A 57,671-nucleotide genomic window follows, 5' to 3' on the forward strand; every position below is an offset into this window, starting at 1 on the left:
CGGTCGGCGGGCGCGCTCGGCGCGAAGCTCACGGGCGGCGGCGGAGGCGGGTGCGTGATCGCGCTCGTGCCGCCGTCGTTCCGGAGCGACGGCACGAGGGACGAAGAACGCGAGGCCGAGAGCGCCGCGCGGATCCTCGACGCCTGGCGGAGCGCCGAGGGCCACTACGAAGGGTTTTGCGCGCGGATCGGCGCGGGAAGGCGCGCGGAGACGCTAGGTGCCGAAGGAGGTTTGTCGTGATGATACGCGCTGCGAAAGCGACGGCGCATCCGAACATCGCGCTGGCGAAATACTGGGGCAAACGAGCGGACGGCGTGAATCAGCCCGCGGTCCCGAGCCTCTCGGTGACGCTCGCGGGCATGGCCACGACGACGACCGTGACGTTCGATCCGGCGCTCGCGGAGGACACGTTCCTGCTCGGCGGCGCGCCGGCAGGCGAGGTCGCGTACGGCCGGGTCGTAAAACTCCTCGATCGGGTGCGTCGCGCGTCGGGGATCACGGCGCGGGCGCGCGTCGAGAGCGGGAACGATTTCCCCACGGCCTCGGGGCTCGCGTCGAGTGCGTCAGGCTTTTCGGCGCTCGCGCTCGCGGCGCTCGGCGCGGCGGGGCTCGATACGGATCCGGCGCGGGTGAGTGATCTCGCGCGGCGGAGCTCGGTGTCCGCGGCGCGCTCGGCGTTCGGCGGGTTCGTGGAGCTGCCGGTGGGCAGCCCCGGCGAGGGTGATCTCGCGGCGATCCCGATCGCGCCGCCGGAGCATTTGCCGCTGCGTGTCGTCGTGGCCGTGACGCGGGAAGGGCCGAAGGCCGTGGGCTCGACGGACGGCATGGAGCACACGGTTCGTACGAGCCCGTATTTTCCGGCGTGGGTCGAGTCCGCGCCCGCGCTCTGCGCGCGCGTGCGCGAGGCGATCTTGCGGCGGGATCTCGAAGCGCTTGGCGTCGCGGCCGAGGAAAGCGCGCTCGCCATGCACGCGACGAGCATCGCGGCACGGCCGGGGCTGCTCTACTGGACCGGCGGCACGGTGGAGGCGCTCGAAGAGGTACGCAGGCTCAGGGCGCGTGGGCTCGTCGCGTACGCGACGATCGACGCGGGGCCCCACGTGAAAGTTCTGACGACGCCGGAGGACGAGCCGCGCGTGACGGCCGCGCTCGCGGAGGTGCCGGGCGTCAAACGCACGATCGTGGCGTCGCCGGGCGAAGGCGCGCGGCTCCTGGATCGAACGTGATCGCGCGGGCGCCCGGCAAGATCGTGGTCTCGGGGGCGTACGCCGTCCTCGAAGGAGCGCCCGCGCTCGTCGCGGCCGTCGATCGGTACGTGGTGGCGGACGCGAGCCGCACGAGCGAGCTCGTGACGGAGGAGGTGCACGCGGCGATCGATGCAGGCGTCCTCGGGCATGCGCCCGCGTTCGATGCGTCGGCCCTGCGCGCACCGATGCTCGATGGAACGACACGCAAGCTCGGGCTCGGTTCGAGCGCGGCGATCCTCGTCGCCTCGATCGGATCGGTCCTCGCAAGGGCGATCGGGGACGAGGCCGCGCTGCGGAAGGCGGTCTTTCCGCTCGCGCTCGCCGCGCACCGAAAAGCACAGCCGCGCGGCAGTGGCATCGACGTGGCTTCGAGCGTGTTCGGTGGGATCGTCGCGTGCCGGATCGCGGTGGATCACGCGCTCGATGTGATGCCGTTCCACCTACCCGAAGGCGTCGTCCTCGAAGTCTTCGCGTGCCCCACGGCAGCCTCGACGGGCGCGCTCGTCGAGAAGGTTCAGGCCCTACGCACGACGGATCCGGCGACGTATCGGCGCCTGCTCGACGAGATCGCGGACGGCGCGCAAGCCGCGCTCGAAGCGCAGGATGCTGCTGGGTTCGTGCAAGCGATCGCGGCGCAGATCGATGCCCTCGCCGAGCTCGGTCGTGCTGCCGGCGCTCCCATCGTGGTGGAAGACGTGGCCGAACTGCGTCCGTTCGCGCAGGCTGAAGGCGCGAGCTTCGGGCCGAGCGGCGCCGGCGGCGGCGACATCGCGCTCTGGGTCGGCCGCGCGCCTTCGTCCGCAGCCTTCCGCGCCCGCGCGGCCGCACGGAATCTCGAGCCGCTGGACACGCGGATCGGCCCGCCCGGGCTCTCCGTCGGTTGAACGACCCGAGCGAGCCGCCGCGACCTCTCCCACCGATCCTCCCGCGCCTCATCACCTTCGCTGCGCCGAGTCTCCACAGAACGTGCGCCCGGAGGCGCGTTATCCCTCCCGAGCAACCATGCACGCTGACCCTTCCCTCCCCCTTCCCTCGCTCCGCCATTTCTCCATCCCCGAGCGACGCGCCGAGGTCGCGCGCCTCGTCGGCCTCTCGCCCGCGGAGCTCGAACACGCGCTTCGATCGGGCGGCCTCGACGAGTCGACCGCCGACGCGATGATCGAGAACGCGCTCGGCACGCTGGCCCTGCCCTTCGGCGTCGCGCCGGGCGTGCGCGTCAACGGCAAGGACTACCTCGTGCCCATGGCGATCGAAGAGCCGAGCGTGATCGCGGCGGCCTCGCACGCCGCCAAGCGAGCGCGCAAGGCCGGCGGGTTCGTCGCGGAGATCGATCCGTCGATCGTCGTCGCACAGATCGAGGTGCACGACGTCGCGGATCCGAAAGGAGCGCTCGCGCGGATCGAGGCCGCTTCCGCGGAGCTTCTCGCGCGGGCGAACGAGGCGATCGCGAACCTCGTCGCGCGCGGCGGTGGTGCGCGCCGCCTCTCGATGCGTGATCTCGGCGGCGGCATGATCGTCGTCCACGCACACGTCGATTGCCTCGACGCGATGGGCGCGAACCTCGTGAACACCGTCGCCGAGTCTGTGGGCCCGCGTGTCGCCGAGCTCGCGGCTGGCACGCTCGGCCTGCGGATCCTCTCGAACTACTGCGACGAGCGGGTCGCCCGCGTGCGTGTTCGTCTGCCCGTCGAGGAGCTCGCGAGCGCGCGCGTGTCCGGGCACGACGCGGCGCGCGGCATCGCGCAGGCCTCGGCGTTCGCCGAGCGCGACGTCTATCGCGCGGTCACGCACAACAAGGGCATCATGAACGGCGTCGACGCCGTCGTGCTCGCGACGGGCAACGACTGGCGCGCGGTCGAGGCCGGCGCCCACGCATACGCGGCGCGCGAAGGCAGCTACCGTCCGCTCGCCACCTGGCGCCTCACGGACGACGAGCGCGTCCTCGAAGGACAGCTCGCGCTCCCGCTCGCGCTCGGCATCGTCGGCGGCGCTCTCCGCGCGCATCCGGGCGCCCGCCTCGCGCTCGCCTTGCTCCGTGTGACGTCCGCGGCGGAGCTCGCCGCCGTCGCGGCTGCCACGGGCCTCGCGACGAACCTCTCGGCCCTCCGCGCGCTCTCGACCGAAGGGATCCAGCGCGGCCACATGGCACTGCATCACCGGGCGACAGGCGGGCTCTCGGAGCACAGGCCCCGAACGACGAACGGCTCCGGACCATGCGAGCCACCTGGCGCGGGAGAGGCTAAGCTGCCGCGCTGATTCGCGCCGACGCGTGGATCCCGAGGTGCCTCGCATGAACGCGCCCCGCTTCGCCCACCTCCTCCGTCCCGAGCTCGCGGACCTCGCCGCCTACGTGCCGCACGCGGGCGACTACGAGATCCGGCTCGACGGCAACGAGGCCCCGCCCCTGCTCTCGCCGGACGCGCGCGCCGCCGTGGCGCAGGCGCTCGCGGCGGGCGGGCTCGAGCGGTATCCGGATCCGCGGGCGACCGAGCTGCGCGAGGCGATCGCCACGCACGTGGGCGCGACGCCCGACGAGATCCTCGTCGGCACGGGCTCCGACGAGGTGATCGCCCTCCTTTTGACCACGCTCTCGCAGCCGCGCGCGAGCGAAGGCGCGGCGACGATCCTCACGCCGTCGCCCACGTTCGTCATGTACCGGCTCAGCGCGGCGGCCCGCGGGATGCGCGTCGTCGAGGTGTCGCTCGACGAGCGCTGGGATCTCGACGTCCCCGCGATGCGCGCGGCGATCGAGGCCGGAAAGCCGAACATTGTCTTCCTCGCGACGCCGAACAACCCGACCGGAAACCGCATGTCGGAGGATCGGATCCGCGCCGTGATCGAGGCTGCCGAAGGCGCGCTCGTCGTGCTCGACGAGGCCTACGTCGCGTTCGCGCCCGGGAGCATCGCGCACCTCCGACACGCTTACGCGAACGTCGCGATGCTCGGCACGATCTCCAAGATCGGCTTCGCGGCGCTGCGGGTCGGATGGCTCGTGGGGCCGGCCGAGCTCGTCCGCGAGGTCGACAAGGTGCGCCAGCCCTACAACCTCCCCGCGCCCTCGCAGCGCGCCGCCACGCTCGTCCTGCGCGAGCTCCGCGCCGAGATCGATCACGTCGTCGCGCACGTCGTCGCGGAGCGCGAGAGGCTCGGGCGTGAGCTTGCGCGGCTCGGCTTCGGGGTCTCGCCGAGCGACGCGAATTTCCTTTGGGTTGAAACGAATCGGCCCGCAAAGGACGTCTTCGAGGGGCTCGCGTCGAGCAATATCCTCGTGCGGAGCTTTCATGCGCGCGGCGGGCGCCTCGCGAACCGGCTGCGCATCACGATTGGCACGCGTGAAGAGGACGATCGGCTGCTCGAAGCGATCACGAGGTGGGCATGAGCCGACGCCGAGGCTCTGCCGCGATCGTCACCGCCACGATCACGCTTCTCGGCCTCGTGGCGGGTTGCGGCGATCCGACGGTGATCCGCGTGATCGACGGCGTGCCCACGAAAGGGCGGTTCATCTCGTACGAGGCGTACGCGTATTACGCGCGCGGCGCGGAGGCCGAGGCGCACGGCGATCTGCCGCTCGCGATCATGCTCTACAAGGGCGCGACGGAGCACGACGAGAAGAGCGTCGAGGTCTGGACGCGTCTCGGCGCGGCTTCCTGCGCGCTCCCCGACGCGCGTGCCTCCGCCGGCGAAGCCTTCACCCGCGCCGAGGAGCTCGATCCGACGTACGAGCCCCTCGCCCGCGCCCGCGCTCGCTGCGCAGCCGACAGCGGGCGCGTCGCCGACGCGCTGCAGCATGCCGCCCGCGCCGTCGCCCTCGATCCCGGGCAGGACGAGGCCGTCCTGCTCTACGCCTCGCTGCTCGAACGCGCGGGTCGCGTCGCGGACGCCGAGCGCACGCTCGACGCGCTCGTCATCGAGCGACCGACCTCGGTGCAGGGCTGGCTCGCTCGGTACGAGCTTGCCTTGCGCCGCCACGACGCGGTGACCGCCGAGCGAGCGGCCCGCGCCTTGCGAAAACGCGCGCCTCGCCTCGCGGATCGGATCGCTGCCGAGGTGCCCGCGCTCGCCCCGCTCGCCGAGGTCGACGCGGCGCTCCGATCCGGCGACCTCGACGCCGCGCGTAAGGCCGCTCGTCGCGCGCGCCTGCCCGCGCCCGAGCTCGCTGTTCGTGCCGCGGCGCTCGGCCTTCCACGCCTCGCGCGTGACCAGGCCGAGCTCGTCCTCGGCGCCGATCCCTCGTCGAGCTCCGCGCGCATCGCGCTCGCCGTCGCCGCGGATCTCGCGGGCGATACGGCCCTTCTCGCGTCCGCGCTCGACGCCCCGAAGGACACGCCCACCGTGGCGCCCTCCCCGCTCGCGCGTCTGCTCTTCACCGACCTGCTTGGCCGGCGCGCGGGCCGCGACGCCGCGCGCGCCTTCGCCGGCTCGGACTTCGTTTCTCCCGACGCACCCTCGCCCGATCCGCTGCTCGAAGCCGCACGCAAGCGCGTACGTGCTCTCCTCGCGCCGTCGGGCAAGGGCGCGTAGCGCTACTTCTTCTCGACCTTGTCCGGAGAAACCTTCCCGTCCGCGGCCTTCTTCTCCGCGGCGGCCTTCTTCCTCACCTCGGGATCGTCCTTCTTCGCGTCGAACTCGAGGTTCAGGTCGATCGTGTTGTCGCCTTCCTTCAGCGTGACGCGCTGCTCGACGACCTTGTCGATCGACGGGAGGAACGCACTCACGCGCACCTCGCCCACCGGAACACCGGGGATCTCGTACTGCCCATCGAGGCCCGTGACCGCGTGCGTCGCGTACGCGAGCACGTAGACGTCCGCCGTGAGGAACGGGTTCGGCAGCTCGTCGCGCAGCATGTAGTGACCGGGCTCGAACGCGTAGAGCTTCACCGGCGCGCCGCCGGGCACGGCCACGAGCACCGCCTTCTTCGGCGCGCCGTCGAGGTACGGCATGTAGCTCTCGATCTTGTCGATGTTCGCGACGTCGATGCGTTGCCCGTACGTGAGCGCCATCGTGCGGCGCGAGAAGGCGCAGCCGTGGATGGTGATCTTCGCGGCCTCTTCGCGTGCCGGGACCAACCCACTGTAGCCCGTCACCGCGACGAGCACGTCGGCCGCCGCGCCCTCGAGCCCCACGCGGAAGAGTTTTCCGTACGTCGCGGCCGCCTCGCCGCACTTGCCCGCCGGGAACGTGAAGCTCGTCGCGGGCGGCGCGTCGCCCTTGATGCGCACCGTGCCGCGCACCGTGGCCTTCGGGCCCTCGTACGGCGCTTCGTTCTTCGGGTTGACGACCTTCGCGATGTCCGCGTCGGGGCGCCCAAGGCCATTCAGAATCGGTCCCTTCGGCGCGGGCGCCGCCGAGGTTTGCGGCGCGGCGGATCCCGCCGCTTGCGCGCTCGTCGTCGGCTTCGCGTCGTTGGTCGCGGGCGCGGCGCCGTTCTGGCACCCCAGCGCGGCGACGCAGGGGACCACGAGGAGCCAGGACATCGAAGTTCGGTTCATCGCCCCGGACGGGGGCAAGCCCTGCGCCGCGCGGGATCGCAGCCTTTTCGAGGGAGCTCGCCGCAAACCTTGCCAACCGAGTTGTCGGATCATGTCAACCTCGTTGCCATACCCCCGGCGATGCTGCGGCACAGCCGTCGCCGGGGCAAGGATACCGTTTTGGGGGGAAGCGAGGAACGCGGAGCGAGCCCAAAGGCCCGCTCCGTCAGCGCGTGGCGAGGGCCGCCTCGACCGCGATCTGCAGCGACGTCGTCGGCCACAGGCCGAGCACGAGCACGAGCACGCCAGCGACGACGAGCGCCGTCGCGACGTAGCCCGAGCGCATCGGCTTCGCGATAGGCGCGCCGGGCGCGGGTTCGCGCATGTACATGTAGACCATCACGCGCAGGTAGTAATACGCGGAGATCACGCTGTTCAGCAGCAGGATGACCGCGAGCGGGTAGAGCCCGGCGCCGATCGACGCCTTGACAATGTAGAGCTTGCCGAAGAAGCCCGCCGTCGGAGGCACGCCCGCGAGCGAGAGCAGGAAGAGCGAGAACGCGAAGCCCGCGGCCGGGTGCCGCTTGCCCACGCCCGCGAGGTCCTCGTAGCTCACCGCCTCCGCGCCGCGGCTGCCCATCAGGATGAGCGCGCCGAACGCGCCGACGGTCGAGACGGTGTACGTGAGCAGGTAGAACATCACGCTGCCCTGCGCGTCGCCGCCCGCGCGCATCGTCGCGACGACACCCACGAGCACGTACCCCGCGTGCGCGATGCTCGAATACGCGAGCATGCGCTTTACCGACTCCTGCTGGCCCGCGACGAGGTTCGCCACCGTCATCGTGAGCACCGCGAGCAGCGCCACGACCGGAGGCCAGCCCGCCGCCCACGACTCGAGCCCGCCTTCGCCGAAGGCGCCGATGAGCACGCGGAGCATCGTGGCGAACGCCGCGCACTTCACGGCCACGGCCATGTACGTCGTGGTCGGCGTCGGCGCGCCCTCGTAGGCGTCCGGCGTCCACATGTGGAACGGCACCGCGCTCACCTTGAACGCGAGGCCCACGATGATGAGCACCGCCGCCGTGATCACGAGCGCGAAGTTCGGGCCCTTGCCCGGCTGCGCGTTCGCGATCGTCTCGCGAATGCCCGCGAGATCCGTGTGCCCCGTCGCGCCGTAGAGCAGCGCCCCGCCGTAGAGCAGGAGCGCGGCCGCGAACGACCCGAGCAGGAAGTACTTCACCGCGGCCTCAGTGCTGCGCAGCGAGGCGCGGCGGAAGCCGACCATCGCGTACACGCCGAGCGACATCGTCTCGAGCCCGAGGAAGAGCGAGAGCAGATCACCCGCCGCAGCGAGGATCATCGCGCCCACGGTCGAGAAGATGATGAGGGGGTAGAACTCGCCGCGATCGAGCCGATGCTCCGGCAGGTAGCCGCCCGCGAGCAGCGCGGCGAGCGCGCCGCCGAGGCAAAGCACGAACGAGAAGAACAGGGTGAAGCGGTCGACGATCACCCAGGGCGCGACCAACGACGCGCCCTCGAGCTTCTCCGGACCCACGAACCAGATCGCCGCGGCGAACACCGCGCCCGCGAGGAGCGTGACGGCCGTGCCGAGCGAGAGCTCCGACGACGGACCGGCGTCGCGATCGTCCGACGTCTCGTCGACGCGGCGCTTCGAGAACGCCTCCGCCACCATGAGGAGCAGGCCGCCAAAGCTGACGACGAGCAGCGGTGACAGACCGAGGAAGAGCCCCGCGTTCACTGCGCCACCTTCCCTTCACCGCCGAGCGCCGCCTGCGAGCCCTCGGCACCCGCCGCCGGCTCCTCGGGCTTCTCCTTCTTCGGCATGCCCTTCAGGAACGCCGGCGAGAACGTGTCCTCGGGCAGGAGCTTCGCGTCCCGCTCGTCCGCGAACAGGATCGCCTGGCCCGATACGACCTTGTACTGGTTGTGGTGGAGCAGGATCGACTCCTTCATCCGATCGAGGAAGATCGCGGGGAAGAACCCGATGACGAAGATCATCAGCACGAGCGGCGCGAGCGCGAGCGACTCGCGCACCGTGAGATCGGGCAGGTGCTTGTTCTTCGGGTTCGTGAGCGGGCCGAAGAACATCTTCTGGACCACGTAGAGCATGTAGACCGCCGCGAGGATCACGCCGGCCGCCGCGCCCACCGTGTGGATCCCGGCGAACTTGCCGAGCCGCTCGGAGAGGAACGTGCCCATGATGACGAGGAACTCACCGACGAACCCGTTCGTCCCAGGCACGCCAACCGACGCGAACGTCACGATCAGGAAGACGACCGTGTAGAGCGGCATCACCTTCGCGAGCCCGCCGAACTCGTCCACCTCGCGCGTGTGGCGCCGATCGTAGATGACGCCGACGAGGAGGAAGAGCGCGCCCGTCGACACGCCGTGGTTGACCATCTGGAGCACCGCGCCCTGCATGCCCGTCGGCGTCGCGCTGAAGAGCCCCAGCATGACGAAGCCGAGGTGCGCGACCGACGAGTACGCGACGAGGCGCTTCACGTCGCGCTGCTTCCACGCGACCAGCGCGCCGTAGAGGATGCCGCCCAGGATCGCCACGCCCGCCAGGTTCGCCGACAGGTTCGAGGCGGGCCCCGGGAAGAGCCCCATCGAGAAGCGCATGTACGCGTAGGTGCCGAGCTTCAGCATCACGGCCGCCAGGATCACCGAGCCGCCCGTCGGCGCCTGCACGTGCGCGTCCGGCAGCCACGTGTGCACCGGCCACATCGGCACCTTGATGAAGAACGCCAGCGAGAAGGCCCAGAAGCAGATGAGCTGCGCGCTCTTCGGCAAGACCACGCGCGAGAGCGCGAGGTAGTCGAACGTGAAGTCACCCGTGAGCTTCTGGTGCGTCCAGACGAGGTAGATGATCGCGGCCAGCATCAGCACCGAGCCGGCCATCGTGTAGAGGAAGAACTTGATCGCCGCCTTCACGCGATCCGCGCCGCCCCAGACGCCGATCATCATGAACATCGGGACGAGCATCAGCTCCCAGAACACGTAGAACAGGAAGAGATCGAGCGCGACGAACGCGCCGATCATCCCGCCCTGCAGGAGCAGGAGCGCGAAGCAGAACTCCTTGATGCGCGTCTTGATCGAGCCGAACGACGCGTACGCCGCGATCGGCGTGACGAACGTCGTGAGGAGCACGAGCCACAGGCTGATGCCGTCGATCGCGACGTGGTAGCGGATGCCGAGGAAGGGCATCCAGTCCTTGATGTACTGGAAGTGCCAGCCCGCGGTCATCGGGACGGTGAGCAGCCAGAGCGACGCGACGAACCCGATGCCGAGCACCACGTACGTGAAGCCGCGGAGCACCGAGAGCATCTGGCGCGGGATGAACAGCACCGCCGCCGCGCCCACGATGGGCAGCGCGATGAGCAGGTTGAGCAGGTGCGGCCACTCGCCCGGAGCCTGCGCCGCCTGCGCCGCGCCTTCGGTCGGCCAGAGCCAGATCACGAAGAGCGTGGTGAGGGCGGCGATGAAAGCCAGGCCGGCGCGCTGCTTCGTCGACGCGTCGCCCCGCGGGACGAGCGCGCCGAGGATGCCCGCGCCGATCGCAGGCCAGTACTGAAACACGAGATCGAGCGGGCTCATTGTGCGCCTCGCGGGTTGATGAGCCCGGGGATGTCCTTCGCAGGAATGCTACCGCCGCCCGCCGGCACCACATTGCCCGGCACGACCGGGATGGGCGCCGCGGAGGACGGGAAGCCGCGGCCAGGCCGCGTGATCGCGAACGAGTGGGTCGCCTCCTGCGCGAACGCGTTGCGCACGTGCAGCTTGACGTCCTTCGTCTCCCCGGGATTGACGTTGATGCGGACCTCACGCACCTGGGTGAAGTCCTTCTGCTCCGTCCCCGTGCCCTCCCAGCGGTAGGTGTAGCCGGGGCCGGGCGCCGCCGAGATGACCACCTCGCCAGCCGAGCGGAGCTTCGAGTCGTCGACCGTCGCGTCGGCGTGCGGGCGGACCAGGAAGAAGCCCACGCCCGCGAGGCCGAGGGCCATCGCAGCGCCGTACACCTGCACGCGGCCGGTCTGGAACGTGCGGAGGACCGTCCCGAAGAACGCGACGATCGCCGCCGTGAGCTTCGCAAGGACGCCGTCGATGAGCCACTTGTCCGCGGTCGTGAAGATGTCCGCGAGCGCGTCCACCATCCCGACGACCACGGCGTCGTAGAGCTCGTCGATCCGCCACTTGTCGTAGATGAGCTTGTAGAGGCCCGGCGCCGCCTTCTTGAACGACTCCTCCGGCGCGCCGCCCTTGTTCAGGTACACGACCATCGCCGCGCCCGTGCCGGCGAGGAAGGCCGCCACGCCCGGGCCCATCATCGGCCACATGAGCTTCTCGACGCCCTCGCCGCGCAGCACGACGGCGTCGTGCGCACGCGAGAAGACCGGCGAGAGGATGTGCCCGAGCGGCTCGATGTGGATCGGCTCCGCCATCAGGAACCCGGCGAAGACCGCGAGCGCCGCGAGCACCATGAGCGGGAGCGTCATCGCGAGCGGCGACTCGTGGGGCTTCGGCCCCTCGAGCGGCGTGCCGTCGTCGTGGTGATCGTGGTGATCGTCGTGGCCATGATCGTCATGGCCGTGGCCGTGCTTCGGCTCCTTCCAGCCCGCGACGATCTTCCACCCACGGAACTCGCCGTGGAACGTGAGGAAGTAGGCGCGGAACATGTAGAACGCCGTCATCGTCGCGGCGACCACGCCGACCCAGTAGATCCCCTGGCCGAGCCACGAGGGCCACGTCCAGAGCGGCTCCATGCGGCCGACCTCCGGCGCGACGATCTTCGTGGAGAACGCCCTCCAGAGGATCTCGTCCTTCGACCAGAAGCCCGCGAGCGGAGGCGCGCCGGCGATCGCGAAGCACGAGAGCAGGAACGTCCACCGCGTGATCGGCATGAACTTCTTCAGGCCGCCCATGTTGCGGATGTCCTGCGACTTGTCCGTGTCGTGGATCCGCGCGTGCATCGCGTGGATCACCGAGCCGGCGCCGAGGAAGAGGCAGGCCTTGAAGAACGCGTGCGTGAAGACGTGGAAGAAGCCCGCGGCGAACGCGCCCACGCCGACACCGATGAACATGAACCCGAGCTGGCTCACCGTGGAGTAGGCGAGCACCTTCTTCAGGTCGTGCTGGAACAGGCCGATCGACGCGGCGAAGATCGCCGTGGCGCAGCCGAGCACCGCCACCGTCGCCATCGCGGCCGGCGACATGAGGAACACCGCCGACGTGCGCGCGACGAGGTAGACGCCCGCCGTGACCATGGTGGCCGCGTGGATGAGCGCGGAGACCGGCGTGGGGCCCGCCATCGCGTCCGGGAGCCACACGTAGAGCGGGATCTGCGCGCTCTTGCCGGCGGCGCCGAGGAACATCGCCAGGCCCACGAGCGTCGACGCGTAGACCTGGATGCCCTTCTCGGGCAGGAACAGGTGCACGATCGCTTTGTAGAGCGCGTTCGCGCCCGGGTTCGCCGCGTCCCACTGCGCCTCGAGCGGGAGGTTGCCGAAGGGCCAGATCGTGACCGGATCGAGCAGGTTCCGCGCGCTGGCGTTGATCTCCGCGAAGCGCAGCGATCCCGTGTAGTAGAGCAGGATCGCCATCGCCACGAGCAGACCGAAGTCGCCGATGCGGTTGACGATGAACGCCTTCTTGCCCGCGGTCGCGTTCTTCTCCTCGCCGAACCAGAAGCCGATGAGGAGGTAGCTGCAGAGGCCGACACCCTCCCAGCCGACGAAGAGCACGGCCATGTTGTCCGCCATGACGAGCGTCAACATGGCGAAACAGAAGAGGTTCAAGTACGCGAAGAACCGGTGGTAGCCCGGGTCCTTCACCATGTACTCGCTCGAGTAGAGGTGAATCAGGAACCCGACGCCGGTGACCACCAGCATCATCGTCGCGCTCATCGCGTCGACGCTGAAGGCGACATCGATGGGGATCGTTTGCCCCATCCGCCCGTTCAACGAGAACCAGCGCCAGGCGGTCCACGCGAGCGTGCCGCCGCCCTCCCCCTTCGGCAGGAGGAGGAAGGTGGCGAGCGCCGCGATGAACGAGCCGCCGAGGGCCGAGAGGGCCATCAGGCGGACGCCGGCCTTGCCGAGCCGCTTGCCAAAGACGCCGTTCACGAAGGCGCCGATGAGCGGAAGGGCGAGGACGACCGCTAGTAGCGTGAAGTTCGTTGCGGGAAACTGAGCTTTGAGGGCTTCCACGCTAGTTCCTCAGGAGATCGGCGTCGTCCGAGCGCACCGTGCCGCGGAGCCGGAAGAACGCGAGGACGATGGCCAAGCCGACGGCGGCCTCCGCCGCGGCGATGGCGATGATGAAGAAGGTGAAGATCTGCCCGGTGTGACCCCCCACGTACTGGCGGTTGAAAGCGACCAGCGTGAGGTTCACGGCGTTCAACATCAGCTCGATGCTCATGAGGAGCACGAGCAGGTTGCGTCGGATCAAGAAGCCCACCGCGCCCGTCATGAAGAGCGCGGCGGCCACGATCACGAAGTACTCGAGCGGGACGGTCACGACCTCGCCTCCTTGGTCTGGCCTGCAGTGCGTGCGGTGGGTGCGGGCGTCTGGCTCGGCTTCGCGTCCGCCGCGGGCAGCAGCGTGGGATCCACCTGCTTGCCGCGCGCGACCGCGACCGCGCCGATGACGGCCACGAGGAGCAGCGCGCCCGAGAGCTCGAACGGCACGAGCGCCGTCGAGAAGAGCTCGTGCCCGATCGACTCGATCGTGCCGAACTGCGGCGGCACGGCCGGCAGCGCCGTCGGCGTGGCCGACTGCGTGCGCATCACGAGCGCCATCGCGCCGAGCCCGCTCACGAGGAGCGCCGCGGCGCCCACGTAACGCGCCACCGCGCCCCGCGCGTCGCGCTTCGACTGCGCCGACGGGCCGAGGAGCATGATCACGAACAGGAAGAGGATCACGACCGCGCCCGCGTACACGAGCAGCTGGATCGCCGCGAGGAACTCGGCGGCCAGCATCAGGTAGAGACCCGCGATCCCGATGATCGTCGAGAGGAGGCCCATCGCCCCGCGGATCGGGTTCTTCGCGCCCACGGTCACGACCGCGCCGAGCAGCGCGATGACCGAGCAGAGGCCGAAGAACGCGAGTTCGAGTTTGTTCACAGCGCGAGCCTCCCCGTCCCGGACTTGCCCTTCGTGCGCACGTGCTCCTCGAACTCCTTGCGGTACTTCCGCAAGAAGCCGAGCGCGGGCATCGCCGTGCCCTCGCCGAACGCGCAGATCGTGTTGCCCATGATGTTGTCGGCGATCTCGTGGAGCCGATCGAGCTCCTCCATCGTGGCCTCGCCGTGCACCATCCGATCGAGGATGCGGAAGAGCCACGCGCTGCCCTCGCGGCACGGCGTGCACTGGCCGCAGGACTCGTGGCGGTAGAACCGCATCAGGTTGTGCATCGCGAGCACGATGTCCGTGTTCTTGTTCAGCACGATCGCGCAGCACGTGCCGAGCATCGTCCCGAGCGCGCGGTACGTCTCCACGCCCATCGGCACGTCGAGCACGTTCTTGCCGTGCCAGCGGTGCAGCGGCGACTTGGGGTCCGGCGCGTTCACCGTCTCGTCGGGCCGAAGGATCGGACAGGACGAACCGCCGGGGATCACGCCGAGCAGCTCGCCGCCCTTCACGCCGCCGCCGAGGTCGTAGATGAGCTCGCGCAGCGTCAGGCCCACGCACGCCTCGAAGACGCCGGGGTTGTTCACGTGGCCCGAGACGCCGTAGAGCCGGCAGCCGCCGTCCTTCTGATCGTGCAGGTCCGAGAGCTTGGAGAAGGCGTCGCCGCCCATCGCCAGCGCCACCGGCACCGCCGCGATCGTCTCGAGGTTGTTCACGGTCGTCGGCATGCCGAACGCGCCAGCCTGCGCCGGGAACGGGGGCTTGAGCCGCGGCTCGCCGCGCTTGCCTTCGAGCGAGTTCAGGAGGCTCGTCTCTTCGCCGCAGATGTACGCGCCGGCGCCCGTGTGGACGTAGACCTCGACGGGGTAGTCGATCCCGAAGGGCTTCGCGCCGAGGTAGCCCTTGGCGCGCGCCTCCTCGATCGCGCCCCAGAGGCGCGCCTTCGACAGGTGCAGCTCGTCGCGGACGTAGATGTACGCCGCGTGCGCGCCGATGCCGAAGCAGCCGATGATGCAGCCCTCCACCACCGCGTGCGGATCGAGCTCCATGATCGTCCGGTCCTTGAAGGTCCCGGGCTCGCCCTCGTCGGCGTTGATGACGAGGTAGTGCGGCTTCTCCGGCTTCGGAGGCCACGGCATGAAGCTCCACTTCACGCCCATCGGGAAGCCGGCGCCGCCGCGACCGCGGATGTTCGCGGCCTTCATCTCTTCGACGAGGGCCTCCCGGGGCATCGAGAGCGCGCGCTTGGCCTGTTGATAGCCCCCGTCACGCTCGTACACGGGGAGCGTCCACCCCTCGGGGACGCCATACCGCTTCGTCAGATACGTCGTTTGTCGCAGCATGGGTCACTTGATGAGGCGGTCGAGGATCCGATCGACCTCGGCCGTGGTGAGGTTCTCGTAGTAGTCCTTGTCGACCTGGATCATCGGCGCAGTGCCGCACGAGGCGAGACACTCCGCCGTCCGCAAGGTCACCTTCCCGTCCTTCGTCGTCTGCCCGACGTGGATACCGAGGCGCTTCTCGCAGTGGTGGAGGATGTCGTCCGCGCCGCGGAGCGCGCAGCTCAAGGTCCGGCAGACCCAGACCTGGTGCTTGCCCACGGGCTCCTTGTTGAAGAGCGTGTAGAACGTCACCACGCCCTTCACGTGCGCGGCCGACAGGCCGAGCCGAGCCGCCACCCACTCGACGACATCGTCGGAGATCCACCCATTCTGCTCTTGGCAGAGATGGAGGACGGGGATGCAGGCCGCCTGGCGGTTCGGGTAGCGCGAGAGGATTTCTTCGACGTGCTTCTCGCGGTCGGGAGACAGTGCGAACTTCGTCATGTTCGTTCGCCAGCAGGGCTAGGGGTGGATCGAGGCGGCGGCAAGCGAGCACGTGTCCTCGTGCTCAACTTCGAGCTCCTCCGTCGGGCCACGAGCCAGACCGGAAAGAGAGCGAGCCGCCCGAAGGGTTTTGCCCGCGTTTCGCTCGGGCCCCTTCTGCAGGCGCGCGCACGCTAGTGAGCGACCCCCGGTTGTGTCAAGGCGCGCCGTTCGCCATGCCGAATCTTTCTCTTTTTCTTGGGGCCGCGCTCCACCCGCGCCCACCTCGCAGCGGCGCCGTTTCACGCGCCCGAGAGCCCTGCCGGGCACGCGCGGGTTTGCTCGCTCGCAAGCGCGCGCACGCGTCGGCGCTCGATACTCTGACGACCCCTTGCGTTGTGCTTGAGAAGTGGGGCGAACCTCCACTACGCTCCCGGCCGCCTCGCGCCCTTCGCAACCGTTCGAATGACGCGCAGCGCCTCGGGAGGTGGTTCGTGTTCTGTCCGAATTGTGGGACACAAAACTCGGAGACGGCGACGACGTGCACGAAGTGTGGCTTCAACCTGAAAGGAGCCGCCGCGCCGAAGTTCAAGGGGACGATGCTGATGAGTCAGCAACCCCCGACGCCGCCCGCGGGGGCCATGCCGCCGCCGGCGCCGCCGCCGCCGATGGCGCCGCACATGCCGGCCGCCGCGCCGCCGCCGCCGCCAGGCATGCCGCCCGGCGGGCCGACGCTCGGTGATCAGGGCCTCGCGGGCACGGTGATCGGCGTGCCGCCCGCGGGACTCGGCCCAACGGCAGCTCCGCTGCCGGCCGCGCCCCCGCCCCCGCCGGGATATCCGCCGGCGGGCGGATACGAGCCGCAGGGCGGGCTCGGGAGCACGCTCGCGATCGATCTCCCGAACTTCACTCCTCCCTCGCCGAACCCGCCCGGCATCCCCTCGCCCGGCGCGTTCCCGCCCCCCGCGGGCCCGCCCCCCGGCGGCGGCTTCGGCGCGCCCCCGCCCGGCGGACCCATGGGCGGCTCGCCTCCGGGTTACGGCGCTCCTCCGCCTCCCGCGGGTGGTTACGGCGCTCCTCCGCCTCCCGCGGGCGGTTACGGCGCTCCTCCGCCTCCTCCGGGCGGCTACGGCGCTCCTCCGCCTCCTGCAGGCGGTTACGGCGCTCCCCCGCCCCCCGCGGGCAGCGGATACAGCGCTCCTCCGCCTCCTCCGGGCGGCTACGGCGCTCCTCCGCCTGCCGGCGCCTACGGCCCGCCTCCGGGTGATCCGAGCGGGATGGGCGGTCCCGGCGGCTACGGCGCGCCTCCCGGCGGCGCGTACGGCGCGCCTCCCGCGGGCGCCATGGTGGCCCCCGGCCAGTACCCCGGCGGCGCGATGGGCGCTCCGATGGGCATGGGCGGCGGCGCCATGATGGGCGCGCAGGGCGGCGGCATGGGCGGCGTGCGTGGAACGACGCGCAACCCGATGACCGCGCTGCTCGGCACGCTCTTCTGCTGCGGCATGTACCACCTCTTCGGCGGCTACGGCATGCTGAACGAGCTCAAGGCCTACACGAAGGACGAGTCGCTCCAGTCGTGGCACCTCTTCGTCCCGATCCTGAACCTGCTCATGATCCTGAAGCTGCCCGAGATCGTGACGCGGGCGAAGCAGATGGCCGGCTCGCGCAACCCGCAGTCGCAGAGCCTCGTGATGTACATCTTCCTCTTCCCCTACGCGCTGGCGAAGGACCTGAACCAGGTCTGGGATCCAAACGCGGTGGACTGATCGACCAGGACGAACCGGGGCAGCGCTTGGACAAACCCATCGCCGCCCCGGTCCCGTCCCCCACCCCAGTCCCCTACCCCGTCCCGCGCCCCTACACGCCCCCTCGCCCCAAAGGAACCGCGCTCGGTCGCGCCGCGCGCCTCGCCCTCGTCGGGGCCGTGCTCAGCGCTGCGGTCGTGGTCCGTTTCCCCCTCTGCCCGTTCGCGCTCGTCACGCGCCATCCCTGCCCCGGCTGCGGCCTCACGCGCGCCGCGCTCGCGCTCGCCACCGGCGACCTCCGCGAGGCCATCCACTTCCACCCGCTCGTGATCCCCATCGTCCCGATGGTCGCGCTCCTCGCGCTGCAAGGAAGCTACAACTACGTGCGCCACGGCCGCTGGTACACGTTCGCGTTCCAGCAGACGCGCGTCGTCACCCTCGGCTCGATCGTCCTCGCGGTCGCCATGATCGCCGTCTGGTTCGCGCGCTTCTTCGGCGCCTTCGGCGGCCCGGTCCCCGTGTAGCCGGGCCGCATTGGTTGCTGCACCAAGGATCTCCGCATCGCCTCAGATCGCCCCGCGCGGCGCCGGACGACGCATGCCTCGGCGCAGCCGCGGCTCCGCCCGGGACGCGTCCTCTGCGTCCGACGGACGCGCGTGCGTCGTGCGCGTATCGTCCGCGCCCGCGAGCAGCCGGTTGTACGAGCGCTCGATCTCCTCGCCGAGCACGTCGAGCTCCTCGTCCGTGAGGCTGCGCTTCAGCTTCGGGAACACCACGTCCTCCTCGACGTCCGCGTGCTTCTCGAAGCGCTCGCGCAGCGCCGCGATCATCGCTGCGAACTGCGGCCCGGTGCGCGGCATCGTGAGCGCGAGCCGCGCGGCGTCGAGGATGCGCGTGTGCTCTTCGCGCGCCTCGCGCACCTTCGTGTCGTCACCGAGCCTGCTCGCGCACGCGATGTAGACGTACGCCTCCTCGACGCGGACGTGCGCCTCGACGGCGCGCAGCGCGGCGTAAAACGCCTCTTCGCTCCCCAAGCCGACCGGCGACGCCTCCACGAGCCGCGACAGCAACGCGCAGACGTCGCGGTGCTGTTGCTCCAACAGATCGAGTGCATCCATGAGCCCTCTCCTCCAAGCCTGTCGCTCTGGCGGCGGTCTTTCGCTCCCGCGGGCGGAACCGTGAGCGAAAGCCGCGCAGCGCGGCCGTCTATGGCAAGGAGCGGGCCCACGGCGGGCGCGCACGGCGTGCTCGATGCCGCGCCGGCGCCCGCGTGGCGGGTGATCTCCTACCCTGCGAGCGCCGCGGCTACCCCGGCGACCTTCGCGCGCGGGCGCCTCATCTCGGACAGCGCGCGTCGCATTTCTGCGGCGCCCGAGAACCGCGCGTCCGGGTGCTTCGCCAGCGCGCGCGACAGGAGCACGTCGAGCGCGCGCGGCACATTCCGAAGCTCCGCGCGCAGCGGCACAGGCGCCTTGCGCACCGTCGCCACCGCCACGTCCAGGTCCCCTTCCCCGCGGAAAGGCAGCTTCCCCGACACGGCGTAGTAGAGCAAGAGAGCCGTCGCGAACAGATCACTCTGCGCCGTGATCGCGCGACCGCGCGTCACTTGCTCGGGCGACATGAACCGGATCGTCCCCACGAGCGCGCCGCGGCTGTCCGCCGTCACCCCGTCGCCCGTGTCCACGCCCGGCTCGTGGGCGAAGCCGAAGTCGAGCAGGAGCACGCGCGTCTCGCCCGCGGGCCCCTCGGTGAGCAGGACGTTCTCCGGCGTGAGATCCCGGTGCACGATCCCCGCTGCGTGCACGGCCTCGAGCCCGGCCAGGATCCGGTCCGTGATCTCGAGCGCGCGTCCGATCGAGAGTGGCCCGTCCTCACGCACCACGGCCCCGAGCGTCCTGCCCCGATAGAGCTCCATCAGGTAGTACGGCCGCCCGTCGCTCATGTGCCCGTGACCGAGCACCGGCGCCACGTTCGGGTGCACGACCCGACGCGTGAAGGAGATCTCCCGTTCGAACCGGGCCCGTGCCCCCTCGTCGTTCGCGAAGCAGGCCCGCAGCGTCTTCAGCGCCACGCGCTTGCCCGAGGAGATCTCGCGGGCCGCGTACACGAGCCCCATGCCGCCTTCGGCCACGACGCCCTCGAGCACCAGGCCCGGCACGTACGGAGCTCCCTGATCCCCCGTAGGGCCGGGGAACGGGGCGTCGTGCGTCGGGAGGAGGTCCCGGGACAATCCTTCGGTGAATTTCGGAGGTGTCATGGTCGGGGCAGCAGGTCATTTCTGCACGCTCCCCGTCGGGAATCACCCGAAAAGTGCATCGGCACCTTGCCCGGCTCCGATCAGGACCGTCCTCAACGTTTCCCGGCGCAAGGTGGACGGTAAGCGCACGTCCCAGGTGCGGATGCGCAGGTGCACGACCGCGCGCCGAGCTCTGTCGCTTGCTTTTTCTGGCAGCCGGTTTTTCGCGTGTTCAGGAGGGCAGGAGCGACTTCAGGCGCGCGACGAACGTGAGCGCGTCGAGCGGCGTCAAACGCTCGACTTCCACGGCGCGCAGCGTTTCGAGGACGGGCGCGGCCGCATCCGTGTCGGGTTTCGCCTTCGCGAACAGGTCGAGCTGCACCGAGCCTTGCCGCGTGCGTCCGCGCATCGTCGCGTGTTTGCCCGAGGGCAGCGGCGCGCCAGCTTCGAGCGTCGAGAGGATCGCCTTGGCCCGCGCGAGCACCGGCTCGGGCACGCCCGCGAGCCGCGCGACCGCGACGCCGTAGCTCCGACTCGCCGGCCCTTTCACGAGCTTGTGCAGGAAGACCACGTCACCGCCGTGCTCGCGCGCCGAGACCGACCAGTTCGCCACGCCGGGCCCGTGCTGCGCGAGCTCCGTCAGCTCGTGGTAGTGCGTGGCGAACATCGCGCGGCAACCGACCGCGTCGTAGAGGTGCTCGGCCACGGCCCACGCGATCGCGAGCCCATCGTACGTGCTCGTGCCACGACCGATCTCGTCGAGGATGACCAGCGATCGCCGCGTCGCGTCGCGAAGGATCGTCGCCGTCTCGCGCATCTCGACCATGAACGTGCTTTCGCCGCGCGCCACGTTGTCGCTCGCGCCGACGCGCGAGAGCACCCGATCGACGAGCCCGATCCGTGCCGCCTGCGCGGGAACAAAACTCCCCGCCTGCGCGAGGATCGTGATGAGCGCGACCTGGCGCATCAGCGTCGACTTACCCGCCATGTTCGGGCCCGTGAGCAGCCAGAGACGCTCGCCGCCGAGATCGAGCGCCGTGTCGTTCGGCACGAAGCGACCCGCCGCCGCGAGACGCTCCACGACGGGATGCCGCCCGCTCTCGATCACGAGCGCGTCGCCCATGTCGATCACGGGCCGCACGTAGTCCTGCCGGTGCGCCACGTCGGCGAGCGCCGCGGCCACGTCCCACGACGCGAGCGTCCGCGCGAGCTTGCGGATCCGCTCCGCGTTCTCCGCGACCGTGCGCACGAGTCCTTCAAAAATGTCGGTCTCCCGCGCGAGCGCGCGCGACTCGGCATTCTCCAGCCCGTCCGCCAGCTCGTCGAGACGATCACTCGTAAAGCGCTCGCCGCCGGCCACCGTCTGCTTGCGCCGGAAGTCCGGCGGCACCTTGCCGAGGTGTGTCTTCGTCACCTCGATGTACCAGCCGAACACCCGCGTGAAGCGGATGCGTAGCGAGCCCGCGCCCGTCTTCTCGCGCAGCTCCGCTTCGAGCTTCGTCATCTCCTCGGCGCCGCCGCGCGCGAGCCTGCGCTGCGTGGCGAGCTCCGCGTCGTACTCCTCCCGGACGAACCCACCCTCACGCGCGAGCGCCGGCGGCCGGTCCACCAGGGCCGCCGCGAGCTTCGCCGCGAGCTCGGGCAACGTGTCCACCTCCGCGCCGAAGAGCTCGCGCGTCTCGCTGGTCGAACGTTGGGGGCTCCGCTCGGACAAGCCGAGCTCTGCCCCCAAACCCCCGGCGGTATCCACGATCGACCGCGTCGCCGCCACCGCCGCGGGCGCCGCGAGCAGCCCATCCCGCAGCGCGCCGAGATCCTTCGGCGTCGCCTCACGGAGCACCGCCCGCACGCTGAGCCGCTCCAGATCGCCCACGCGCCCGAGCGCCTCCCTGAGCTCGCCACGTGCCCGCGGGTTCTCCACGAACGCCTGCACCTCGTCGAGCCGCCGCCGGATCGACGCCACGTCGAGCAGCGGCGCGAGCAACCTTCGCCGGAGCAAACGCGCCCCTGCCGGCGTCACCGTCGCGTCCACCGTCTCGAGCAGCGTCCCCTTCCGCGACCCGTCGGCCCCTCGCACGAGCTCGAGGTGCACCTGCGCCGTCTCGTCGATCCGCATCGTCCCTGTCGGGTCGTACGGCGCGATCCTCCGCACGGGCAGCGGACTGCCCGGCGTGCACTTGTGCGCGAACCGGAGCGCCCGCGCCGCCGCCCGCCGCGCCGCGAGCGGCAACGTCGACGCCGCCTCCGCCGCGATCGGCTCCGCCACCGACGCGTCGATCGTGGCCGCCACGTCTCCATCGTCGAGCGGCTCGTCCTCCCGCAGCACCGCGCGAGGGGCTGCCAGCCCGGCGCCCTTCTTCACATCCGGGTCGAGCCCCCCGCCGACGAGCACCTCCCGCGGATCACACCGGGCGAGCTCCGCGAGCAGCGACGCGAGATCCGAAATGGTCCCGGCCGAAAGCTCTCCGGTCGAAAGATCGAGCAGCGCAATCCCGCGTTCCGCATTACCGGACTCGTTGTCCACGGCGACGAGGTAGTGGTTTGCCCGCGCGTCGAGCTGCTCCGTATCGGTCACGAGCCCCGGCGTGATCACGCGGACCACCTGCCGCGGCACGATCCCCTTCACCGTCGCGGGATCGGCCATCTGCTCGCAAATCGCCACCTTGTGGCCGAAGGCGAGCAGGCGGGCGACGTATCCGGCGGCCGCGTGGTGGGGCACCCCGGCCATCGGTTCTTCGTCGGGGTTCCCCTTGTTCCGGCTTGTGAGGGTGATGTCGAGGAGGCGCGCCGAAATGACGGCGTCCTCCCGGAACATCTCGTAGAAATCCCCCATCCTGAAAAACAGAATTGCGTCGGGATGGGCAGCCTTGGCCTCCTCGTACTGCCGCATCACGGGGGTGAGCTTCTTGCCGCTACTGCTGCCGCGCATTTGCACGGCCCCCCCTTACCATGGTTTGCCGGGTGGGTCCCCCTCGTTTGTCCAGGGCGCCCCGGAAAAACCCGGGACCTCGACAGGCGTTCAGGATCCGCGGACGAACCGTGTCAGTAGTATTGCCGCGTGAGGGCGAGGCGGCTGGCCGAGATGAGCATGAGGCCTTCGAGCGAGCCGTCGGTGATGGCGAGCTCGCCGGTGGAGGGGACGAACGTGACCGCCTGAGGCTGGATCTCGGTCGCGGACGTCGTGGACGAGGTGAGGGTCAGGAGGAGGGGGCGGAAGTTGCCCTGCGTCGCGAACTGGAAGAACGTGTCGCGCGGCGGGCCGTTGATCGTGGCCGAGCTCGGGTTCGCGTCGAATTCGCTCTCCGGCGCCGGATCGTTGATGGCCATGCGGAAAAAGGGATTGATGAAGGCGAGGAGATCGCCGTCCTTCACCACCTCCCCGTGCGGCGCGGCGCGCACGCGGCCATTGAGCCGTGCACGCGTTGGATCACACGAATTGCGGCACGCGCCGAGCGGCGTATCGCCGACGCTCTCCGGAGCCGCGATCACGTGGTGCAAGAAGCCCGAGGCGTTGCCGACGACCGACCATTGCCCGCCCACGCGGATGTTGAACCCGACGAGCGTGGGGAAGCAGCATTCGATGAGCTCGGGCGAGGCGCCGCCGCGCGACCCGCCGAGCTCCAGGCGATCCTGATACGCCTCGAGGATCGAGATGTCGCGCCCCTCCCGCGGAAGCTCCGCCGGGCCGAACGTCGATTTGCATTGCTGGTACGTGCAGACCCCTTGTGTCTCCGGGCTCGTCCAGTGAATGTCGTCCTCGTCGGGGATGTTCGAGGCAATCTGCACGTAATCGGCGAGGGACTTCGCTTTCGCCGCGGCGTTCGCGTCGCCCTCGCTCGAAAGGATCTCCTCCCAGGCGCGCTCGCCGAGCACGCCCTGATCGCAGAAGCGGCTCGCGGCGTCGGAGAGCGTCGGCGTCGGGCCGCCCGTGAGATCGAGCCGCCCGGCCTTCCCCGCGAAACCAGGCAAAGCGCCCTCGTAGGTGATCGTGAACGTCTGGCTCGCCGACTGGGCGCGCGGGTCCTCGAAATTCATCACGACCGTATGCTCGGGATCCCCGGCATTCGTCGTGAGGCCCGTTTTTTGATCGATCACCCGGATCGTCCCACCCACGGCCAGCGTGAAATGCTCGGGCGGGAGCTCCTTGGTGCCGCTCGGCAGCACCGGCACCGTCGCGCGGATGATCGGCCCGTCCTCGTCGAACGTCGATTGGAGCGTCCCTTGGTTGTTGTAAAGCAAGGGGAAGCCCGAGAGGCCGGGCTGGTTCTGGCCCGTTCGCTCCGACGTCCGCATGTAGTTCGCGCTGCGCGGCGTGTGCGGCACGACGATGTTGCACGAGATCTCGCCCGTGCTCGCGAGCACCTCTTCCCCGGCGAGATCCGCCGGCGCGCCAGGCGGCGGGCACCCATAAAGATACGTGTACCGCGTCGGCGCGCGGCAAAGCGCGTCGTAATCGTCGATGTCGACGACCGCGATCTGCCCCGTGCCGAGCACCACGTACGCGAACGCCCCGCGCATGCGGGCCGGACCCGCGCCGCTCTCGTACGTCCCGCTCGTCCGGTAGAGCGTTTCGGGATCACACGAGGTCGACGTCGTCGTGCAGACCGTGAGATCCGGATCCGGGCTGCAACGCACGCCCTCCGGGGCCACGCCCGTGTTCGGGATGGGCAGCGGGTTGTCGCGCTCGATGATCACGAGATCCTGCACGGGCACGCCGAACTCCACGCGATCGGGCGCCTGCCCGGGCGTCCACTCGGGGTGCGGCCGCGTGACGGGCCTGCGCGAGGTCGCGTCCTCGGCGATGTCGAAGACCATCACGCTGCCATCGAGATCGTCGACCGCGTAGAGGAACCGCTCGAGCGAGCCCGCGAGCGTCGGCGACGCGGCGATCTGGCTCGTGGTCACGACCCGATCAGGCTCGCTCAGCGACGTCGGCAGGAGCGGATCCCGCTCGATCGGCTCGCACGGCGTCTTCATGTCGAGCACGTGCACGACGGGCGCGTCGAGGTCGCCGACGAAGAGGCGCTTCTCGGAAAGCGTGATCCCCGCGGGGCGCGCTTCGTAGTCCTGCGCGGGCGCGGGCGCGATCACGGGGGGCGCGACGCACGCGGCGCCCGTCGGCGGAGGCGCGGGCGGGCTCTGCACAGGCAGGTCCACCGTGAGCGGGACCCAGCGATCGATGGGGCACTCTTTCCACGAGCCCGGCGCGTGCACGTACACGAGCTCGCCCGTGTCCGGATCCTTGCGGGGCGTACCATCGGCCTCGCGCTCCACGTCGAAGAGCGTCTGCGCGTCGATGACGGCGAGCGCGCCGAGATCGGGGATCGTCACGACGAGCTTGGGCCGGCCGAGGCCCTCCTGCGTGAGGTCGACGAGGAACCCGCCGGCCCCGTCGGGCTCGGGCTCTCGCGGCTTCGAATACGTGGTGTCGTCGCAGTGCGCGCGGACCTCGCCCGCGTCGTTCTTCGGATCGTAGACGACGAGCATCTCGCCAGGCGCGCCGGGCAGCGCGCAGGCGGGCCAGCTCGAGAGCGTCTTCGGCAAGCACGTGCTGCAGACGCGGATGTCCTTCGCGGCAAGGGCAAAAATCCCCTCGCGGCCAGACTCGGCCACGCCCACGAACGCGGCCATGCTGCCGTTCGTGCTCGCGATGTCGATGGGCTGCGCGCCGACGGGCAGGAAGTTCGCGCCAGGCACGCGCGGATTCGAGTCGAGCACGGAGTCGACCTTCGTGCTCATGTCGACGACGGCCACCTCGCCACGCGTCGTCTGGGTCACGAGCGCGTAGAGGTGCGGCTGCGTCGTGACCCCGTTCGCCACGGCATAATCGTCCGGCGTCTCGAACCGCGTGCCGCCGCATCGCTCGTAAGGCAGCGCCGGCGTCGTCCCGAGGCCCGGGGCGCCAAGGCAGAGGAACGAGACGCGGCCCGAGCGTTCGAGCGCGCGGACCTCCGACGCCACCGTCTGCGTCTCGCATCCGCCCGCGGAGACAAGCGCGAGGGGCAAACCGAGCGTGGCGAGCGCGAGGCCGCCGAACGAATAAGAAATACGCCGCTTCATTGTGACTCCTTGGGCGGCACCGGTTTGCCGAGCGTCATGTACATGGCCCCGAACGTGGCATGATTGCGCATGTCGAGGTCCACGACGCCGACGTACGAATCCGTGAAATGACCGACGTACATCGTCGAGTACCAGATGGGGTTGCCCTGTTCGTCGAGGACCAGATTCCCCGCCTCGTCCCGCAAGCGCTCCGTGTCGAAGGCGATAGCATGCGGGCCACGGCCCGTCTTGATGACGTTGTCCACGCGCCGCGAGGCCGGGTCGTACGAGAAGACGAAGCTCGAATCATAGGCGAGAGCGAAGACACGCCACGCGGGCCGGCCATCCAGCCCGATCACCTGCCCCATCCTCACGCGCGACGAGCCGAACGCGAGCGGCACCGAGTCGTGGAACGCAACCTCCTCGAACGCGCCAGTCACCTCCGGGCCGTTCGGCCCCTCGCGCTCCGTGAACTTGGTCTCGATCTGCCCGATCACGAGCGCCGCAGGAGCACGGTTCGCCATGTAAACGCCGAGCGGATGGTCCTCAGCGCACGCCCTGAGGCAACTGCCGCGCACCGCGCCCGTCGGGCACGCATCCTCGCACGCCCGCCGCTCCGTCCCATCGATCGCGACCCCACGCGAGTCCGTCGAGCTCGCCGTCGTGCCGATGCGCACCGACGCGCTCCGCGTGACGAACGGCCGAGCCGGACTCGAACCGCCGTCATCGTTGTACCGCAAGACGTCGAACACCGGCGACGATCGGTAGCTCACGCCGAACGCAGGCGTGTAGTCGATCGCGGCCCGGTTCTCCTCGGCGAGGCGCGCGATCGGGATCGCCGCCAAGTCCGTCGCGCCCGGCGGCAAGCCCGCGACGTAGTGCTCGAGCGCAGGCTCGCTCTCCCAGCGGTTCACGATGAGGCTCGCCGTACTCGCCGTCTGCTCGTTCGGGTGCACGACCACGACCGACTCGCCGCGCTCGTCCACCGCGATGCCAATCGGCTCGACAGGCAACGTGAGACCACGCTGGCTGTCCGACGGATCCCGACCCACGAGGAAGTCCCGCGAGCACCGCCCGCCCGAGGACGTGGCCCCACACTCGAGGCAGACCGAGCCGCTGCAAGGCGACGCAGCAGGCAGCGGCGCGCCGTCGCAGGAGATCTCGCGGTCGTCGGTGATGTCGAAGTACGTGACCGAGGGATCACCACGCACCGGGACGAAGAGCCGCGCACCGCGCCCATCATCGCAAGGGTTCGGCTTGACCGCGATCACCGCGTCGGTAGCGAAGGCGCCGATCGTCACAGCCTTGCCGTTCTGCAAGTACGAGGAGAGCGAGACCGGCGCGCAAGGCCCCGGGTAGAGCGTGGTGTTGTCGTTGCGCCCAACGCCGAGCGTGCCGCAAGCAGCAGCCGTCGGATCGCCGCTCGACGCGGGGCTCCCGGCCGCATCGAGGATCGCCTGCCGTAGTTTGTCCCCGTCGGCCCGAAGCTTCACGAGGTCGAGCGCGAAGACCGTGCCGCCGTTGTATTGCAGATCAAAATCAGAGTTCGCCACGAAGAGCGCAGTTCGCCCAGGCGAAACCACGAGGCCCGTCGGGTAGTAGAACGCGTCGCGGGGCGGCGGGACGCCGTCAGCGACCGAGAAGCAGCCCCCAAGGCCGACGAGGCCCGAGGCAGCAAGGACCAGCGCAGCGGAGGCGAAGCGCACCCGGCGTGGCAAGGTGCCCGCAGCGCTCGGGCAACGGAAGTCAGGTTCGGGCGACATGGCGCGGCGCAGCCTAGTTTGCCGCCCCCTGCAGAGCAAGGCGCCCAGCTGTTTGGTGGCCATGTCCGGGACGTCGAAGCGTCGCGCCCCCCCGGGGTTTCACCCCGGACCCCGACCAGGGGTTGTCCACCCCTGGACCCGGACCAGCGCAAGCGCTGGACTCAGGGTCGATGAACTGCGCGATGCGCAGTTCATCGAACAGGTCAGGTCAAGACCAGCGACGACGAGACGGCAGCGCTGACGTTTTGATGGGCAACGCCGTTTCTGGTCTTGCCACCGGCCTGTGGGAAGAACTGCGCATCGCGCAGTTCTTCCACCACGAGTCCAGGGCTTGCCCTGGTTCGGGTCGAGGGGCGAACAGCCCCCGCGGGGTCCGGGGCAGCGCCCCGGCGCGGCGCCTCGTTGCGTTTCCTCCCCCGTCGTTTATCGTTCCGGCCATGACCGCGCCGACGGCGAACCGCGAGATCGTGCTCTTCGTGTGCGACAGCCTCATGCAAGGCGAAGAGCTCCATGCGCGCCTCGCTGCTGCGCGCCCGCTCGGCCCGGCGACGACCGCCGCGGCCTACGATCTCGTCGACCTTGGGACCATGGGCGCCCTCGTGCCAGGTGGCATGGTCTCCGTCGCGGGTGAGCTTTACGCGCTCGAACCGCAGGCCCTCGCCGCGCTCGACGTATTCCGTGGCCACCCGGTCCTGAACCAGCGCATCGCGATCCGCCTCGCCGACGGCCGCGAGGCGCAGGCGTATGCCGTCGCGCCCGAGCAATCAGCAGGGCGACGGCGTGTCCTCTCAGGCGACTGGCGCAAGCGCCGCGGCGCGACGAGCCTTGGCGGTGGGCGGGGCGCGGGGCCCGTGGTTCGCTGGGCAGGCCGTCGGTCCTGAAGGCGTAGCGCCGGGGTTTCACCCCGGGCCCGACCAGGGGTTGTCCACCCCTGGACCCGGACCAGCGCAAGCGCTGGACCCGGGGTCGATGAACTGCGCGATGCGCAGTTCATCGAACAGGCCGAGGCAAGACCGGCGAGCGACCTTGCCAGGCAAGACCGCAGCGCGGACGTGTCTGCTGAGGGTGCGCTGCCGTCTTGGCTGGCACCGTGGTTCATGGTCTTGCCACGGGCCCGTCTGAAAAACCGCGCATCGCGCGGTTTTTCAGCCCTCGGTCCAGGCCGTGCCTGGTCCGGGTCGAGGGGCGGACAGCCCCCGCGGGGTCCGGGGCAGCGCCCCGGCGCAGCGGCTTGCGCGTCAGGCATTCGAGCTGGGCAGTTGACGCTCGCCTTTCCGCTTCCCGCCCTCTGCGTAGTGTTCGAGGAGCGAGTTCACCTCGGATCCGAACAGGATGACGAGCCCTGCCACGTAGAGCCATAGCAGGAGCACGATCACCGCTCCGAGGCTCCCGTAGGTTGCCTCGTATTTCCCGAAGTTTTCCACGTAAAACCGGAAACCGAGGGCGGCCAGGATGAGCACGCCGACGCCGAGCACGGCGCCGGGTGTGATGAACCGGAAGCGTTGCTCCACGTTTGGCCCGAAGTAATACACGACTGCGAATGCTGTCAGCAGAAAGCCCAGGATCACCAGCCAGCGGAAGGCAGAGAACAGCTTCAGGAGCGCGCCGCTCCAGCCGATGAGCTCGGCTACCTCGCGCTGTAGGATCCCGCCGAAGATGATGAGCCCGAGTGCGGTCACGACGAGCGCGCCGAAGAGCAGCACGAGCAGCACCGACATGCCGCGTGTCTTCCAGAAGGGCCGGGTTTCCCGCACGTCGTAGGTCACGTTGAGCTGCCCGATGATTGCGTTGAGCCCGTTCGATGCGGCCCAGAGTGTGCCGAGGAGGCCCACGGAGAGCAGCCCGCCGCGCCGCTCGGACAGCACCCGATCGACGGTGGACGTGAACAGCTCGGCCGCTTGCGTCGGCATCGCCTCCCGCAAAAGGTCCGTGATCGCCGACTCGAGGCCTGGGATGGGCAGGTAGGGCAGCAGGCTCAGGAGGAAAATCGCGGCGGGGAAGATCGACAGCATCAGGAAATATGCCAATGCCGCTGCGCCTGTCGAAACCTGGTCCTCGCGAATCTCCTTGTAGAGATCCTTGATGAACTGGCGGAACCCGACGCCCGGCCGGATCAAGCGGCTGAGGGGCACGAGCTGCCTTCGCTCGCTTCCGCGATCGGCACGGGCGGGTTTGCGCCAGCGCCCATGCGCGCGCCTCGGACGGCTTTGCACACCGAGCGGAGGATGGGACCGCATGAGCTCTCCCGGGGCAAGCCGGATGCCGGACGGTTTTCGGCCCGACGGGCCTTGCTTGACGGGGACGGCCGGGCACGCGCGGGCTTGCCGATCCGTCGCCGCGCGATCGCCAGGCCCTGCGCGTCCTCGCATTCTTACCAGACGACGAAACCGACTCCTTCCACCCCCTTGTCACCTCGCGAGGATGCGATCCGTGCTCCCAACGTGTGTTGGCGTACTCTCCAGGACACGAGCCGGGCTCCCGGTGCGAGCTTGCGAGCTGACAAGGACGCGATCGGACCTCCCATCGCGTCCTTGTCGGTCGACCAGCGCAGGATTCCGACGCTCTTCGTGCTGTTGTCGATGCGCAAGGACACGATTGGCGCTCGGTTCGTGTCCTTGACGATGAGCAAATGCGCGTCCTTCACTTCTTGATCGGGGGGCGCGTAGGCGTCGGGGTCGTCTCGGCGGTCTTGCACGAATCGAAATCGTACGGGTTGCCCTCATCGCAGAGGATCGTCTGATCCCAGCAGCACGAGGGGCAATAACGCTCCTCCTTTCGATCGAAGCAGCCTCGATAGCATTTCGCATTCGGCTCGTAGCACTCTTCGCGCAGGACGACCTTTCCCGCGTCGTTCCGCCTGACCGATGGCTTGGCCTTCGCCGGGTCGTCGCAAGCAGCACCCGCCAGAAGGACGAAGGCCAAGGTCATTGCAGCCTGCATGCTCTTCACTGTCATGCTCCTGCGGGTCCACCGCGTACGATCGGGCGCATCGTCACTCTTTGTCGGGGCACGAGTAGAAGCTATAACCTGCGTCCGCCCTGCATGCCGCACCGTTCTCGGCACAGCACGAGGTGCACGCGGCTCCAAGATCAGCCTGGTTGCACTTGTGATGGCAAGCAGCAGCTTTGCGCTCACAAGGACCCACCTCAGCCTCCTCCGTGACGCACCCCCCACCCGCCGCGAACACGACCCACCCCCACAGCACGAGCGCGCAAACCTTCCTCACGGCTCTCATGTCTGCCTTCCCTGTTTCTCTCGCCAGATAGCTCAAGGCTTCTCAGGCGCCCCCGGCTCCGCAGCCCCCGCCGGCTCCTCCGCGGCCTCGTTCTCGCGCCCCTTCCGGAAATCGAAATAGATGAACCGAGCGAGACCTCGACCCCCGCGCCCGAGCGCGTTCTCCACGGCCTTTCGCTCCTCCCACAACGTATCGACCACGAGCTTGCGCGCCGCAAGCTCCGTCTGAAACAGCGCATTCACCTGCTTTTCCCCCTCCCGCACCCCCGACGCCGCCGGACCGACGATGGGAATCACCTTGTCGAGCAGCGCGAGCACGTCCGCCTTCACCGACAGCGTGGAGTCGTGGACCGCTTTGCGGAGATCGAGCGCGAGCTCCTCGTCTTCCTTCACCGTCGGCGAGGTGTACTCCTCGGTGCCATTCGGGAAGATGGCGCTGTATTCGGGATTCGAGGTGCGCCGATCGGGCAGCGAGGTGCGAATCGTCTCCGATGAAACCGCGATGACCGCGTCGAACCCACGGTCGACGCCCCGCCCTTTGCCGAGCGCGATGCGCTGGTCGACGTATTCGAACACGATCCGCGCGACATACGCTCCCACGAGCTGCTTGACTGCCGCCACGACCTTGTTCCCCGACGCCTCGAGCGCCGCGCGACGCTTTTCGTCCGGCACGAGGTTCTCCATGGCCGCGACCCCGAGCGTCCGTCCCCCGACCTCCGCCGCGTACCAGGTGATCCGCAGCGTCTCCGATCCTACCGCAGGTAAAACTCTCTCGTCCCTCCAGTGATGACACGAATGTGTCCGGAGCGACCCTACACGGGCGTTTTGTTGCCTGTCAAGGTATCCCTCCGCCCCAGCGGCCCCGCCTTGACGCCGCGCGTCCCCCTCGATATTCGTTGGGCCCCGAACGAGGAGCGCGCGATGGGCCGTTACATCAGCGGGACCGATGGATTCTCCTACAAGTACGCCACGGGGGAGCAGGACAACAACCTGACCGATCTCGCAGCAACGTCGGGGGTCGGTAGCTCCTACGTAAAACCCGAGTTCTGGGCGTGGATGCCGGAGACCGAAGAGAACCTCGTCTTCGACTGCATCGCGCTCGCCAAGGCCATCGTGGCCGAGACCGGGGCGTCGGGCGAGGTCACGGCCGTCTCGCGCTATCCGGAGGCGGGGATCTTCCTCGACGAGGGATACGGCGGCTACGTGCTCGAGTTCGTGCAGTACGCGATGGCCGAACAGATCCTCGAGGTCGCGCGGCGCGTGGATCGGGCCCTGCCGCACCCGGCCCGCTTGATGCCGCTCGTCGGCGTCGCGCGATTCGTCATGAGCCGCGAGGACTATCCGCGGATGCTCTCGTACGTGAACGGATTCTTGCCGGACAACCTCTCGGTCTCGGAGGTATCGATCCTCGCCGGCCGCGAAAAGGGTCTCGACAAAGCATTCAGAAAGCAGCTCCAGGCGTTGCGCGGAAAAGAGGATTTCCTCCCTTTCATGGGCTTTCAGATCCTTTGCCACGCAATCTGGAAGGACCTGCCGCGCATCGAGGTGTGGGAGAAGGATCCGGCGATCACGGCCGCAGGGTTCTGGGAGAACACCCCGGAGTGGGGCCCTTCGTGGCTGCTCGGCAGCGGCGACGCGACGGGCGAGCAGCGCTGGGTATCGGGCCTCGTGCGCCTGTTCCAGGGCGACGCGACCGGCGCGCGGACGGAATTCGTGGCGGCGCGTGAGCGCGGCGAGTCTCGTGCGACGCGCTGGGTCGAAATGGTCGATCGACCTATTTGAGCGGTCTCCTCGAAAAACCTCTTGTGGGCGGCACGCGTGAGGTGTAGCGAACGAGGAAGGGCATTCGTTCGCCCTGAGGGGTCACGCATGAAGATTCGCACGAAGATCCTGTGGTTCGTCGGGGCGCTCGCGCTCGCCGGGGCTCCGGCGTGTGAGGATGGGCCGAAGGGGCCGGGGGCGGCGCACCTGAAGGCGGGCGACGAGGCGCTCGCCGGGGGTGATTTCGCCAAGGCGGCCGAGGAGTACGGTAAATCGCTCGAGGCCGATCCCAAGCAAGAGAAGGTCTGGGAGAAAAAGGCCTACAGCTACAAGCAAGCCGGCGACATGGCGAAGGCCGAGGAGGCCATCCTGAAGACGCTCGACTTCAAGCCCGACGCGGCGGCGAAGGCCCAGGTCTACGCGAACCTCGCCGGCGTCTACATGGAGAAGAACGACACGGCGAACGCCGAGAAGAATTACGCCGAGGCCATCAAGCTGAACCCGAACGACGACCAGTCCATCGCATGGATGGCCGAGTTCGCCGCGCGCCGGGGCGGCGCCCGCGACATGAAGGCCCCGATCGTCGCGGCGGAGCTGAAGAAGGCGATCGAGTCCTACGACAAGGTGATCGCGCTCAAGCCCAGCGACACCGCCGCGTACACGAACAAGCGGATCGCCGTCGGCCGGCTGATGGAGCACGAGCGGCTGCAGAAGGAAGCCGCGACGAAGGAGGGCGAGGAGGCGGTCGCGGCCAAGGACAAGGCCAAGGAGGACGACGCCAAGGCCCGCGCAGACAAGCACCAGGCGCAGATGGACGAGTACAAGAAGCAGCTCGACGAGCTCGGCAAGAAGATCGGCGAGCTGATGAAGGCCGCGAAGAAGTAAGCCTCGCGCCGTGATCCCCCGCGCCGCCGTCGCCCTCGTCCCCGCCCTCGCGTCGCTGCTCGCCTGCACGCCCGCCGCCGATTCCCCGGAAGACCCCACGGCGAGCCACGCCGCTTCGAGCAGCAGCGGAAGCGGTAGCGGCGGCGGGGGCGGAAGCGGCGGCGCAGGCGGCAGCGGCGGGGCAGGCGGAAGCGGCGGCGGGGGTCCGATCGTCCCCTTGCCGACGACGCCATTCACCCTCGGCGGGCAAAATGGCTGGGAGCACGACGAGGCTCAGCCTTCGGGTTATTTCCACACCTACGACGCCCTCACGATCGGCCCCGCGGGCTTTGCCCCGCGCAAGGTGCACGTCTATCTGCCCCGCGCGTATGCCGAGACGGACGCGCGTTATCCCGTCGTGTACATGAACGACGGGCACACGACGTTCTGGCCCGGCGGGCCCGGAAACATCACCTGGGACGTCGATCAACGCCTCTCCGAGCTTTATGCCGAGAAGGCGATCCCCCAGGTGATCGTCGTGGCCCTCCACCCGATCGAGCGGGAGCGCGAGTACAGCCACGTCGACATGGGCGACGGCAAACCCTGCTGCGACGTCGAAGAATACACGGCCTACGTCGCGGACGACGTCAAGAGCTTCATCGACACGTATTACCGCACGAAACCCGAGCCCGCGAACACGGCCATCCTCGGTTCGTCGCGGGGCGGGCTCGCGTCGTTTTACATGGCCCATCGAAGGCCGGATCGGTTCGGCAAAGCCGGCTGCCTCTCCCCGTCGTTCTGGGCGGGGCTCGATCCGGTCTTCGGCGGCAACTTCCCGGGCGGCCCCCTCGAAAGCTCGGCGCTCGTGACGACCCTCGCGGGCACGCTCGAAAAGCCCTCGATCCGGCCACGGCTCTGGATCGACTGGGGCCTCGTGCGCACGGGCGGCTTCCACAACGAGGCCATCGAGGCGGCCGCCACGAAGCGCGGAATCGAAATGGTCGCGCTCCTGAAACAATCGTATGGCTACGTCGAGGGCAAGGAGCTCTTCTGGTACGAGGATCCCATCGGCGCCCACGACGAGATCTCCTGGAGCCGCCGCTTCCCCGACCTCATGAAAGCGCTGTTCGGGACGCCCTGAAACGCCCACGAGGCGGTCGAACGAAATCGACCGCTTCCCGCCCGGCGTCCCGCCAAGCTCACGCCATGACGTGTGGCACGGTCCCTGACGTTCCACGCGGGTGGCTGGTAAATTGCGCTTAATGGCATGGGAGGGGGATCAAGCTCGACAGCCGGGCCCGCGTGGCCCAGCGGAGGCTGCGGTGAAGCGACCGCCCCTTTCCCGTTCGGTCGCGCGCCTGCCCGTCGTTTTCGCCGTCGTGGTCATGACCGTGGCCGCCTGCACGCTCACCGGCTGGGCGCTCGACGTCCCCCGCCTGCGCACGTGGCTGCCGCACCATCAACCCATGATGCCGGTCACCGCCGTGGCGCTCATCCTCCAGGCGCTCGCCGTGCTCTCCACGAGCGTGGTCCTACGAGGGAGATGCGCTCGCTTGGCCTTGCCGGCCGGCGCGCTCGCAGCCGGCGCGCTCGCCCTTACGGTCGGAACCCTCGTCGAATATGCAACCGGCCTCGTCTTCCTCGACAGCCTCCTCTTCCGGGGCGCGGCCCATGCCATGCCCAGCCCTTTCCCCGGCCGGATGTCGGTGTACACGGCCGTCGTCGTGACCCTCACGGGGTTCGCATGCCTCTCGGCTTCGATGCGCTCGCCGCGCGCGCGGGCCCTGACCACGCCGCTCGCGGTGATCGGGGGATTGCTCGCGCTCCTTTCGCTCGTCGGGCAGGTGCAGGGCGCCAGGGTCCTCCTCGGCGTCACCCGCATGATCGGGATGCCCATTCCGAGCGCCGTCGCGACGCTGCTCATCGCCCTCTCCTGCCTCGCGCTCACGCCCGAGCAGGGCATCCTTTCGGCCTTCTTGCGCGGCGGATCGAGCGGCGTCCTGCTCCGCAGGCTCCTCGTCGTGGCCACGATCCTGCCGCTCGGGCTGGCCGCCCTCCTGCGCCTCGGAAGCTACGCAGAGCTCTACAGCCTCGCGTTTTCCTACGCGGCCTTCGTGCTCCTCACGCTCGTCGCCTTCCACGTCATCGCGTTCCTCGCCGCGGGTGTCGTGGCGCGCATCGAGGAAGATCGCGTGGAGCGCGCCGTCCTTTCAGCCGCGCGAGCGCAGGTGACCGCCGAGCGCGACCGGGCCCGCGCGCTCGCCGAGGCCCTGCGGCAGAACCAGGCGCAGCTCCAGGCCATCGCGGATCACGCGCCCGCTGCCATTTACATCAAGGACGCGGAGGGCCGATTGCTCTTCGTCAATCGGCACGTCGAGCTCGCATACGGCAAGTCCCGGGAGGCGCTGCTCGGCGTCTGCGAGCGCGACGTGTTGTCATGCGAGACGGCCGCCGTCTTCCAGGCCCACGACGCGCTCGTCCGGGACCGCGGGGTCCCCCTGGAGACCGAGGAGAGCATCGTCCAGCACGACGGCCTCCACACGTACCTCTCCGTCAAATTCCCACTGCCCGGCCCCGACGGCGGTCCTTCCCTCGTGGCGGGCATCTCCACGGACATCACCGAAAAGAAGCGTTTCGAAGAGATCCGGGAGTTCTTGCTCGCCCTGCAGTCCGAGCTCTTGCATTACGAGGACCCTGCGGCGCTCGCGGGGCTCGCGGTCACACGCCTCGGCGAGCGGCTCGGCGTGGACGGCGCGGGGCTCGTGCTCGTGGATCACGCGGCCCGGGAGGTCGTGCACCTCCCCGGGTACGAATACGGTCAGCCTCCCAAAGGGGTGTGGCGTTTTCCCCTCGAGGTCTGGGGCCAGACGCTCGACGAGCTGCGGGAGGGGCACGTCATCGTGATCCACGACACGCGCGTCGATCCACGCGTGTGCGCCGATTACGAGCGATTTCACTCGAAGTATGGCGTCGCGGCCATTGCCATGGCCCCGTTCTTCCGCAACGGCGGGTGGGTCGCGTACCTCTACGCGCACAGGACGAGGCCGCATCGATGGTCCGACGACGAGACGATGCTCTTCCGAGCCGTCGCGGACATCACCTGGCCGCTGTACGAGAATGCGCGCCTCGTCGTGCTCCTGCGCGACGCGGTGCGCGCCCGCGACGATTTTCTCTCGATCGCCTCGCACGAGCTCAAGACGCCGCTCACCCCGCTGCTTCTGCGGCTCGAATCGCTCGAACGCGCGACGGCGCGGCAACCGGATTCACCTTACGTGCGCACGGTGACGAGCGTGCTCGACGTGGCCAAGCGCCAGCTCAAGCGCCTCACGGATCTCACCACGGACCTGCTCGACGCGACGCGCATTCAAGCAGGCAAGCTTTCCATCGTGCGGGAGGAGGTGGATCTCGTCGAGGTCGTGCGCGACCTGTGTCAGCGTTTCGCGCTCGACGCCGCGCGTGTGCGTTCACCGCTTCTGGTCGACGCCCCGGCGAGGGTTTCGGGCCTCTGGGACCGGCTCCGCATCGAGCAGGTCGTCGACAACCTCCTCTCGAACGCGCTAAAATACGGCCCAGGAAAGCCAATCCGCATCGAAATCGGCATCGTCTCCGGCTCCGCCGTCCTCACGGTGAAAGACCAGGGCATCGGCATCCGCCCCGAGGATCAAGAGCGCATTTTCGGTCGATTCGAGCGGGCCGTCTCAGAGCGCAGTTATGGCGGCCTCGGGCTTGGGCTTCACATCGTCCGCGCCATCGTGCAAGCATTCGGCGGGACAGTCTGCGTCCACAGCGCGCCGGGAGAAGGCGCCGCGTTCACGGTGACCCTGCCGCTCGGGCGGTAGGAGCACAGGGCCGCCGCGCCGGGGCGCTGCCCCGGGCCCCGCGGGGGCTGTTCGCCCCTCGACCCGAACCAGGGCAAGCCCTGGACTCGTGGTGGAAGAACTGCGCTCCGCGCAGTTCTTCCAACGGGCCGGTGGCAAGATCAGGGACAGCGTTGCCCTTAGAAATGGCAGCGCGGCTGTCTTGATTGGCAGGGCCTTCGCTGGTCTTGACTCGGCCTGTTCGATGAACTGCGCATTGCGCAGTTCATCGACCCCGGGTCCAGCGCTTGCGCTGGTCCGGGTCCAGGGGCGGATAGCCCCGGTGGGGCCTGGGGCAACGCCCCAGCGCAGCGGCCCCACGTAGAGACCTATGCTCACCTCCGCTGGAGGAATGCGGCGACCTCGGCGGTCACGAGCTCGGGGCGCTCGTGATGAATCCAGTGGGTTGCGTCGGGGACGTGCACGATACGCACGTCTGGCGCGAGGTCTGCCCCTGGATCGGCGAGCTCGCGGCCGAGGTGACGATCCTGGTCGCCCCAGATCACGAGCACGGGCGCGTCGATGCGGCGCGGCCGTACCTGGCTCTTCAGACGAAGGGCGGCGCGATAATAATTGATCATGGCTGTCAGCGCGCCGGGCGCCGCGAATGCTTCGCGATATCGCTCGAGGTCCTCGGCGTCGAATGCGTTTGGCCCGCGCACCTCCTCGCGGAACGCCTGCATCAGGGCTGCGTGGTCGTCCCGGCTCAAGAAGCGCTCGGGGATGCCCGGGAGCTGGAATGTGAACATGTACCAGCTCCGCGCGATCTGCCGCGGCGAGCGCAGCCCGTCGCGTAGCATCCGCGTGGGATGCGGGCCATTGATCACGACGAGCCGTTCGAGCAGCTCCGGATGCGCCATGGCGAAGCACCAGGCGACGCCGGCGCCCCAGTCGTGCCCCACGATCGATGCCTGCGATGCGCCGAGCGCGCGCACGAGCCCCGCGACATCGGCGGCGAGGTGGCGCGTGCCGTACGGCTCGATCCCCTCGGGTTTGTCTGACGCGCCGTATCCGCGCATGTCCGGGGCGACCACGTGAAACCCTTCGCGGGCGAGGGCGGGGAGGATATGCCGCCATGCATACCAGAACTCGGGAAAGCCATGCAGCAGGATGACCAGCGGGCCGCTGCCGGCCTCGGCGATGTGCAGTCGGACCTCGCCGACGTCGACGGTGCGGTGGCGGATCTCGGGACGCGCGTCCCCGGTCTTGGAGGTGCTCATGCGCGGAGTATACGCGATCTCTCCCTGGCCGCCCGCTAAGGAGCCTCGACCAGCTCCCGTAGCTGTCCCATCTCCTGATCCACCCATTCGATCTGCTCGTGGAAGGCGGCCTCGGAGCCCGAGGTAGGACGCTGGATCGTGAACAGGAGCAGGCTCCCGGGGCCATGGGGCAATACGCGCATCGGCATGCGCAGCTCTCCGCTGCCCGTGTCCGCGCAATGCCAGATCACGCGCGCCGCGACGTCGGCCTCGTACCGGAATCGCACGTCTCCCTGGGGGGAGCGCACGATGAGCACCACTCCCTCCTCGCGCATTCCCTGGCAGAAACGCGTGGCCCAGCGAGGCAAAAGGCGGATATCCGCGGCCAGACGAAAAGCCTTCTCCCACGGCGCGCGCGTCAATGCCACCGCGGTGTACTGCGTATCGCCGGGATCATGGGCGGGGAAATAACTCACGTCCAGGCGCTCGAGCAGCGCCCGTACACGAGGAAACCAGATCGCTCCGTGCGGCGATCCGTTGTGGGCGGCGAGGGCCTCGCCGTCTCGATAACGGTCCAGGATCACGTAGCGTCCGGGGGCGCCGTCCCGGAACAGCTCGAAGCTCAGCGTGCCCGGCTCATGGGCCCGGACCAGCGCCGTGAATTCTCGGATCGCCCCCTCCAATGCGGCCTCGGCCCCCGCCCGGACCTGCAAGCGCTTCATGCCACCGATCATGCGTCCCTCCTCCCGATGGCGAAGAGTCTACGCCTCCTCGGGCCGTCGAGCGGAGGGATCTTTCGCGGCCCGGCTTCGTTCAGCCCTGCCGCGATATTTCCAGAACGAACCGCGCCCCCCGCCCCTCCTTCGGCGCGAGATACACCTTTCCCCCGTGCCGCCGCGCAATTTCTCGCACGATCGACAAACCGAGCCCCGCCCCCTGCCCTTGCTTCGCCTTCGCTCCCCGAAAAAACGGCTCGAAGATGTGCTCCGCTTCCTCGGCCCGGACGCCCTCGCCCTCGTCCTCCACCGAGATGCGCCACACCTCCCCCATCGCCTCGATCCCCACCGAAATCGTCGTCCCCCGCGGCGCGTGCGCCATTGCGTTCGACAGCAAGTTGTCGATTGCCTGCCGCGTCGTCTGCGCCTCGAACGCGGCAGGCGCCTCCTCCGGCAGCGATACCGCCATCCTCACCCCGCGCGCCTCCGCCTCCCCTTCGCACGCCTCTGCCGCTTCCCGCACCACGGCCGAAAGATCCCCGGCCTTCGCCTCCCACGTCACCTTCCCGAGCGCCGCGAGATCGAGTAGCCGCGCGGCCAGATTCGACAGACGCGTCACCTCACCGCGCGCCTCGGAGAGCGCCTCTCTGAGCTCTTCCACGCTCCGCTCCTTGCGCAACGCGAGGTCCATCTCGGTCCGCATCAATCCGAGCGGCGTACGCAATTCGTGCGCCGCATTCGCGATCAGCCGCTCCTGCGCGTCCCGCGCCGCCCGCAGCCGCTCCATCGCCTCGGCCAGCGCCACGCGTAAATCCGCGATTTCGTCGCCCGTCGGATCCGGGGGCAGGCGCCACGCGAGCGCGCCGCCGCGGAGCTCCGGGAGCTGCGCCGTCATGTCGGCGATGCGCCGGCTCATCCGGCCCGCTTGCACCCATTGCGAGAAAAACAGGAGCGCCGCCGCCACGGCCACGAGCCCCAGCGTGGCTTGCCAGTAAAGCCGCATCGTCGCGTCGATCTCCACGAGCGAGCTCTGCAGCGTGAGCACATACGGCTCGCCCCACGGCGCGCGCACGGCCACCACGAGCGAACGCACCCAGCGCCCATCGGACGAACGCTGCGTGGAAAGGCGTGGCCCCTCGGCTCCCGCGTCCGCGGCCGGTCGATCGGGGATCCAGCCATTCTCGGGAAAATGCGAGACGAGCTTGCCCGTCCCATCGTAAAGCCCCGCCATCGGCACGAACGAGCGCACGTTTTCCGCGAGCGGCGATTTTCCGAGGTGCACGTGCGGCGCGCCCGTCGGACCGTCGAAGAGGCTCACGCTCTCCACGGCCGCCTGCGCGAGCAGCGCCCGATCCAGCGCGCCGAGCAAGCTCCCGCGGAACACCACGCCCGCCACGCCCACCGCGAGCACCAGCGCGAGCGACGGCAGCGCCGCGCCAAAAAGAATGAGCCGCGCCCGGACCCTCACGATTCGCCCCTCGGCGGCTTCGTGACCAGAAGCCGATATCCCACGCCGCGCACGGCCTGGATCGTCACGGCATCCCCGCAAAGGCTCCGGAGCTTGCTCCGCAAATAGCCCACGTACACATCGACCACGTTCGGCGCCCCGTCGAACCCGGTCCCCCACACCGTGCCGAGTAGCTCCGTCCGCGTCAGCGCCTCCCCCACATGGCCCGCGAGCTCCGATAAAAGCGCATATTCCCGCGCCGTCAGGCTCTCCTCGGCGCCGTCCCTCGCAATCACCCGGCGCCGCGCGTCCAGCGTGATCGGCCCAAGCCGCGTCAGCGCCTCGTGCCCCGCCCCGCGCCGGTGCAGCGCTTCGAGGCGCGCCACGAGCTCCTCGAAATCGAAAGGTTTGACCAGGTAATCATCCGCGCCGGCCCGCAAGCCCGTCACGCGCTCGCCCACCGTCCCGCGCGCCGTCAGCAAGAGGACCGGCGTCTTGAGCCCACGCTCCCGCCATCGCCGCAAGAGCGAGACGCCGTCCATCCCGGGGAGCGACCAGTCGAGGATGATGACGTCGTAGACGACGCCGAGGCCTTGCTCGAGCGCCTCGGTGCCGCTCTCCGCGAGGTCCACCTGATGGCCTTCCTCGCGGAGGCCTCGCTCGAGCAGGCGGGCCATCTTGGCCTCGTCCTCCACCACGAAGAGCTTCACGCCGCCATCGTAGCGCCGGACGAACCCTCCGGCGGGGAAGGAGACGCCGGCTGCCCGCGGCGACCTCGCCCGATCCAGCCGTACAAGCTCGGCACGATGAGGAGCGTGAGCAGCGTCGAGGTCACGAGCCCGCCCACGACCACGGTCGCGAGCGGTCGCTGCACCTCGGATCCGGCGCCGCGCGCAAGCATCATCGGGACGAACCCGAGCGCCGCCACGAGCGCCGTCATGAGCACCGGCCGCGCACGCGCACGCGCCGCGCTCTCCGCCGCCGCCGCGGGATCCTGCCCCGCGGCCTCGTTCGCGAGCACGCGCGAGAGCAACACCACGCCGTTCAGCACCGCCACGCCCGAGAGCGCGATGAACCCCACGGCCGCGGAGATCGACACGGGCATGCCGCGGATCGTGAGCGCCACCATCCCGCCCACGCAGGCGAACGGCACGTTCGTGAAGATCACGAGCATCGGTTTCACCTTGCGAAACGCCGCGAAGAGCGCGGCGAGGATGAGCGCCACCGCCGCCGGCACCACGACGAGCAGCCGCCGCGAGGCCTCCTGGAACGTCTCGTATTGCCCGCCCCAGACGAGGCGATACCCACGCGGCGCGGGGGCGGCCTTGTCCACGCGCGCCCGCGCCCGCGCCACGAGATCACCGAGATCCGCGCCGCGCACGTTGAAGCCCACCACGATGCGCCGCTCGCCATCCTTGCGGCTCACGAGGCCCGGCGTGGGCAGTGCCTCGACCTTCGCCACACGCGCGAGCGGCACGAGCCCGCCCGCCTGCGTCGGCAAGCTCAGGTTCGGCAGGTCGAACGCGCCCGACGCGCCCGCGATCCGCAAGATCACCGGAATCCGGATCGCCCCGTCGTACGTCGCGCCGACCTCGATGCCGTTCCGCACCGCCTGCACCGCGTCGAGCACCTCGCCGACGCCGAGGCCCACGAGCGATGCCTCCAGCGCCTTCGGCTCGACCTCGATGAGCGACACGTCCGGCGGCGCCAGCACCTTCACGTCCGCCGCGCCCTTCTCGGCCGCGATCTCGGCCGCGATCTTCTCCGCGAGCTCCCGGAGGACCCCGAGATCCGCGCCGTAGATGCTCACGGCCACGTCCGACACGGCGCCGCCGAGCAGCTCGTTGAACCGCATCTGGATCGGCTGCGTGAACGAGGGATCCGCGCCCGGCGAGGCCGCGTCGATCGCGCGCCGGATCTCCTCGATCAGCGCCTCGCGTTCGAGCCCCGGCCGCCATTTGTCCCGCGGCGCAAGCGTGATGAACACGTCCGCTTGCTCGAGCCCCATGATGTCCGTCGCGACCGCGGGGCTGCCCACGCGCGAGACGACCTGCAGCACCTCGGGCACTTTTCGCGCCGCGGCTTCGAGCTTGCCCGCCTCGACGACCGCGGTCTCCAGGCTGATGTCCGGAGCACGCGTCGTCTGCACCACGAGATCCCCCTCGTCGAGCTGCGGCGCAAGCTCGCTGCCTGAACGTACGTAGAGCACGACGCCGGCCGCGAAGAGCGCGAGCGCGGTCGCGGCCACGAGGACGGGCCGTTTGACCACGAACGAAAGCGTGGGCCCGTAGATCCGATCGATCATCCGCACGAGCCACGGATCCCGCGCCGGCACGTCCTTCTGGCGCAGCACGAGGCTCATCGCCGCGGGCACGTACGTGAGCGACAGGACGAGCGACGTGAACAGCGCGAACACCACGGTGAGCGCCATCGGCCGGAACATCTTCCCGTCGACGCCGGTCATCGTGAGCACCGGCAGATACACGATCAGGATGATCAGCACCGAGAAGAACACAGGGCTCGCGACCTCGGCGCTGACGCGGCTCACCCACGAGATGCGCTCTGGTCCACTCGCCGGCGCGTCTCCCTTCTGCGAGGCGTGGAAGACGTGCTCGACCATCACGACCGCGCCGTCCACGACGAGGCCAAAATCGATGGCGCCGAGGCTCATCAGGTTGCCGGGGATGCCGAGCGCCACCATGCCCGAGAGCGCCCCCAGCATCGAGAGCGGGATCGCCGAGGCCACGAGCAGCCCCGCGCGCAGGCTCCCGAGCATCGCGAACAGCACCACGCCGACGAGCAGGCCGCCTTCGAGCAAGCTCTTGCCCACCGTGCGCAGCGTGCTGCCGACGAGGTGGCTCCGGTCGTACACGAGCTGGATCGAGACGTCCTCGGGCAGCGCCGCGCGCACCGCGGGCATCGCCGCGTGGAGCCGATCCATCACCTCGAGCGCGTTGTCGCCCCGGAGCATCTGCACCATCACGTAGACGACCTCGCCGCGGCCGTCGGCCGTCGCCGCGCCGATGCGCGGCAGCCCGCCCACGCGCAGATCCGCCACGTCCGACACGCGCACCGCGCGCCCTTCCTGATCGAGCGGCGAGACGATCGCGTGCCCGAGCTCGGAAGGATCCTTCGGCCGCGAGACCGCACGAAGCAGCGCCTGTCCACGGCCGAGCGGCAAGCTCGCGCCGGGCGCGCTGCCGGTCGATCGTTCGAGCGCCTCGCGCAGCGCGCCGAGCGTCATGTGCCGCTGCGAGAGCCGCGCCGGATCGGCCACGACCTCGATCGTGCGCCGCTCACCCCCCCACGGGTTCACCTCCACGACGCCCGGCACCGCGCGGAGCAGCGGCGCCACGCGCGTCGACGAGAGCTCGTAGAGCTCCGCGAGCGAGCGCGACGGCGAGCTCAACGTAAAGTGAAAGATCTCGCCGAGCCCGCCCGTCACCGGCCCGAGCTCGGGCGCGCTCACGCCCGGCGGCAGCGAGCCCGCGACGGCCCCGATGCGCTCGGAGACCATCTGTCGCGCGCGCCACGGATCCACCGCGTCGTCGAAGACGATCGTCACCGACGAGATCCCGTACCGCGACAAGCTGCGGTGTTCTTCGAGGCCCGGCAGCCCGCCGAGTGCGAGCTCGATCGGCCGCGTCACCTGCCGCTCGACCTCCTCGGGCGTGAGACCGGGCGCGCTCGTCAGCACGAGCACCTGGTTGTTCGTGATGTCCGGCAGCGCGTCGAGCTCGAGCCGCCGCCCGAGAAAGGCCCCCACGACGGCGAGGACGAGCGTCACCACCACGACGAGGACCCGATGCCGGATCGAGAGTTTTACGAGCGCGGGGATCAATCGACATCGCCTCCGGCCGTGGGCAGCGCACGCGACGCGTCGGCGGCCACTTCGTCCCCGGGGCGCAAATCTCCCTCGACCAGCGCGTCGGCCCCGGAGCTCGACAGCACCTTCACCGGCAGAGGCGCGCCCGTTTTTCGCGACAACACCACGGCGACGCCGTCCTTGAGCGTCACCGCCGCCGCGGGGATCGCCACGGCCGTGCCGCCCGGATCGGGCGACACACGCACCTTACCCAGCGTTCCATGAGGCAGGCTGATCACCTCCGCCGGCTTGAACCACGCGGCCACCGTGCCGTCCCGCCCGTTCGTGCTCGGCGCCTCGCTCAGGAGCGTCAGCGCCGTGGTTTGTCCGAGCGGGGCCACGAAGACGAACCGCGCGCCCGGCGGCGGCCGCTGCGAGAACCGCGCCTCGACCCGCGCCGCGCCCGCGCCCTCGATCCGCGCGATCGGCGCGCCCGTGGGCTCACGCGACTCGCCGAGCGCTGCGTCGAGCTCCGTCACCACGCCCGCGACCGGGCTCTTCAGGGTCACGAGGCCTCCCGAGCTCACGAGCGAGGCCACGTCCTTCGGCCCGAGCCCCGCGATCTTCAGCGTCGCGAGCGCCATCTGCTGCGCGCCCGAGGCATCCGCGAGCACGCCCTCGACCTCGGCGATCTCCGCGAGCTTCGCGAGCCCGTCCTTCCGGAGATCTTCGAGCTGCGCCTTGCGCTTGCCATGCGCCCCGATCCGCGTGCCCGCCGCCGCGAACGCGCCCGCCGCGCGCGCGAGCTCCGGCATCACCACGTCCGCGATCGGCGCGCCTTCCTCCACGCGCTCGCCGTGCTCCACGTGCACCTTCGTGATCCGCGCGGAGAACGGCGGCACGACCGCGCCCTTCGCCCCCGCGGGCGGCACGAGCTCGGCCGGCGCTTCGAGTAGCGAGAGCCCGCCCGGCGCGCGCGCCGCGACCCACGGCGTCTCCGCGCTCTTCGGGCCCACGTCCGCGGCCGGCTCGGGCGCCGCCTCGGGGCGCGCGCACGCGGCCAGGAGGATGAGCGCTGCCACGACAAACCCGATCGATCGCGCCCTCATCGCGCCTTCTCCTGCTTCTTCCCGTCGTCCATCGCCGAGAGCCACAGCCACAACTTCACGCGCGCCCACGCGTTGGCTGCCCGCGCGCGCTCGAGCCGGCTCTGCGCGGCCGCGACGTTCCTGCGCGCCGTGATCACCTCCAGCATCGTCCCCTCGCCCGCCTCGAAGAGCCGCACCCGCGCCGCGAGCCCCTCCGTGAGCGCCGGCAAGATCGCGCCGGCGAGCGTGTCCACGATGTCCTGCGTGTGCTCGACCTCGTGGATCCCCATCGCCACGTCGGTCGACGCGTTCGCCGCCTCGCGCTTCGTCTCGCCTTCGAGCTGCGCCGCGCGCGCGGCCGTCACGCTGCGCTCGCGCTCGCCACGGTTGAACAGCGGAAGCGTGAGCCCGACCGCGCCGTACCCCACGAGCCCGCCGGGCGAATCCCGCTGCACGTATACGCCGAGCGACAGCGCCGTCCCGCGCGCGGCCTTCTCCTCGGCCTCGCGCGCGCGCTCCACCCGCGCCGCGAGCGCCTTCTGCTGCACGGACGGCAGTGCCCCCGCGTGCTTCTGCGCCTCGCGCAAACCCGATCCGGAAGGCAACACGGGCGCCGGCAAATCCCCGCGCGCGCCGAGCGGATCCGCGCCCGCGGCGATCGCCCGCGAAAGCCCGAGCCCGCGCTCGAACACCTCGCCCTCGGCCCCGATCACCCCGAGCCGCGCCTCGGCGTGGTAAGCGCGCGCGTCGGCCGCGTCCGCCTTCGTCGCCGCCGAGGCAAGCGCTGCCTTCTCCACGAGCCGCGTGAACTCCCCGGCGAGCGCCGCTTCCCGCGTGGCCACTTCGAGCACGCGCTCGGCTGCCCAGAGATCGATCCACGCCCGCGCCGCTTCGAGCCGCTGCGTGAGCGCGAGCGCGCGCGCGCTCGCCGAGAGCTCCTCCTCCTCGACCCGGGCCGCGGCCTTGCGGGCCGAGGACAACCCCGCGAGGTTCCACGATTGCGTCACGCTCGCCTGGATCTCGACGCCCTGGTTTGGCGTGGGCAGGACGCGGAACCCCGGCTGCACGTAGATTTGCGGGTTCTCGGTCATCCCCGAGATCCGGGCGCCGAGCGCGTGTTTCGTGGCCACGGCGCGCTCGGCGCCGCGCACGTCCGGCGTCTCGACGGACAGGCCGATGGCCTCGTCGAAGGAGAGTTTTTTCGCGGGTGTCGTGGCCGCGAGCGCGATGTTCGCGGCGATCGGGAGCGCGAGCCAGAAGCTCATGCGGCGGACCCTAGCGCCGCCCCCCGGAGGAGATCCTGAGGGGATCCTGAGAGAATTCTCAGAAAGGGGAAAACGCGCGGTCGCGGCTCACGCTCGCGCGCGCATCGCCCAGGCCACGCCGCTCTGCAAATCGCGCCGCGTGACGATGTCCGTCATGTCGACGCCCTCGGTCACGAGCGCCTGTGCGACTTCGGGTCGGATTCCGGTCAAGACCACGTGGGCCCCGAGCAGCCGCACGGCTTTCGCGATCTGGAGGAGCGAGTTCGCCGCATGGCTGTCGACCACAGGGACGCCCGTGACGTCGAGGATGGCGGCGCGCGCCTGCGCCTCGACGATCCGGCCGAGCAGGTTCTCGATGATCTGCTGCGTGCGCTCCGGGGTCAGCGATCCGACGAGCGGCATCACCAGCACGTCGTCGCGGATCGGCACGATGGGGGTCGACAGCTCGCGGATCGCGGCGGCCTGCGCTTCGATGGCGTCCTTCAGGCGCTTCTTCTCGGTGATGACCTCCGTCACCAGGAAAAGCCCGCCGACCTCACCCGTACCGTCCCGCCACGGAACGATCTTCCAGCGCACCCAATCGAGCCTCCCGTCGGCGCGCGGAAAGGGATCTTCCTCGCTTTCCTCGGTCGCGCCCGCGAGGCAACGGTGGTGAATGTCCCGCCACCGATCGGGCATCTCGGGAAAAACGTCGTAATGGCTTCGGCCGATGACATCCCGCTCCTCGACGCGCAGGTCCGAGAGCCAGTCCTCGCTGGCCGCAAGGTAACGCATGTCGCGATCGAGGAGCGCCGCCGCGATGGGCGTATGTTCCACGAACACCCGGAGGTGCGCCTCGGCTCGCGCGAGCCGCGCCGCGAGCGCGTCACGCTCCGCGGCGGCTTTCTCCAGCTCGCCCACGCGCGCGCGCAGACGCTCGAGCTCCTCCCGCTCCTCTACCATAAGGCAGCCACTCGCGTATGCCGATACACAACCAAAGGTAATAAGCTCGGCGGTACGGCGCGTCAACGAGAAACGCGACGCGCCCCCCTTCACCGCGGCGCGAGCTTCGCCATGAACGACGCGGCGAGCCCGGACAAAAGGCACGGCGCCACACCGCCGCCGAAGACGCCGGAGCCCGCGAGATACAGGCCCGTCACCGGCGTACGCGTGCGGAATCCCTTGGGCCCCCATTGCGAGAGCGTCATCGCCGGGCCGAACGGCGCGCCATGAACAGCGCGCGTCCGATCCGCCGCCGTGAGCGGCGTGCCGTACGTTTGTACGACCACGTCGCCCACGAGCCCCGGATACCGCGCGTCGAGCTCCTTCAGCATCCACCGCGCAATCTCGTCGCGATAGGCCGCATACGCGGGCCCCCGCTCGGCCTCCGGGAGCGATTGCCATTTGCGGAAACGCGCGTGCGGCACGTACGTGAGCACGACGAGCGACGAGCTCCCCTCCGGGGCGAGCGCGCCGCTCGCGTCCTTGATCGAGGTCGGCGAGACGAACAGCATCGGCCGCGGCGGGAGTTTTCCCGTGAATCGCGCGGAAAAACCCTCCTCGACGTCGTAGGACGGATAGAGCCAGACGTTTTGCGCGCCGAGTCCATAGGCGCGCACGTCCCGGCGCAGGCCGAGCCATATCTGGAACGTCGCCATGGACGGCTCGATCACGGCCGCCTTGCGCCGGAGCGAGGTCGGCAGATCCGCCGCGGAGACGAGCCGGCCCAGGGTGATCGTGGGATCGATCGCGGAGACCACGATATCGGCCTCGATACGCTCGCCTCCCGCGAGGACGACGCCGGTGACACGGCCGCGTTCGGTCTCGATACGCTCGACGAGGGCGCGCGTGCGGAATCGCGCGCCTTTCGCCTCGGCCGCGTGCACGAGCGCGTCGCGCAGGCCCCCGCCGCCGCCGCGCGGAAAGAACGCGCCGTCGCTGAAATGGGCCATGTAGAGCAGCGCCGCGAGCCCGACCACGCGCGAGGGCGGCAAGGCCCACGCGCCGGATTGGCCCGCGAGCACCGCGCGCAGGCGCGGATCGTCGGTGCTCTGCTCGATGAGCTCGCGCAAAGGCCTTTGGCTCCATTGCAAGAGCGAAGGGACGCCCGTGAGCGCGACGAGATCGGTGAGGACGGGGCGGCCGAGGATGCCCCGGGCGAGCGCGTCGTGCATCCGCGCCGCGCCGTCGAGCAAACCGAAGAATTGGCGCAGGCCCTTCGTTTCGCCCGGAAAAAGCGAGGCGAGGCGTTCGCGGTACGCGGCGAGGGGCCGACAAACCCGGATATCGAGGTCGGGAAATCGAACCAGGTCGAATCCGTCGGGATCGAGCTCGCAGAAGAGCTCGCCGGCGTCGACGCCAACGGACTGGAGCAGCTCATGGACGAGCTGGCCGGGGCGGCAGGCGCCGACGTAGTGCAGCCCTTGGTCGAACACGAATCCGTCCCGCGAGAACGGCGCGAGGTAGCCGCCGATCTCGGCCCCCGCGTCGAGCGCGAGGACATCAAAACCGTCCTTGGCGAGAAACGCAGCGGACGCGAGGCCGCCCGTACCGGTTCCGATCACGAGGGCGCGTCGCGTGGTCGAGGCCATGATGTTCTCCGCAAGGGTACACCCGCCCGTCGGCCGAGGCGAGGAAAAGGAATCATGCGCACGCGTCGAGGCCACGGATGTGCCGTGAAATCCTCGGATGTGCACGTACGCCGTGCACGCGGGCACTTCCTTTTCCGCGCGAGGCGCCTTGACATGGCTTCGAGCGTCGCCCTAGCATTCGAGATTTAGGAGATTCGGGGGGAACGGGGGAATCCAGATGGTGGAAGAGAAACGAGACGAAGTCGCACCCGAAGCCCAGAAAGGCAGCGTGGTGCAGGACCCATACCGACGCCTCTTCGAGCTGTCGGCCGATCTCCTGGGTATCGCCTCGATGGAGGGGTATTTCCTGGAGCTCTCGCCATCCTGGGAGGGGCGCCTCGGCTACACGCGCGAGGAGCTCCGCGCGCAGCCATTCCTTTCGTACGTGCATCCGGACGACCAAGCGGCGACGCTCGGAGAAGTAAGCAGAATGGCCCAGGGGGCCGTCGTCTTCACATTCAAGAATCGATATCGGGCCAAGGACGGCACGTACCGATGGATCGACTGGACGAGCGTGCCGAAGGACGGGCTCATTTACTTCGTGGCGCGGGACGTCACCGATCAGCAGCAACTCGAAGAAGAGCTGCGCGCCTCGCGGAGCGAGGTCGAAGCAAGGTATCTGGAGCTCGAGCGCGAGATGGGCGAGCGCCGCCAGGCCGAGGCGGCCCTCCAAGCGCAAAACGAGGCGGTCCGGGCGCTCTCGACGCCGATCCTGCAAGTCGCCGAGGGCGTGCTCCTCCTGCCCGTCATCGGGCAGATCGACGCAGGCCGCGCGGCCATGATGATGGTCAAGCTGCTCGAATCCATCGTGCAATCGGCGGCGCGCGTGACGATCCTCGATCTGACGGGCGTGGCCGACATCGACACGAATACGACGTCACACGTCTTTTCGCTCGTCCACGCGGCAAGGCTGCTCGGGAGCGACTGCCTCGTGTCCGGCATCCGGCCGGCCATCGCCTCGACCATGGTCGAGCTCGGGCTCGACACGAGCAGCCTGCGCACGTTCGGAACCCTGGCCGCAGCGCTGTCACACGCGCTCGGGCTACGAGCGCCTCGCCAGCGGTGACGAACTGCTGCTAGTCTCGCGCCATGCGAGCCATTCGATTTCACGCCCTCGGCGGCCCCGACGTCCTCCGCGTGGAGGACGCACCCGAGCCCACGCCGAAGCCAGGCCAGGTCCTCCTCGCCGTCCGCGCCGTCGGCCTCAATTACGCCGACACGATGTTCACGAAGGGGCAATACTTCATCCGCCCCACGTTCCCGGCGACCCCGGGCATGGAAGCCGCCGGCGAGGTGCTCGCCGTCGGCGAAGGCGTGACCGACATCCACGTCGGCGACCGCGTGATGGCCCTCGGCGACGGGGCCTATGCCGAGCGAATGGTCGCGCCAGCCTACAGCGTCTATCCAATCCCGGCCAATCTGTCCTTCGAGCAGGCCGCGGCCTTGCCGGTGCAGGGCCTGACGGCGCACCACGCACTCACGCTCGCAGGCAGGCTCGCGCCCGGGGAAAAGGTGCTCGTGCACGCGGCGGCAGGCGGCGTGGGGACACTCGCCGTGCAAATCGCGCGGCGGCTCGGAGCGTCGTTCGTCGCAGGCACGGTGGGCTCGCCGGCAAAGGCGGATCTCGTGCGCTCGCTCGGCGCAGACCTCGTGGTGAATTACCGGGAAGACGATTTCGCCACGCGAATTCGTTCGGCCGTGAAGGAAGGGGTCGACGTGGTGCTCGAAATGCTGGGCGGCACGGAGGTATACAAGCGGAGTCTCGCCTGTCTCGCCCCGATGGGCCGGATGGTCGTGTACGGCGCCGCAACCGCGGACGTACGCGGGACGGTGGAGCCCGTCGGGCTCATGCACAAGAACCTGACCATCACCGGCTATTACATGACGCCCCTGATCAAGCGGCGCGAGCTCTGCGCGCCGCCACTCGCCGAGCTCGCCGCCGCGGCCGCAGAAGGCGCGCTGCGCGTGATCGTGGGCAAGACGTATCCACTCGAAGACGCAGCCGAGGCGCACCGGGATCTCGCCGGCCGCGCGAGCACCGGGAAGCTCGTGCTCGTGGTTTAGGCAGGGGCGGCGTAGCGCCGGGGTTTCACCCCGGACCCGACCAGGGGCTGTCCGCCCCTGGACCTGGACCAGCGCAAGCGCTGGACCCGGGGTCGATGAACTGCGCGATGCGCAGTTCATCGAACAGGCCGAGGCAAGACCAGCGACGACCTTGCCAGTCAAAACCGCAGCGCCAATGCGTCTGCTCGAGGCTGGGGCAGCGCTACCGTCTTGGTTGGCAACGCCGCTCGTGGTCTTGCCACGGGCCCGTCCGAGAAACCGCGCATCGCGCGGTTTCTCGGCCTTCGGTCCAGGCCGTGCCTGGTCCGGGGTGCAGGGGGCGGACAGCCCCCTGCTGGGGTGCGGGGCAAAGCCCCGCGCCCTCTCTCAACGCGGCGCGGGGGGCCCGGCCGATGGCGCGCCTGAGGCTCCGGCGCTCGCGGCGGCTGCGGCGGCGTTCATCTTTGCGCGGACCGAGAGCCGCATCCCCACGATCGTTCCGGCGATCGCGGTCGAGGTGACGATGATGAACACGACCAGGATTTTTCCCGAGTTCCTGCCGGACGGCCTCGACGCGGGCGTGGACGGCGAGGTGCGGGGCGAGGGTGAGGGGGTTTCCATGCGGGCCTTCTATATCGTCCGATCCGGGTCGAGGCAACGAGCGTGGTCCTGTCGGCTCACCGCGGCCCCGGGAGGTTTTCGGGGGTGAGCGGCTCGCCGCGTGCAAGTGCCGAAAGGACGACCTCACGCACGCGGGAATCTGCATCGCGGTGTGGGCTCGGCCGGCAGGCGAGCGCCTTGAGCGGCACCAGCATGCGCGGGTTTTTCTGGAGGATCGGCTCGTTCCGCGCGAGGAAGTCCCAGTAGAGCGCTGTCAGCGGGCAGGTCTTTTTCGGGTCGAACGGACATCCGTCGCAATAATCGCTCATTCGATCGACGTAGGCCGCGCCCGAAACGTAGGGCTTCGTCGTCATGATGTCGCCTGCGGCGAACGTCCCCATTCCGAGCACGTTTGGCTCGACGACCCAGTCGTATGCGTCGGTGTACGCGATCCAGAACCAGTCCGTCAGTTCCCGCGGCGACAGCCCGAGCAAGGTCGCGATGTTCGAGAGGATCATGAGCCGCGTGATGTGGTGGCTGTAGCCCTCGCGCCAGACGTCGCCGATCACCCGATCGAGACAAGCGAGCCCCGAGCGCGGACCTCCCTCCCAGAAACATGCGGGCAAGGGCTCGGTTGCGCCGAGCATGTCCGGCGCGGCGGGCGCGTTCGGGTCCTCGAGGCCCCGCGCCATTCCTTCGGGTAGATTGGGCAGGATGCGGAATCCGTCGGTCTCGCGGTGCACGTGCCGCACGAATTCGCGCCAGCCGAGGATCTGCCGGACGAACCCCTCCTTGCTCCCGATCGGAATGGGGAGCGCCGCGGCTTCGCGCACGATCCGCGCGGGCAGCAGGCGGTGGAGGTGCAGGAGCGGGGCTACGCGCGTGTGGAAGAGGTTCGTGGAGCCCTGCGACATCGCGTCCTCGAAGGGACCAAAATGCGGCAATGCGGCGCTTTTTCCCCAGGCCCAGAGCGCCTCGGCGTGGGCCTTCGTGCAAGGGAGCGCGCGGGGATCGAGATGGCCCGGGTGATCGGCATAACGACGATGGATCAGCGCGCAGACCTCTTCCGTGATGGGATCCGGCTCGAACGAGGGCGGCGTCGGCGCGGGGGGCTCTCCGCGGAATGGCAGCCGATTGTCCGTATCGAAGCTCCACCGCCCGCCCTCGGGTTTTCCCTCGTGCACGAGGATGCCGGTCCGCTTTCGGACGTACCGGTAAAACGCATCCATTCGATAGGGTGCACGCCCACCGGTGGCCTTTAGAAAATCGTCGCGCGTCGTGAGCCACCCCTCGTGCGGCACGAAGCGCAGCGCGCCCTTGGCCGCGGCGGGCGCGAGCTCCACGCGGAGCTCTCGCTCGGCCGGCTCCATGCACACGAGCGGCCCGACCTCGGCGGCGGCGCGCGTGATCGCCCCTGCATACCCCGCGTCCGCCACCACGTACCGGACGGCCACGCCGCGCCGCGCTTGCTCCAGCGCGAAATGGCGCATGTTCGCGAGCACGAGGGCGAGCTTTTGCTTGTGGTATGGGCGGCGCGCGGCCTTCCCCGGATCCTCGACGAGCAGCACGCCCGCGCGCTCGGGGGAGAGCTCGCGCAAGGGGCCGATCGCGTCCGAGAGCTGGTCGTAGGGAACGAAGACGAACGTGCGCCCCCGCTCGTCTCGCGCGGCGGCGCGGAGCTCGGCGAGGAAACGCTTCATGAGTCCTGCGGCATGGTGGTGAGGCGGGACGTAGGGATCCGCGTTGGCCCGGTCAAGCTGGCCGCCGATGTCTTCCTTTTCGCCTTGAAACCGACTAGTTTGCCCGCATGCGTGGCCTCGTCGCCTTGCTCGCGTGCGCGCTCGTCCCCTCGCCTCTCCTCGGCTGTGGCAACACCGACAAAGGCCCCGCGCCGCCCCCCTCGGCGACGACGACTTCGACGGCGCCCGCGCCGGAAGCGCCCACGCCCAAGGGCCCGCTCTCGGTCGTGCTGGAGGCGAAGGACCCGATCACGTTCTCGGGCCTCGCCGAGGGCGTGGTGATCGCCGATGCGGCGCGCACGCGGATGGCGACGGCGACCGTCGAGGCCGAGCTCGTCGAAACACCGATGCCCTCCGGCCTGCCTGCGGAGGGGCAAATCCTGCGTTTTTCGGGCCGGCTCCCGAGCTCGGTCTGGGTGCTGTTCGAGACGCCGAAAGAACCCGTCAAGAATCCGTTTTTCCGCCTGGAGCAGGCCAAAGAGAGCTTCAAGCAATACGCGGACGACTGGAAGCCGCACCTCGCCGTCTGGTCGAAAAAGCGGATCCTGTCCATGTCGACGTCCTCGGGCAAACTCAAGGTGAAGGTGGTGGATCCTTACCAGGACAAACCGTCTCCCGATCTGCCGAGCGCGCGGCTCGATGACGAAGCGTGCGGGAAGTCGCTGCGTATCGAGCAGATCGCGGCGCTCGCGACCGGAGAGGTGTTCGCCTCGGGGCATTGCAGGACGGGGGATGCCGCGAAGCATCACGTCGTCGTGCGCTGGGCCCCGCCGGTCGAGGGCAAGGCCGGCGAAGCTTCCGCCGCGCCGCCGCCCAAAGCGAGCGCGAGCGTGGCGCCCGCCGTCGCGAGCGCGGCGCCCGAGCCCGCGGCCAAAGAAGCGAAGGACGCGGCGCTCGACGGCGGCGCGGAGGACGGCGGCGCGGACGGCGGCGAGGTGGAGGAGGCGCCGGTGGGGGTCCCGGGTCAGGTGTATGTGCTGCCGGACGTGCCGGCGTCGATGAAGCACGTGGCCCTCGTGGCGCAGGGAGCGAGCGACGTGTGGCTGCTCGGCGCCGAGGAAAACGGCAATGCCCACCTGCTCCGGCTCGAAGGGGGCGCCTTCAAGGCGCAGACCTTGCCGAAGCTCGGCGCGCCCGCGCGCTCGCTCGCGGGCGCGGGCGACGGGACCTTGTGGCTCGTCACGGCGGACGCGATCTGGAAGCGATATCCGCCCGGAGAATGGGAGGAGGTCGCGCCGCCCGCGCACACCTCCGTCCCGGAGCTCGATTCGCGCTGGGACATGCGCGACGTGTGGGCCTCCGGAAGCGACGTGTGGATCGCAGCGAAGCACAGCACGAACAAGGGCGAGCGGCATGTCGTACTGCGGGCGCGGCCAGCGAAGGCGGTCGTACGGTGGTAGCCCTGAACCTGCCCCCGGCTTGACGACGAAGGTCCGTGGGCGTCTCATGCGCGCATGGAACATCCGGGTCTCGCCGAGCTCATCACGTTTCTTCGATCGAATCCCCCGAAAAGCCCCGCGCCGGCCGACATGCGCGCCTGGTTCGCGGCGATCCTGCAATCCACGCCCGTGCCCAGCGAGGCGCGGCTCGAGCGCTCCACCTGCGACGTGCCCGCGTACTTCATCACGCCGCCCGGCGCGGACACGAGCCGCGTGATCTTCTACCTGCACGGCGGCGCTTACATCCTCGGCTCCTCCGAGACGCATCTGGAAACGGTCTTCCGCCTCGCGAAGTGCGCCGGCGTGCGCGCTCTCTCCGTCGATTATCGCCTCGCGCCGGAACACGCCTGGCCCGCTTGCCGTGAAGACGCGGTGGCGGCGTATCGCTGGCTGCTCGCGCAGGACGTCGCGCCTTCCCGCATTGCGCTCGCCGGGGATTCGGCGGGCGGCGGCCTCACGCTCTCCACGCTCCTGGCGCTGCGCGACGCCGGCCTGCCCATGCCGGGCTGCGCGGCGTTCTTCTCTCCCTGGGTCGATTTCACGGCCTCCGGCGATTCTACGAAGACGAACGCCGAGATCGATCCGCTCGTCGATCCGCGCGGTCTGGCGATGATGGCCGGCGCCGTTCTCCAGGGGAACGATCCCGCGAAGAGCTCGCCGCTCTTTGCCGACCTGCATGGTCTGCCCCCGCTCTTCGTGCAGGTCGGCACGGCCGAGGTGTTGCTCGACGATTCGCGCAGGCTCGTCGACAAGGTGAAGGCCGCGGGCGGCGAGGCCGTGCTCGACGTTTGGGAGCACATGATCCACGGCTTCCAGGCGTTCCCCACGTACCTGCCCGAGGCCATTTCCTCGACCGAGCGCGCCGCGGACTTCCTCCGGGCGCGCCTTTCGCGGGCATGAAGCACGGACAGGTGACGTCGAACGCCGACGACACCTGTTCGGAGGCGCGACATGACGTCATCGGCGCCTGACGTCAGCGCCCCCTGCGCCTGATCGGGCTCCGTCGACCGCCGTTGCACCTCGTTCGTGCGCACGGAATCCCCCCGTCGGCCGCCGACGACGCTTGTTCGCGCGCCTCCACACCTACCGGCGCCCGCCGACGGCGCCTGTCTGCGCGCCCCGCCCCTCTCCGTCGGCCGCCGACGACACCTGTTCTCGCGCCGCCCCACCTACCGGAGTCCGCCGACGGCACCTGTCTGCGCGCCCTGTCCATCTCCGTCGGCCGCCGATGTAGGAAGATCGTGCGTACGACCCGGCACCGTCGGCCACCGACGTCACCGGATCCGCCTCTCGATCCCCCTGAGCCTCCGGCTTCACTCGATGATCTCGCCGCCCTTCTGCACGTCGTCCTTGGTAAAGCGGCGTGATCCGAGGGTGATCGTCTTCGGCACCTTTTCCCCTTTCCGGATTCGCAGCGCCGTCTCGACGGCCTCGCGCCCGCCCGTCGGATACTGGAACGTCGCGTCCAGGATCCCCTGCGCGACGTAGCTCACGCCCTCGTGGGGCAAGGCGTCGATCCCGACGAACTTCATCTCCTTCTCGCGGCCGGCGGCGCGCGCCGCGAGGTACGCGCCGTGCGCGCCCGGATCGTTGTGCGCGTAGACGAGATCGATCTTCGGCAGCCGCGCGAGCGCTGAATCCATCTCCTTGCGCGCCTCGGGCTCGAGCCATTTCATGTCGGCCTCGAACGCGATCTCGATCTCGGACCCGGCGATCGCCTCCCGGAAGCCCGCGCTCCGGTCCTGGCCCGGCGTCGAGGTCATGAGCCCCTTCAGCTCGACGACCTTGCCCTTTCCGCCGAGGACCTTTTTGATCCATTCGCCCGCGGCGCGGCCGATCTTCTTGTTGTCGGCGCCGATGAACGTGGTGAACCGCTCACCGAGCACGGCCCGGTCGAGCACGATGACGGGGATCCCTGCGTCGAACGCTTTGCCGACCGGCTCGGTGAGCGGCTGCGCCTCCTTGGGGCTCACGAAGAGCACGTCGACCTTCGCCGCGACGAGCTCTTCCACGTGCGCGCGCTGCTTGAGCGTGTCGTTTTGCGCGTCCTTGAAGATCACCTCGATCTCGGGGTGCTCCTTGGCCGCGGCGGCGATGTCGGCGTTCATCTGCACGCGCCAGGGCTCGCCGAGGTTGCATTGCGACATCCCGATCACGAAGCGGTCCTTTTTGCCGCCCTCCTCTGCGGGCCCGCTCCCTTTTGATTCCCCCTTGCAGGCGCAGGCGAGAACGAGCAGGCCGAGGGTCAACGAGCGACGGGTCAATCGAAGCATTCGGGACATGTCCGTACGCGCCTCCGGGCGGCCTTCCGCGCCCTCAGGAGTTCTTCTGGGCCACCGCCGCGACGATCACGATGGCGCCCGTGAGCATCAGCCGGCTCGCCTCCGGCACGGCGTTGATGCTGAGGATCTTGTCGAGGTAGCCGATGGTGAGCACGCCGAGCAGCGTGAGCCCCATCCCGCCGCGTCCGCCCTTGAGGCTGGTGCCGCCGATGACGACCATCGCAATGGCCGTGAGCTCGTAGGTGACGCCGGCCTCGGGGTCGCCCTGCTGC

Annotated in this window: 46 protein-coding genes and 1 pseudogene (2 of these 47 only partly in view); 18 read left to right on the plus strand and 29 right to left on the minus strand. The window is 69.6% G+C overall.

Annotated elements, in window-relative coordinates:
- The 6 genes from mvk to KEG38_RS25135 all read left to right on the plus strand — a co-directional run.
- Positions 1-240: the final stretch of a mevalonate kinase gene (gene mvk, locus KEG38_RS25110; RefSeq protein ID WP_272422423.1), read on the plus strand. 798 nt of this gene lie to the left of the window's left edge; the window shows 240 of its 1,038 coding nt (coding positions 799-1,038); the start codon falls outside the window, past its left edge; its stop codon occupies positions 238-240.
- Entirely contained in the window at positions 240-1,226 is a 987-nt protein-coding gene (mvaD, locus tag KEG38_RS25115; RefSeq protein WP_272422472.1) for a diphosphomevalonate decarboxylase, read from the plus strand. Before mvk ends, mvaD begins: the two co-directional genes overlap by 1 nt.
- On the plus strand, positions 1,223-2,131 hold the full coding sequence (locus tag KEG38_RS25120; RefSeq protein ID WP_272422424.1) for a mevalonate kinase family protein: 909 nt from the start codon (positions 1,223-1,225) through the stop codon (positions 2,129-2,131). The genes mvaD and KEG38_RS25120 overlap by 4 nt, the downstream gene beginning before the upstream one ends.
- Positions 2,132-2,249: 118 nt before the next feature.
- The gene (locus tag KEG38_RS25125) at positions 2,250-3,503 is read left to right on the plus strand and encodes a hydroxymethylglutaryl-CoA reductase, degradative (RefSeq protein ID WP_272422425.1); all 1,254 of its coding nucleotides are present in this window, start codon (positions 2,250-2,252) and stop codon (positions 3,501-3,503) included.
- Positions 3,504-3,537: 34 nt separating this feature from the next.
- Complete coding sequence (gene hisC / locus KEG38_RS25130; RefSeq protein ID WP_272422426.1) at positions 3,538-4,626, plus strand: histidinol-phosphate transaminase; 1,089 nt, start codon at positions 3,538-3,540, stop codon at positions 4,624-4,626.
- Positions 4,623-5,768, plus strand: a complete 1,146-nt coding sequence (locus tag KEG38_RS25135) for a tetratricopeptide repeat protein (RefSeq protein ID WP_272422427.1) — start codon at positions 4,623-4,625, stop codon at positions 5,766-5,768. Before hisC ends, KEG38_RS25135 begins: the two co-directional genes overlap by 4 nt.
- Before the next feature lie 2 nt (positions 5,769-5,770).
- Here the strand turns inward: KEG38_RS25135 and KEG38_RS25140 are convergent, their stop codons facing one another.
- The 8 genes from KEG38_RS25140 to nuoE form a co-directional block, all read right to left on the minus strand.
- A complete protein-coding gene (locus KEG38_RS25140) occupies positions 5,771-6,721 on the minus strand; it encodes a peptidase associated/transthyretin-like domain-containing protein (protein ID WP_272422428.1) in 951 nt (316 codons plus the stop codon).
- Between the two features lie 220 nt (positions 6,722-6,941).
- The gene (locus KEG38_RS25145) at positions 6,942-8,474 is read right to left on the minus strand and encodes an NADH-quinone oxidoreductase subunit N (RefSeq protein ID WP_272422429.1); all 1,533 of its coding nucleotides are present in this window, start codon (positions 8,472-8,474) and stop codon (positions 6,942-6,944) included.
- A complete protein-coding gene (locus tag KEG38_RS25150; RefSeq protein WP_272422430.1) occupies positions 8,471-10,333 on the minus strand; it encodes a complex I subunit 4 family protein in 1,863 nt (620 codons plus the stop codon). Before KEG38_RS25150 ends, KEG38_RS25145 begins: the two co-directional genes overlap by 4 nt.
- A complete protein-coding gene (nuoL, locus tag KEG38_RS25155) occupies positions 10,330-12,858 on the minus strand; it encodes an NADH-quinone oxidoreductase subunit L (protein ID WP_372518193.1) in 2,529 nt (842 codons plus the stop codon). The genes KEG38_RS25150 and nuoL overlap by 4 nt, the downstream gene beginning before the upstream one ends.
- Positions 12,859-12,943: 85 nt before the next feature.
- Positions 12,944-13,252 carry an NADH-quinone oxidoreductase subunit NuoK gene (gene nuoK / locus KEG38_RS25160; RefSeq protein ID WP_272422432.1) on the minus strand — a complete coding sequence of 103 codons (309 nt, stop codon included), beginning with the start codon at positions 13,250-13,252 and terminating at the stop codon, positions 12,944-12,946.
- Positions 13,249-13,857, minus strand: a complete 609-nt coding sequence (locus KEG38_RS25165) for an NADH-quinone oxidoreductase subunit J family protein (RefSeq protein WP_272422433.1) — start codon at positions 13,855-13,857, stop codon at positions 13,249-13,251. Before KEG38_RS25165 ends, nuoK begins: the two co-directional genes overlap by 4 nt.
- On the minus strand, positions 13,854-15,206 hold the full coding sequence (nuoF, locus tag KEG38_RS25170) for an NADH-quinone oxidoreductase subunit NuoF (RefSeq protein ID WP_272422434.1): 1,353 nt from the start codon (positions 15,204-15,206) through the stop codon (positions 13,854-13,856). The genes KEG38_RS25165 and nuoF overlap by 4 nt, the downstream gene beginning before the upstream one ends.
- A gap of 3 nt (positions 15,207-15,209) precedes the next feature.
- The gene (gene nuoE / locus KEG38_RS25175; RefSeq protein ID WP_272422435.1) at positions 15,210-15,689 is read right to left on the minus strand and encodes an NADH-quinone oxidoreductase subunit NuoE; all 480 of its coding nucleotides are present in this window, start codon (positions 15,687-15,689) and stop codon (positions 15,210-15,212) included.
- Between the two features lie 215 nt (positions 15,690-15,904).
- Between nuoE and KEG38_RS56055 the strand changes: the two are divergent.
- From KEG38_RS56055 to KEG38_RS25185, 3 genes and pseudogenes are all read left to right on the plus strand, one after another.
- Positions 15,905-16,228: pseudogene (locus tag KEG38_RS56055) on the plus strand (zinc ribbon domain-containing protein); the annotation flags it as partial.
- Positions 16,229-16,273: 45 nt separating this feature from the next.
- The gene (locus tag KEG38_RS25180) at positions 16,274-17,434 is read left to right on the plus strand and encodes a hypothetical protein (RefSeq protein WP_272422436.1); all 1,161 of its coding nucleotides are present in this window, start codon (positions 16,274-16,276) and stop codon (positions 17,432-17,434) included.
- Between the two features lie 26 nt (positions 17,435-17,460).
- Positions 17,461-17,937, plus strand: coding sequence for a DUF2752 domain-containing protein (locus KEG38_RS25185; RefSeq protein WP_272422437.1), 477 nt, complete (start codon positions 17,461-17,463; stop codon positions 17,935-17,937).
- 42 nt (positions 17,938-17,979) lie between these two features.
- Here KEG38_RS25185 and KEG38_RS25190 read toward each other — a convergent pair whose 3' ends face one another.
- The 5 genes from KEG38_RS25190 to KEG38_RS25210 all read right to left on the minus strand — a co-directional run bounded on the left by KEG38_RS25190 (position 17,980) and on the right by KEG38_RS25210 (position 27,451).
- On the minus strand, positions 17,980-18,531 hold the full coding sequence (locus tag KEG38_RS25190; RefSeq protein ID WP_272422438.1) for a hemerythrin domain-containing protein: 552 nt from the start codon (positions 18,529-18,531) through the stop codon (positions 17,980-17,982).
- A gap of 167 nt (positions 18,532-18,698) precedes the next feature.
- Positions 18,699-19,670, minus strand: coding sequence for a serine/threonine-protein kinase (locus KEG38_RS25195; RefSeq protein WP_272422439.1), 972 nt, complete (start codon positions 19,668-19,670; stop codon positions 18,699-18,701).
- 211 nt (positions 19,671-19,881) lie between these two features.
- Positions 19,882-22,578: a DNA mismatch repair protein MutS gene (mutS, locus tag KEG38_RS25200; RefSeq protein ID WP_272422473.1), complete on the minus strand. Its 2,697-nt coding sequence runs from the start codon at positions 22,576-22,578 to the stop codon at positions 19,882-19,884.
- A gap of 113 nt (positions 22,579-22,691) precedes the next feature.
- On the minus strand, positions 22,692-25,709 hold the full coding sequence (locus tag KEG38_RS25205; RefSeq protein WP_272422440.1) for a hypothetical protein: 3,018 nt from the start codon (positions 25,707-25,709) through the stop codon (positions 22,692-22,694).
- Positions 25,706-27,451 carry a hypothetical protein gene (locus KEG38_RS25210; protein WP_272422441.1) on the minus strand — a complete coding sequence of 582 codons (1,746 nt, stop codon included), beginning with the start codon at positions 27,449-27,451 and terminating at the stop codon, positions 25,706-25,708. The genes KEG38_RS25205 and KEG38_RS25210 overlap by 4 nt, the downstream gene beginning before the upstream one ends.
- Before the next feature lie 437 nt (positions 27,452-27,888).
- Between KEG38_RS25210 and KEG38_RS25215 the strand changes: the two genes are divergently transcribed.
- The gene (locus KEG38_RS25215) at positions 27,889-28,332 is read left to right on the plus strand and encodes a gamma-glutamylcyclotransferase family protein (RefSeq protein WP_272422442.1); all 444 of its coding nucleotides are present in this window, start codon (positions 27,889-27,891) and stop codon (positions 28,330-28,332) included.
- Between the two features lie 357 nt (positions 28,333-28,689).
- Here KEG38_RS25215 and KEG38_RS25220 read toward each other — a convergent pair whose 3' ends face one another.
- The 3 genes from KEG38_RS25220 to KEG38_RS25230 form a co-directional block, all read right to left on the minus strand.
- Positions 28,690-29,583, minus strand: a complete 894-nt coding sequence (locus KEG38_RS25220; RefSeq protein WP_272422443.1) for a YihY/virulence factor BrkB family protein — start codon at positions 29,581-29,583, stop codon at positions 28,690-28,692.
- 508 nt (positions 29,584-30,091) lie between these two features.
- Complete coding sequence (locus KEG38_RS25225) at positions 30,092-30,406, minus strand: hypothetical protein (RefSeq protein WP_272422444.1); 315 nt, start codon at positions 30,404-30,406, stop codon at positions 30,092-30,094.
- 312 nt (positions 30,407-30,718) lie between these two features.
- Positions 30,719-31,369, minus strand: a complete 651-nt coding sequence (locus tag KEG38_RS25230; RefSeq protein WP_272422445.1) for a hypothetical protein — start codon at positions 31,367-31,369, stop codon at positions 30,719-30,721.
- Positions 31,370-31,606: 237 nt separating this feature from the next.
- Here KEG38_RS25230 and KEG38_RS25235 point away from each other — a divergent pair, with 237 nt between their 5' ends.
- The 4 genes from KEG38_RS25235 (at position 31,607) to KEG38_RS25250 (ending at position 37,149) form a co-directional block, all read left to right on the plus strand.
- On the plus strand, positions 31,607-32,467 hold the full coding sequence (locus KEG38_RS25235) for a hypothetical protein (protein ID WP_272422446.1): 861 nt from the start codon (positions 31,607-31,609) through the stop codon (positions 32,465-32,467).
- 87 nt (positions 32,468-32,554) lie between these two features.
- On the plus strand, positions 32,555-33,331 hold the full coding sequence (locus KEG38_RS25240) for a tetratricopeptide repeat protein (protein WP_272422447.1): 777 nt from the start codon (positions 32,555-32,557) through the stop codon (positions 33,329-33,331).
- A 10-nt stretch (positions 33,332-33,341) separates the two neighbouring features.
- Positions 33,342-34,451, plus strand: coding sequence for an alpha/beta hydrolase (locus KEG38_RS25245; RefSeq protein WP_272422448.1), 1,110 nt, complete (start codon positions 33,342-33,344; stop codon positions 34,449-34,451).
- Positions 34,452-34,632: 181 nt separating this feature from the next.
- Positions 34,633-37,149, plus strand: coding sequence for an ATP-binding protein (locus KEG38_RS25250; RefSeq protein ID WP_272422449.1), 2,517 nt, complete (start codon positions 34,633-34,635; stop codon positions 37,147-37,149).
- Positions 37,150-37,502: 353 nt separating this feature from the next.
- Here the strand turns inward: KEG38_RS25250 and KEG38_RS25255 are convergent, their stop codons facing one another.
- The 9 genes from KEG38_RS25255 to KEG38_RS25295 form a co-directional block, all read right to left on the minus strand.
- A complete protein-coding gene (locus KEG38_RS25255; protein ID WP_272422450.1) occupies positions 37,503-38,387 on the minus strand; it encodes an alpha/beta fold hydrolase in 885 nt (294 codons plus the stop codon).
- A gap of 35 nt (positions 38,388-38,422) precedes the next feature.
- A complete protein-coding gene (locus KEG38_RS25260; RefSeq protein ID WP_272422451.1) occupies positions 38,423-39,100 on the minus strand; it encodes a putative quinol monooxygenase in 678 nt (225 codons plus the stop codon).
- Positions 39,101-39,179: 79 nt separating this feature from the next.
- Complete coding sequence (locus KEG38_RS55610; RefSeq protein ID WP_272422452.1) at positions 39,180-40,550, minus strand: sensor histidine kinase; 1,371 nt, start codon at positions 40,548-40,550, stop codon at positions 39,180-39,182.
- Positions 40,547-41,239, minus strand: coding sequence for a response regulator transcription factor (locus tag KEG38_RS25270; protein WP_272422453.1), 693 nt, complete (start codon positions 41,237-41,239; stop codon positions 40,547-40,549). Before KEG38_RS25270 ends, KEG38_RS55610 begins: the two co-directional genes overlap by 4 nt.
- Entirely contained in the window at positions 41,236-44,370 is a 3,135-nt protein-coding gene (locus KEG38_RS25275; RefSeq protein ID WP_272422454.1) for an efflux RND transporter permease subunit, read from the minus strand. The genes KEG38_RS25270 and KEG38_RS25275 overlap by 4 nt, the downstream gene beginning before the upstream one ends.
- Entirely contained in the window at positions 44,367-45,443 is a 1,077-nt protein-coding gene (locus tag KEG38_RS25280; RefSeq protein WP_272422455.1) for an efflux RND transporter periplasmic adaptor subunit, read from the minus strand. Before KEG38_RS25280 ends, KEG38_RS25275 begins: the two co-directional genes overlap by 4 nt.
- A complete protein-coding gene (locus KEG38_RS25285) occupies positions 45,440-46,687 on the minus strand; it encodes a TolC family protein (protein WP_272422456.1) in 1,248 nt (415 codons plus the stop codon). The genes KEG38_RS25280 and KEG38_RS25285 overlap by 4 nt, the downstream gene beginning before the upstream one ends.
- Positions 46,688-46,774: 87 nt before the next feature.
- Positions 46,775-47,695, minus strand: coding sequence for a PAS domain-containing protein (locus KEG38_RS25290; RefSeq protein WP_272422457.1), 921 nt, complete (start codon positions 47,693-47,695; stop codon positions 46,775-46,777).
- A gap of 23 nt (positions 47,696-47,718) precedes the next feature.
- Positions 47,719-49,257: a phytoene desaturase family protein gene (locus KEG38_RS25295; protein ID WP_272422458.1), complete on the minus strand. Its 1,539-nt coding sequence runs from the start codon at positions 49,255-49,257 to the stop codon at positions 47,719-47,721.
- Positions 49,258-49,474: 217 nt separating this feature from the next.
- On the opposite strand from KEG38_RS25295, the gene KEG38_RS25300 reads away from it, so the two are divergent.
- Together KEG38_RS25300 and KEG38_RS25305 are read left to right on the plus strand one after the other, a co-directional pair.
- Positions 49,475-50,362, plus strand: a complete 888-nt coding sequence (locus KEG38_RS25300) for a PAS domain S-box protein (RefSeq protein ID WP_272422459.1) — start codon at positions 49,475-49,477, stop codon at positions 50,360-50,362.
- Positions 50,363-50,385: 23 nt separating this feature from the next.
- Positions 50,386-51,360 carry a quinone oxidoreductase family protein gene (locus KEG38_RS25305; RefSeq protein ID WP_272422460.1) on the plus strand — a complete coding sequence of 325 codons (975 nt, stop codon included), beginning with the start codon at positions 50,386-50,388 and terminating at the stop codon, positions 51,358-51,360.
- A 366-nt stretch (positions 51,361-51,726) separates the two neighbouring features.
- Here KEG38_RS25305 and KEG38_RS25310 read toward each other — a convergent pair whose 3' ends face one another.
- Positions 51,727-51,960 carry a hypothetical protein gene (locus KEG38_RS25310; protein WP_272422461.1) on the minus strand — a complete coding sequence of 78 codons (234 nt, stop codon included), beginning with the start codon at positions 51,958-51,960 and terminating at the stop codon, positions 51,727-51,729.
- Between the two features lie 56 nt (positions 51,961-52,016).
- Complete coding sequence (locus KEG38_RS25315; RefSeq protein ID WP_272422462.1) at positions 52,017-53,639, minus strand: cryptochrome/photolyase family protein; 1,623 nt, start codon at positions 53,637-53,639, stop codon at positions 52,017-52,019.
- A 107-nt stretch (positions 53,640-53,746) separates the two neighbouring features.
- Here KEG38_RS25315 and KEG38_RS25320 point away from each other — a divergent pair, with 107 nt between their 5' ends.
- Together KEG38_RS25320 and KEG38_RS25325 are read left to right on the plus strand one after the other, a co-directional pair.
- Entirely contained in the window at positions 53,747-55,078 is a 1,332-nt protein-coding gene (locus KEG38_RS25320; RefSeq protein WP_272422463.1) for a hypothetical protein, read from the plus strand.
- A 54-nt stretch (positions 55,079-55,132) separates the two neighbouring features.
- Positions 55,133-56,017 (plus strand): alpha/beta hydrolase, encoded by an 885-nt coding sequence (locus KEG38_RS25325; RefSeq protein WP_272422464.1) that lies wholly within the window; start codon positions 55,133-55,135, stop codon positions 56,015-56,017.
- A 413-nt stretch (positions 56,018-56,430) separates the two neighbouring features.
- Here KEG38_RS25325 and KEG38_RS25330 read toward each other — a convergent pair whose 3' ends face one another.
- The gene (locus tag KEG38_RS25330) at positions 56,431-57,390 is read right to left on the minus strand and encodes a substrate-binding domain-containing protein (protein WP_272422465.1); all 960 of its coding nucleotides are present in this window, start codon (positions 57,388-57,390) and stop codon (positions 56,431-56,433) included.
- A 43-nt stretch (positions 57,391-57,433) separates the two neighbouring features.
- Positions 57,434-57,671: the 3' end of an ABC transporter permease gene (locus KEG38_RS25335; RefSeq protein WP_272422466.1), read on the minus strand. Its footprint extends 788 nt past the window's final position; only the last 238 of its 1,026 coding nucleotides appear in the window; its start codon lies beyond the right edge, outside the window; the stop codon is at positions 57,434-57,436.

The sequence above is a fragment of the Polyangium jinanense genome, assembly GCF_028435265.1.
Classification (GTDB): domain Bacteria; phylum Myxococcota_A; class Polyangia; order Polyangiales; family Polyangiaceae; genus Polyangium; species Polyangium jinanense.

What these genes read in the sequence shown, in the direction of transcription:
- mvaD (WP_272422472.1), top strand. Translation starts at nt 240, where the DNA reads ATGATACGCGCTGCGAAAGCGACGGCGCATCCGAACATCGCGCTGGCG.
- KEG38_RS25125 (WP_272422425.1), top strand. Translation starts at nt 2,250, where the DNA reads ATGCACGCTGACCCTTCCCTCCCCCTTCCCTCGCTCCGCCATTTCTCC.
- hisC (WP_272422426.1), top strand. Translation starts at nt 3,538, where the DNA reads ATGAACGCGCCCCGCTTCGCCCACCTCCTCCGTCCCGAGCTCGCGGAC.
- KEG38_RS25135 (WP_272422427.1), top strand. Translation starts at nt 4,623, where the DNA reads ATGAGCCGACGCCGAGGCTCTGCCGCGATCGTCACCGCCACGATCACG.
- KEG38_RS25140 (WP_272422428.1), bottom strand. Translation starts at nt 6,721, where the DNA reads ATGTCCTGGCTCCTCGTGGTCCCCTGCGTCGCCGCGCTGGGGTGCCAG.
- KEG38_RS25150 (WP_272422430.1), bottom strand. Translation starts at nt 10,333, where the DNA reads ATGAGCCCGCTCGATCTCGTGTTTCAGTACTGGCCTGCGATCGGCGCG.
- nuoF (WP_272422434.1), bottom strand. Translation starts at nt 15,206, where the DNA reads ATGCTGCGACAAACGACGTATCTGACGAAGCGGTATGGCGTCCCCGAG.
- nuoE (WP_272422435.1), bottom strand. Translation starts at nt 15,689, where the DNA reads ATGACGAAGTTCGCACTGTCTCCCGACCGCGAGAAGCACGTCGAAGAA.
- KEG38_RS25180 (WP_272422436.1), top strand. Translation starts at nt 16,274, where the DNA reads ATGAGTCAGCAACCCCCGACGCCGCCCGCGGGGGCCATGCCGCCGCCG.
- KEG38_RS25190 (WP_272422438.1), bottom strand. Translation starts at nt 18,531, where the DNA reads ATGGATGCACTCGATCTGTTGGAGCAACAGCACCGCGACGTCTGCGCG.
- KEG38_RS25195 (WP_272422439.1), bottom strand. Translation starts at nt 19,670, where the DNA reads ATGACACCTCCGAAATTCACCGAAGGATTGTCCCGGGACCTCCTCCCG.
- mutS (WP_272422473.1), bottom strand. Translation starts at nt 22,578, where the DNA reads ATGCGCGGCAGCAGTAGCGGCAAGAAGCTCACCCCCGTGATGCGGCAG.
- KEG38_RS25205 (WP_272422440.1), bottom strand. Translation starts at nt 25,709, where the DNA reads ATGAAGCGGCGTATTTCTTATTCGTTCGGCGGCCTCGCGCTCGCCACG.
- KEG38_RS25210 (WP_272422441.1), bottom strand. Translation starts at nt 27,451, where the DNA reads ATGTCGCCCGAACCTGACTTCCGTTGCCCGAGCGCTGCGGGCACCTTG.
- KEG38_RS25215 (WP_272422442.1), top strand. Translation starts at nt 27,889, where the DNA reads ATGACCGCGCCGACGGCGAACCGCGAGATCGTGCTCTTCGTGTGCGAC.
- KEG38_RS25225 (WP_272422444.1), bottom strand. Translation starts at nt 30,406, where the DNA reads ATGACAGTGAAGAGCATGCAGGCTGCAATGACCTTGGCCTTCGTCCTT.
- KEG38_RS25230 (WP_272422445.1), bottom strand. Translation starts at nt 31,369, where the DNA reads ATGGAGAACCTCGTGCCGGACGAAAAGCGTCGCGCGGCGCTCGAGGCG.
- KEG38_RS25235 (WP_272422446.1), top strand. Translation starts at nt 31,607, where the DNA reads ATGGGCCGTTACATCAGCGGGACCGATGGATTCTCCTACAAGTACGCC.
- KEG38_RS25240 (WP_272422447.1), top strand. Translation starts at nt 32,555, where the DNA reads ATGAAGATTCGCACGAAGATCCTGTGGTTCGTCGGGGCGCTCGCGCTC.
- KEG38_RS25255 (WP_272422450.1), bottom strand. Translation starts at nt 38,387, where the DNA reads ATGAGCACCTCCAAGACCGGGGACGCGCGTCCCGAGATCCGCCACCGC.
- KEG38_RS25260 (WP_272422451.1), bottom strand. Translation starts at nt 39,100, where the DNA reads ATGATCGGTGGCATGAAGCGCTTGCAGGTCCGGGCGGGGGCCGAGGCC.
- KEG38_RS25280 (WP_272422455.1), bottom strand. Translation starts at nt 45,443, where the DNA reads ATGAGGGCGCGATCGATCGGGTTTGTCGTGGCAGCGCTCATCCTCCTG.
- KEG38_RS25285 (WP_272422456.1), bottom strand. Translation starts at nt 46,687, where the DNA reads ATGAGCTTCTGGCTCGCGCTCCCGATCGCCGCGAACATCGCGCTCGCG.
- KEG38_RS25295 (WP_272422458.1), bottom strand. Translation starts at nt 49,257, where the DNA reads ATGGCCTCGACCACGCGACGCGCCCTCGTGATCGGAACCGGTACGGGC.
- KEG38_RS25300 (WP_272422459.1), top strand. Translation starts at nt 49,475, where the DNA reads ATGGTGGAAGAGAAACGAGACGAAGTCGCACCCGAAGCCCAGAAAGGC.
- KEG38_RS25305 (WP_272422460.1), top strand. Translation starts at nt 50,386, where the DNA reads ATGCGAGCCATTCGATTTCACGCCCTCGGCGGCCCCGACGTCCTCCGC.
- KEG38_RS25310 (WP_272422461.1), bottom strand. Translation starts at nt 51,960, where the DNA reads ATGGAAACCCCCTCACCCTCGCCCCGCACCTCGCCGTCCACGCCCGCG.
- KEG38_RS25315 (WP_272422462.1), bottom strand. Translation starts at nt 53,639, where the DNA reads ATGAAGCGTTTCCTCGCCGAGCTCCGCGCCGCCGCGCGAGACGAGCGG.
- KEG38_RS25320 (WP_272422463.1), top strand. Translation starts at nt 53,747, where the DNA reads ATGCGTGGCCTCGTCGCCTTGCTCGCGTGCGCGCTCGTCCCCTCGCCT.
- KEG38_RS25325 (WP_272422464.1), top strand. Translation starts at nt 55,133, where the DNA reads ATGGAACATCCGGGTCTCGCCGAGCTCATCACGTTTCTTCGATCGAAT.
- KEG38_RS25330 (WP_272422465.1), bottom strand. Translation starts at nt 57,390, where the DNA reads ATGCTTCGATTGACCCGTCGCTCGTTGACCCTCGGCCTGCTCGTTCTC.